The organism is Magnetovibrio sp. (assembly GCF_036568125.1).
Classification (GTDB): Bacteria; Pseudomonadota; Alphaproteobacteria; order Rhodospirillales; family Magnetovibrionaceae; genus Magnetovibrio.
This window is the reverse complement of the sequence record NZ_DATCTF010000006.1, coordinates 114,912-169,889: the sequence shown is the minus strand read 5'-3', so window position 1 is coordinate 169,889 and position 54,978 is coordinate 114,912. Positions and strand designations below refer to the sequence as shown.

General features: G+C 59.4%; 61 protein-coding genes and 1 other RNA gene (2 of these 62 running past the window's edge). 25 read left to right on the top strand and 37 right to left on the bottom strand.

What is annotated here, in order from left to right; all coding sequences use genetic code 11:
• The 15 genes from glmM to VIN96_RS02980 form a co-directional block, all read right to left on the bottom strand.
• Window positions 1-318: the 5' portion of a phosphoglucosamine mutase gene (gene glmM / locus VIN96_RS03050; RefSeq protein WP_331893955.1), read on the bottom strand. 1,029 nt of this gene lie to the left of the window's left edge; only the first 318 of its 1,347 coding nucleotides appear in the window; the start codon lies at window positions 316-318; the stop codon falls past the left edge of the window.
• A 121-nt stretch (window positions 319-439) separates the two neighbouring features.
• Entirely contained in the window at window positions 440-1,267 is an 828-nt protein-coding gene (gene folP, locus VIN96_RS03045) for a dihydropteroate synthase (RefSeq protein WP_331893954.1), read from the bottom strand.
• Between the two features lie 69 nt (window positions 1,268-1,336).
• Window positions 1,337-3,292, bottom strand: coding sequence for an ATP-dependent zinc metalloprotease FtsH (gene ftsH / locus VIN96_RS03040; RefSeq protein WP_331893953.1), 1,956 nt, complete (start codon window positions 3,290-3,292; stop codon window positions 1,337-1,339).
• Window positions 3,293-3,450: 158 nt separating this feature from the next.
• Window positions 3,451-4,605, bottom strand: coding sequence for a tRNA lysidine(34) synthetase TilS (gene tilS, locus VIN96_RS03035; protein WP_331893952.1), 1,155 nt, complete (start codon window positions 4,603-4,605; stop codon window positions 3,451-3,453).
• Window positions 4,606-4,625: 20 nt separating this feature from the next.
• Window positions 4,626-5,897 carry a tol-pal system protein YbgF gene (ybgF, locus tag VIN96_RS03030; protein WP_331893951.1) on the bottom strand — a complete coding sequence of 424 codons (1,272 nt, stop codon included), beginning with the start codon at window positions 5,895-5,897 and terminating at the stop codon, window positions 4,626-4,628.
• Between the two features lie 286 nt (window positions 5,898-6,183).
• Window positions 6,184-6,675: a peptidoglycan-associated lipoprotein Pal gene (gene pal / locus VIN96_RS03025; RefSeq protein ID WP_331893950.1), complete on the bottom strand. Its 492-nt coding sequence runs from the start codon at window positions 6,673-6,675 to the stop codon at window positions 6,184-6,186.
• Between the two features lie 157 nt (window positions 6,676-6,832).
• The gene (tolB, locus tag VIN96_RS03020) at window positions 6,833-8,176 is read right to left on the bottom strand and encodes a Tol-Pal system beta propeller repeat protein TolB (RefSeq protein ID WP_331893949.1); all 1,344 of its coding nucleotides are present in this window, start codon (window positions 8,174-8,176) and stop codon (window positions 6,833-6,835) included.
• The gene (locus VIN96_RS03015; RefSeq protein ID WP_331893948.1) at window positions 8,173-9,096 is read right to left on the bottom strand and encodes an energy transducer TonB; all 924 of its coding nucleotides are present in this window, start codon (window positions 9,094-9,096) and stop codon (window positions 8,173-8,175) included. The genes tolB and VIN96_RS03015 overlap by 4 nt, the downstream gene beginning before the upstream one ends.
• 11 nt (window positions 9,097-9,107) lie before the next feature.
• A complete protein-coding gene (gene tolR / locus VIN96_RS03010) occupies window positions 9,108-9,575 on the bottom strand; it encodes a protein TolR (protein WP_331893947.1) in 468 nt (155 codons plus the stop codon).
• A gap of 6 nt (window positions 9,576-9,581) precedes the next feature.
• Complete coding sequence (gene tolQ, locus VIN96_RS03005) at window positions 9,582-10,313, bottom strand: protein TolQ (RefSeq protein WP_331893946.1); 732 nt, start codon at window positions 10,311-10,313, stop codon at window positions 9,582-9,584.
• Between the two features lie 23 nt (window positions 10,314-10,336).
• A complete protein-coding gene (ybgC, locus tag VIN96_RS03000; RefSeq protein ID WP_331893945.1) occupies window positions 10,337-10,789 on the bottom strand; it encodes a tol-pal system-associated acyl-CoA thioesterase in 453 nt (150 codons plus the stop codon).
• Complete coding sequence (ruvB, locus tag VIN96_RS02995) at window positions 10,779-11,834, bottom strand: Holliday junction branch migration DNA helicase RuvB (protein ID WP_331893974.1); 1,056 nt, start codon at window positions 11,832-11,834, stop codon at window positions 10,779-10,781. Before ruvB ends, ybgC begins: the two co-directional genes overlap by 11 nt.
• A 14-nt stretch (window positions 11,835-11,848) precedes the next feature.
• Window positions 11,849-12,487: a Holliday junction branch migration protein RuvA gene (gene ruvA / locus VIN96_RS02990; protein ID WP_331893944.1), complete on the bottom strand. Its 639-nt coding sequence runs from the start codon at window positions 12,485-12,487 to the stop codon at window positions 11,849-11,851.
• On the bottom strand, window positions 12,484-12,984 hold the full coding sequence (gene ruvC / locus VIN96_RS02985) for a crossover junction endodeoxyribonuclease RuvC (protein WP_331893943.1): 501 nt from the start codon (window positions 12,982-12,984) through the stop codon (window positions 12,484-12,486). Before ruvC ends, ruvA begins: the two co-directional genes overlap by 4 nt.
• 23 nt (window positions 12,985-13,007) lie before the next feature.
• Window positions 13,008-13,754, bottom strand: coding sequence for a YebC/PmpR family DNA-binding transcriptional regulator (locus tag VIN96_RS02980; protein ID WP_331893942.1), 747 nt, complete (start codon window positions 13,752-13,754; stop codon window positions 13,008-13,010).
• 373 nt (window positions 13,755-14,127) lie between these two features.
• Here VIN96_RS02980 and VIN96_RS02975 point away from each other — a divergent pair, with 373 nt between their 5' ends.
• Window positions 14,128-14,643: a hypothetical protein gene (locus tag VIN96_RS02975; protein WP_331893941.1), complete on the top strand. Its 516-nt coding sequence runs from the start codon at window positions 14,128-14,130 to the stop codon at window positions 14,641-14,643.
• 78 nt (window positions 14,644-14,721) lie between these two features.
• A complete protein-coding gene (locus VIN96_RS02970; protein WP_331893940.1) occupies window positions 14,722-16,407 on the top strand; it encodes a methyl-accepting chemotaxis protein in 1,686 nt (561 codons plus the stop codon).
• 287 nt (window positions 16,408-16,694) lie between these two features.
• Here VIN96_RS02970 and VIN96_RS02965 read toward each other — a convergent pair whose 3' ends face one another.
• From VIN96_RS02965 to VIN96_RS02945, 5 genes are all read right to left on the bottom strand, one after another.
• The gene (locus tag VIN96_RS02965; protein ID WP_331893939.1) at window positions 16,695-17,507 is read right to left on the bottom strand and encodes a TIGR00282 family metallophosphoesterase; all 813 of its coding nucleotides are present in this window, start codon (window positions 17,505-17,507) and stop codon (window positions 16,695-16,697) included.
• Window positions 17,504-18,094: a 5-formyltetrahydrofolate cyclo-ligase gene (locus VIN96_RS02960; RefSeq protein ID WP_331893938.1), complete on the bottom strand. Its 591-nt coding sequence runs from the start codon at window positions 18,092-18,094 to the stop codon at window positions 17,504-17,506. The genes VIN96_RS02965 and VIN96_RS02960 overlap by 4 nt, the downstream gene beginning before the upstream one ends.
• Before the next feature lie 25 nt (window positions 18,095-18,119).
• Window positions 18,120-18,276: non-coding RNA, 6S RNA (gene ssrS / locus VIN96_RS02955), on the bottom strand.
• 13 nt (window positions 18,277-18,289) lie between these two features.
• On the bottom strand, window positions 18,290-18,646 hold the full coding sequence (locus tag VIN96_RS02950) for a cell division protein ZapA (RefSeq protein ID WP_331893937.1): 357 nt from the start codon (window positions 18,644-18,646) through the stop codon (window positions 18,290-18,292).
• Window positions 18,646-18,906, bottom strand: coding sequence for a hypothetical protein (locus VIN96_RS02945; protein WP_331893936.1), 261 nt, complete (start codon window positions 18,904-18,906; stop codon window positions 18,646-18,648). The genes VIN96_RS02950 and VIN96_RS02945 overlap by 1 nt, the downstream gene beginning before the upstream one ends.
• Window positions 18,907-19,380: 474 nt before the next feature.
• Between VIN96_RS02945 and gap the strand changes: the two genes are divergently transcribed.
• From gap to VIN96_RS02900, 9 genes are all read left to right on the top strand, one after another.
• Window positions 19,381-20,382: a type I glyceraldehyde-3-phosphate dehydrogenase gene (gene gap / locus VIN96_RS02940; protein WP_331893935.1), complete on the top strand. Its 1,002-nt coding sequence runs from the start codon at window positions 19,381-19,383 to the stop codon at window positions 20,380-20,382.
• A gap of 78 nt (window positions 20,383-20,460) precedes the next feature.
• Window positions 20,461-21,102: a thiamine phosphate synthase gene (gene thiE / locus VIN96_RS02935; protein ID WP_331893934.1), complete on the top strand. Its 642-nt coding sequence runs from the start codon at window positions 20,461-20,463 to the stop codon at window positions 21,100-21,102.
• A 107-nt stretch (window positions 21,103-21,209) separates the two neighbouring features.
• Window positions 21,210-22,019 (top strand): GGDEF domain-containing protein, encoded by an 810-nt coding sequence (locus VIN96_RS02930; RefSeq protein WP_331893933.1) that lies wholly within the window; start codon window positions 21,210-21,212, stop codon window positions 22,017-22,019.
• A 109-nt stretch (window positions 22,020-22,128) separates the two neighbouring features.
• Window positions 22,129-22,698, top strand: coding sequence for an elongation factor P (gene efp, locus VIN96_RS02925; protein WP_331893932.1), 570 nt, complete (start codon window positions 22,129-22,131; stop codon window positions 22,696-22,698).
• Window positions 22,699-22,746: 48 nt separating this feature from the next.
• On the top strand, window positions 22,747-23,538 hold the full coding sequence (locus VIN96_RS02920) for an inositol monophosphatase family protein (RefSeq protein ID WP_331893931.1): 792 nt from the start codon (window positions 22,747-22,749) through the stop codon (window positions 23,536-23,538).
• 253 nt (window positions 23,539-23,791) lie between these two features.
• Window positions 23,792-25,069, top strand: coding sequence for an OmpA family protein (locus VIN96_RS02915; RefSeq protein WP_331893930.1), 1,278 nt, complete (start codon window positions 23,792-23,794; stop codon window positions 25,067-25,069).
• Window positions 25,070-25,117: 48 nt separating this feature from the next.
• Window positions 25,118-26,317 carry a flagellar motor protein MotA gene (locus VIN96_RS02910; protein WP_331893929.1) on the top strand — a complete coding sequence of 400 codons (1,200 nt, stop codon included), beginning with the start codon at window positions 25,118-25,120 and terminating at the stop codon, window positions 26,315-26,317.
• 21 nt (window positions 26,318-26,338) lie between these two features.
• Window positions 26,339-27,427 carry a peptidoglycan -binding protein gene (locus VIN96_RS02905; protein ID WP_331893928.1) on the top strand — a complete coding sequence of 363 codons (1,089 nt, stop codon included), beginning with the start codon at window positions 26,339-26,341 and terminating at the stop codon, window positions 27,425-27,427.
• A 98-nt stretch (window positions 27,428-27,525) separates the two neighbouring features.
• Window positions 27,526-28,785, top strand: coding sequence for an MFS transporter (locus tag VIN96_RS02900; RefSeq protein WP_331893927.1), 1,260 nt, complete (start codon window positions 27,526-27,528; stop codon window positions 28,783-28,785).
• Window positions 28,786-28,790: 5 nt separating this feature from the next.
• On the opposite strand, the gene cyaY is transcribed toward VIN96_RS02900, so the two are convergent.
• Complete coding sequence (gene cyaY / locus VIN96_RS02895; RefSeq protein ID WP_331893926.1) at window positions 28,791-29,117, bottom strand: iron donor protein CyaY; 327 nt, start codon at window positions 29,115-29,117, stop codon at window positions 28,791-28,793.
• Window positions 29,118-29,294: 177 nt separating this feature from the next.
• Here cyaY and rpmE point away from each other — a divergent pair, with 177 nt between their 5' ends.
• From rpmE to VIN96_RS02880, 3 genes are all read left to right on the top strand, one after another.
• Window positions 29,295-29,519: a 50S ribosomal protein L31 gene (rpmE, locus tag VIN96_RS02890; RefSeq protein WP_331893925.1), complete on the top strand. Its 225-nt coding sequence runs from the start codon at window positions 29,295-29,297 to the stop codon at window positions 29,517-29,519.
• Between the two features lie 315 nt (window positions 29,520-29,834).
• Window positions 29,835-31,862 carry an adenylate/guanylate cyclase domain-containing protein gene (locus VIN96_RS02885; protein WP_331893924.1) on the top strand — a complete coding sequence of 676 codons (2,028 nt, stop codon included), beginning with the start codon at window positions 29,835-29,837 and terminating at the stop codon, window positions 31,860-31,862.
• Between the two features lie 215 nt (window positions 31,863-32,077).
• Window positions 32,078-32,539, top strand: coding sequence for an Hsp20 family protein (locus VIN96_RS02880; RefSeq protein ID WP_331893923.1), 462 nt, complete (start codon window positions 32,078-32,080; stop codon window positions 32,537-32,539).
• A gap of 49 nt (window positions 32,540-32,588) precedes the next feature.
• Here VIN96_RS02880 and VIN96_RS02875 read toward each other — a convergent pair whose 3' ends face one another.
• Both VIN96_RS02875 and VIN96_RS02870 read right to left on the bottom strand, forming a co-directional pair.
• Window positions 32,589-33,035, bottom strand: a complete 447-nt coding sequence (locus VIN96_RS02875; protein WP_331893922.1) for a thioesterase family protein — start codon at window positions 33,033-33,035, stop codon at window positions 32,589-32,591.
• A gap of 356 nt (window positions 33,036-33,391) precedes the next feature.
• A complete protein-coding gene (locus tag VIN96_RS02870) occupies window positions 33,392-33,586 on the bottom strand; it encodes a DUF1192 domain-containing protein (protein ID WP_331893921.1) in 195 nt (64 codons plus the stop codon).
• A gap of 105 nt (window positions 33,587-33,691) precedes the next feature.
• Here VIN96_RS02870 and VIN96_RS02865 point away from each other — a divergent pair, with 105 nt between their 5' ends.
• Both VIN96_RS02865 and VIN96_RS02860 read left to right on the top strand, forming a co-directional pair.
• Window positions 33,692-34,711, top strand: a complete 1,020-nt coding sequence (locus VIN96_RS02865; protein ID WP_414675586.1) for an NAD(P)H-quinone oxidoreductase — start codon at window positions 33,692-33,694, stop codon at window positions 34,709-34,711.
• Between the two features lie 103 nt (window positions 34,712-34,814).
• Window positions 34,815-35,495 (top strand): DUF1013 domain-containing protein, encoded by a 681-nt coding sequence (locus tag VIN96_RS02860; protein WP_331893920.1) that lies wholly within the window; start codon window positions 34,815-34,817, stop codon window positions 35,493-35,495.
• A 72-nt stretch (window positions 35,496-35,567) separates the two neighbouring features.
• Here VIN96_RS02860 and VIN96_RS02855 read toward each other — a convergent pair whose 3' ends face one another.
• Window positions 35,568-35,954 (bottom strand): DUF3775 domain-containing protein, encoded by a 387-nt coding sequence (locus tag VIN96_RS02855; protein ID WP_331893919.1) that lies wholly within the window; start codon window positions 35,952-35,954, stop codon window positions 35,568-35,570.
• Window positions 35,955-36,162: 208 nt separating this feature from the next.
• A complete protein-coding gene (locus VIN96_RS02850) occupies window positions 36,163-38,070 on the bottom strand; it encodes a propionyl-CoA synthetase (RefSeq protein WP_331893918.1) in 1,908 nt (635 codons plus the stop codon).
• A gap of 199 nt (window positions 38,071-38,269) precedes the next feature.
• Between VIN96_RS02850 and VIN96_RS02845 the strand changes: the two genes are divergently transcribed.
• A complete protein-coding gene (locus VIN96_RS02845) occupies window positions 38,270-39,913 on the top strand; it encodes an acyl-CoA synthetase (RefSeq protein WP_331893917.1) in 1,644 nt (547 codons plus the stop codon).
• Window positions 39,914-39,916: 3 nt separating this feature from the next.
• Here VIN96_RS02845 and VIN96_RS02840 read toward each other — a convergent pair whose 3' ends face one another.
• The 4 genes from VIN96_RS02840 to VIN96_RS02825 form a co-directional block, all read right to left on the bottom strand.
• Complete coding sequence (locus tag VIN96_RS02840; RefSeq protein WP_331893916.1) at window positions 39,917-40,417, bottom strand: efflux RND transporter periplasmic adaptor subunit; 501 nt, start codon at window positions 40,415-40,417, stop codon at window positions 39,917-39,919.
• A gap of 20 nt (window positions 40,418-40,437) precedes the next feature.
• The gene (locus VIN96_RS02835) at window positions 40,438-41,844 is read right to left on the bottom strand and encodes a TolC family protein (protein WP_331893915.1); all 1,407 of its coding nucleotides are present in this window, start codon (window positions 41,842-41,844) and stop codon (window positions 40,438-40,440) included.
• Window positions 41,845-41,859: 15 nt separating this feature from the next.
• Window positions 41,860-42,363: a thioredoxin family protein gene (locus VIN96_RS02830; protein WP_331893972.1), complete on the bottom strand. Its 504-nt coding sequence runs from the start codon at window positions 42,361-42,363 to the stop codon at window positions 41,860-41,862.
• 208 nt (window positions 42,364-42,571) lie between these two features.
• Complete coding sequence (locus VIN96_RS02825; protein WP_331893914.1) at window positions 42,572-42,739, bottom strand: YdcH family protein; 168 nt, start codon at window positions 42,737-42,739, stop codon at window positions 42,572-42,574.
• Window positions 42,740-42,931: 192 nt separating this feature from the next.
• Between VIN96_RS02825 and VIN96_RS02820 the strand changes: the two genes are divergently transcribed.
• Both VIN96_RS02820 and VIN96_RS02815 read left to right on the top strand, forming a co-directional pair.
• The gene (locus VIN96_RS02820) at window positions 42,932-43,135 is read left to right on the top strand and encodes a YdcH family protein (RefSeq protein WP_331893913.1); all 204 of its coding nucleotides are present in this window, start codon (window positions 42,932-42,934) and stop codon (window positions 43,133-43,135) included.
• 50 nt (window positions 43,136-43,185) lie between these two features.
• Window positions 43,186-43,791, top strand: coding sequence for a 2-hydroxychromene-2-carboxylate isomerase (locus VIN96_RS02815; protein ID WP_331893912.1), 606 nt, complete (start codon window positions 43,186-43,188; stop codon window positions 43,789-43,791).
• A gap of 3 nt (window positions 43,792-43,794) precedes the next feature.
• Here VIN96_RS02815 and VIN96_RS02810 read toward each other — a convergent pair whose 3' ends face one another.
• Complete coding sequence (locus VIN96_RS02810) at window positions 43,795-44,595, bottom strand: GGDEF domain-containing protein (protein WP_331893911.1); 801 nt, start codon at window positions 44,593-44,595, stop codon at window positions 43,795-43,797.
• A gap of 231 nt (window positions 44,596-44,826) precedes the next feature.
• Between VIN96_RS02810 and purE the strand changes: the two genes are divergently transcribed.
• On the top strand, window positions 44,827-45,312 hold the full coding sequence (gene purE / locus VIN96_RS02805; RefSeq protein ID WP_331893910.1) for a 5-(carboxyamino)imidazole ribonucleotide mutase: 486 nt from the start codon (window positions 44,827-44,829) through the stop codon (window positions 45,310-45,312).
• A gap of 4 nt (window positions 45,313-45,316) precedes the next feature.
• The gene (locus VIN96_RS02800) at window positions 45,317-46,447 is read left to right on the top strand and encodes a 5-(carboxyamino)imidazole ribonucleotide synthase (protein WP_331893909.1); all 1,131 of its coding nucleotides are present in this window, start codon (window positions 45,317-45,319) and stop codon (window positions 46,445-46,447) included.
• On the opposite strand, the gene VIN96_RS02795 is transcribed toward VIN96_RS02800, so the two are convergent.
• Window positions 46,444-47,328, bottom strand: a complete 885-nt coding sequence (locus VIN96_RS02795; protein WP_331893908.1) for a DMT family transporter — start codon at window positions 47,326-47,328, stop codon at window positions 46,444-46,446. The genes VIN96_RS02800 and VIN96_RS02795 overlap by 4 nt on opposite strands.
• Window positions 47,329-47,433: 105 nt before the next feature.
• Here VIN96_RS02795 and VIN96_RS02790 point away from each other — a divergent pair, with 105 nt between their 5' ends.
• Complete coding sequence (locus tag VIN96_RS02790) at window positions 47,434-48,288, top strand: LysR family transcriptional regulator (protein WP_331893907.1); 855 nt, start codon at window positions 47,434-47,436, stop codon at window positions 48,286-48,288.
• Window positions 48,289-48,385: 97 nt separating this feature from the next.
• Complete coding sequence (locus VIN96_RS02785; RefSeq protein ID WP_331893906.1) at window positions 48,386-49,927, top strand: GAF domain-containing protein; 1,542 nt, start codon at window positions 48,386-48,388, stop codon at window positions 49,925-49,927.
• On the opposite strand, the gene VIN96_RS02780 is transcribed toward VIN96_RS02785, so the two are convergent.
• From VIN96_RS02780 to def, 3 genes are read right to left on the bottom strand one after another with little or no spacing between them, the layout of a single operon-like run.
• The gene (locus VIN96_RS02780; protein ID WP_331893905.1) at window positions 49,924-50,805 is read right to left on the bottom strand and encodes a hypothetical protein; all 882 of its coding nucleotides are present in this window, start codon (window positions 50,803-50,805) and stop codon (window positions 49,924-49,926) included. The genes VIN96_RS02785 and VIN96_RS02780 overlap by 4 nt on opposite strands.
• 35 nt (window positions 50,806-50,840) lie before the next feature.
• A complete protein-coding gene (locus tag VIN96_RS02775) occupies window positions 50,841-51,506 on the bottom strand; it encodes a COQ9 family protein (RefSeq protein WP_331893904.1) in 666 nt (221 codons plus the stop codon).
• A 16-nt stretch (window positions 51,507-51,522) separates the two neighbouring features.
• Window positions 51,523-52,074, bottom strand: coding sequence for a peptide deformylase (def, locus tag VIN96_RS02770; RefSeq protein WP_331893903.1), 552 nt, complete (start codon window positions 52,072-52,074; stop codon window positions 51,523-51,525).
• 161 nt (window positions 52,075-52,235) lie between these two features.
• Between def and rpsU the strand changes: the two genes are divergently transcribed.
• Both rpsU and VIN96_RS02760 read left to right on the top strand, forming a co-directional pair.
• On the top strand, window positions 52,236-52,439 hold the full coding sequence (rpsU, locus tag VIN96_RS02765) for a 30S ribosomal protein S21 (RefSeq protein ID WP_331893902.1): 204 nt from the start codon (window positions 52,236-52,238) through the stop codon (window positions 52,437-52,439).
• Window positions 52,440-52,583: 144 nt separating this feature from the next.
• Entirely contained in the window at window positions 52,584-52,922 is a 339-nt protein-coding gene (locus VIN96_RS02760) for a zinc ribbon domain-containing protein YjdM (RefSeq protein WP_331893901.1), read from the top strand.
• Window positions 52,923-53,011: 89 nt separating this feature from the next.
• On the opposite strand, the gene VIN96_RS02755 is transcribed toward VIN96_RS02760, so the two are convergent.
• The 3 genes in view from VIN96_RS02755 to VIN96_RS02745 are tightly spaced (at most 12 nt apart) and all read right to left on the bottom strand, a layout consistent with a single transcriptional unit that may run on beyond the window.
• Complete coding sequence (locus VIN96_RS02755; protein ID WP_331893900.1) at window positions 53,012-54,406, bottom strand: NAD(P)(+) transhydrogenase (Re/Si-specific) subunit beta; 1,395 nt, start codon at window positions 54,404-54,406, stop codon at window positions 53,012-53,014.
• A 12-nt stretch (window positions 54,407-54,418) separates the two neighbouring features.
• Window positions 54,419-54,832, bottom strand: coding sequence for an NAD(P) transhydrogenase subunit alpha (locus VIN96_RS02750; protein WP_331893899.1), 414 nt, complete (start codon window positions 54,830-54,832; stop codon window positions 54,419-54,421).
• 3 nt (window positions 54,833-54,835) lie between these two features.
• Window positions 54,836-54,978: the end of a Re/Si-specific NAD(P)(+) transhydrogenase subunit alpha gene (locus VIN96_RS02745; RefSeq protein WP_331893898.1), read on the bottom strand. It continues 1,000 nt past the right edge of the window; 143 of the gene's 1,143 nt are visible here — the last part of the coding sequence; its start codon lies off the right edge, out of view; its stop codon occupies window positions 54,836-54,838.

The window sequence follows — 54,978 nt, the reverse complement described above, 5'->3', positions numbered from 1 at the left end:
ATAGGGATTATGCGAGGCCGAAATCATCACCCCGAAGTCGGCGCGCAACGAGCGCGTCAGCATCGCCACAGCAGGTGTCGGTACTGGACCGGCCAGCACCACGTCCATGCCGCACGACACGAATCCCGACGTCAGCGCATTTTCCAGCATATAACCCGACAGGCGCGTGTCCTTGCCGATGATCACCCGATGGCGATGATCGCCGCGCTTGAAATGCAATGCCGCCGCCTGGCCGACCATCAAGGCGGTCATGGGCGTCATTGGGTGTACATTGGCGGTGCCGCGAATACCGTCGGTGCCGAAAAGCTTGCGTGTCATGGAGCCATCTGTCGTTGAAAGTCAAAAAATCGTAACGCTATTTTTAAATCATCCGCACTTAAAGTGGGGTAAATTTTAATTACCGTTCTTTTCAAGCGCCAAATGTGTTGGCCGCAGCGCGTCAATCGGCACTCTGTATCGCCGCCCAGATATCGAGCGCTTGCTTGGTTTCGCGCACATCGTGAACGCGCAAAATCTTCACCCCGCGGGTAACGCCGAACAACGCCGCAGCAATGGAACCCGCGAGACGCTGCTGCGCATCGGGCTCGTTCACGACCTGGCCGATAAAGCTTTTGCGCGACACGCCCAACATCAGCGGCAGGCCCAAGCTGGCATAGATATCGAGATGCTTGAGCATTTCCAGGTTGTGCGCCACCGTCTTGCCGAACCCAATGCCTGGATCGATGGCCAGGCGCGACGCGTCGATGCCCGCCGCTTCGCATGCATGCACGCGCCCGGTGAGATATTCCAACACCTCCTTGGCCGCATCCTCGTAAACCGGATTGGCCTGCATGGTGCCGGGCTCGCCCTGCATGTGCATCAAAATAACCGGCACCGTAGCGTTCGCTGCGACATCCATGGAGCGCGCATCGCCGCTCAACGCGGTGACGTCGTTGATGATTTCCGCCCCTGCTGCCAGGGCCGCTTCCATCACCAAGGCGTGGCGGGTGTCGATGGACACGCACGCGCCTGCTTGGCTGAGACGTTCGATCACCGGCACGGTGCGCCGCACCTCTTCTTCGATGCTTACAGGCGCCGCGCCTGGGCGTGTGCTTTCACCGCCGACGTCGATGATGTCCGCACCATCGTCCATCATCTTCAATCCGCGCGCCACCGCGTCTTCGAACGCGAACGCTTCGCCGCCGTCAGAAAAGCTGTCGGGCGTGGCGTTGACGATACCCATGATCAGGGGGCGGTCTAATTTGAAATCGGCGAATGTCTTGATCATTTGCGGTCTCCCGAAATCACGAAGCCCCGCCTCTATCGAAGGCGGGGCTTTGCGTTCAGCTCTGCGTGCTCAAACCTCCGGCTGCGGCTCTGCGCCGATGCCGCCCGATGAGCTGTCTTTCTTTTCCTTGGCCGCGCCCTTGCCCGAGGTCGGCACGGACGCTTTACGCCCGCCTTCGGACGGCGTGTCGTCGAGATCGGGACGATGGATGCCTTTGCCCTCGATCAGGTCGCGAACCTCGTCACCGGACAGGGTTTCGTATTCCAACAGCGCCTGGGTAATGGCTTCCAGCTGGTCCATGTGCTTGGTCAAGATGCGTCGGGCGTGGCCTTCGGCTTGATCGATCAAGCGACGGATTTCCTCGTCGATCAAGTTGGCGGTCTTTTCCGACACGTTCTTGTGCTGGGTCACCGAATGGCCGAGGAAGATTTCTTCGTCGTTTTCGGAATAACGCAGTCGGCCGAGTTTGTCGGAGAACCCGAACTCGGTGACCATGCGCCGCGCCATACCGGTCGCCTGCTGGATGTCGTTGCCCGCGCCGGTGGTGACGTTTTCTTCGCCGAAGATCAATTCTTCGGCCATACGACCGCCGAACATCATCGCCAAGCGCGATTCCAACTGCAGCCGCGAGAACGTGTATTGGTCGCGTTCCGGCAGGTTCATGGTCACGCCCAAGGCGCGACCGCGCGGGATGATCGTGACCTTATGCAGCGGATCGGACTTGGGCATGTGGATGCCGACCAGGGCGTGGCCCGCTTCGTGATAGGCGGTGAGTTTCTTTTCCTCGTCCGTCATCACCATCGAGCGTCGCTCGGTGCCCATCATGACCTTGTCCTTGGCCGATTCGAAATCCGCCATGGTGACCACGCGCTTACCCGAACGCGCTGCCAGCAAGGCCGCTTCGTTGACCAAGTTGGCAAGATCCGCGCCGGAGAAACCGGGCGTGCCGCGCGCGATGGTGCGTGCATCGACGTCGGGCGCCAACGGCACCTTGCCCATGTGCACCTTAAGGATCTTTTCCCGGCCCAAGATGTCGGGGTTCGGCACCGTCACCTGACGGTCGAAACGACCGGGACGCAGCAATGCGGGGTCGAGCACGTCGGGACGGTTGGTCGCCGCGATCAAGATCACGCCTTCGTTGGATTCGAAGCCGTCCATTTCCACCAGCAACTGGTTGAGGGTCTGTTCGCGTTCGTCGTTGCCGCCGCCGAGACCCGCGCCACGATGGCGGCCCACGGCGTCGATTTCGTCAATGAAGATGATGCAGGGCGCGTTCTTTTTGCCCTGCTCGAACATGTCGCGCACACGCGACGCGCCGACGCCGACAAACATTTCCACGAAGTCGGAACCGGAAATGGTGAAGAACGGCACGTTGGCTTCGCCCGCGATGGCGCGCGCCAGCAACGTCTTGCCGGTACCCGGAGGACCGACCAGCAAGCAACCTTTGGGGATTTTGCCGCCGAGGCGTTGGAACTTGTGCGGGTCTTTCAAGAAATCGACGACCTCTTCCAGTTCTTGCTTGGCTTCATCGATACCGGCGACGTCTTCGAACGTCACCCGACCTTGTTTTTCGGTCAGCATCTTGGCTTTGGATTTGCCAAAGCCCATGGCTTTGCCGCCGGCGCCGCCCTGCATCTGCTTGAACAGGAAGATCCACACCCCGATCAGCAGCAAGAACGGGAACAGGTTGACCAACATGCCCATCAACGAGAACTGCCCGTCGTCGGACGGCGCGGCCTGGATACGCACACCGGACTTGGACAGGTTCGAGACCAAGGCCGGATCGTCCGGTGCAAAAGTCGAGAACATCCGTCCATCGTTCAAGTGCCCCGTCACCGTAGTGCCGGCCTTGCCCGATTTGATGGTCACGTCGCGAACCTCGCCGCCTTCGATGGCGGTGAGCAGTTCCGAATACGCGAGGGACGTCTGGTTGGTTTGCGGTTGCGAGCCTTGGAATAAATTGAACAAGGCGAACAGCAAAAAGCCGATGATGACCCAGAAAACGATGTTCCTGCTGAAGTTCAAGGTCGGTTCCTTACCTTTGCTCTAGCTCTGGCGCACAAACGCCGAGCGAAATCTGTGTCCTGCCGATCTGCGTGAGATGGCTTCAGTCTCTATAAAAGCCGCATTTTCGCGGCTTCACAACTGTTTGAGACTGTCAAAGGCACAATCTTACGTGAAGATCATAGCCCTTTTGCACCAACCCGCCCAGTTCGGCGATGTGAGTTCCCCTGGATGTAAGGCGTTTGCGGCCTCGGGGCAAGGGCGGTTTCGCAATTAATTCCTGTGTTTTTGCGGTGTTTGTGGCTGGTGCGTGGACTTTCGGCACAAATCAGGAAAGACCGCCGCCCCGCCCGCTCTTTGCACCGCACCGTGCATCCGCCCAGGGTGCGTGCGCCGTCGCCTTGGCTATCCGCCGCCGCCATCCATGCCAGCAACCGCGCCAGCTTGGTTCTAGCCGGTGGATAAGCGCCGCCCCCAATCTGCGCCAGCAGTTTGGTCAGCGCATGGTGCCGAACGGGTGCGGGCGCAGTTCCAAAACGGTGAGCGTCGATGAGCAACCCTTTTTCCATCTGCACGGCCGTCGCGATCAGATCGATCGCCGCCCGGTCCACAACATCACGCACCCGCGCGATCGCGGCGGCCGCGTTGGCCAAGCCCTGGGCGCTGACGCCCTCGTCTTGTAAATGGGTCAACAGATTACGGGTACGCACCCGCTCGAACCTGCGGTTTTGGTTGGATGGATCTTCGATCCAGTCTTGACCGACCGCTTCCAGGTTCGCGCGCAGACGCGCTTTGGCGATGCCCAACAACGGCCGCATCAGCATCACGCCATCTAAATCGCGTTCCTGCGCCATGCCCGCCAAACCCAGCAGGCCGGAACCCTTTTTCAAGCGCATCAAAACCGTTTCGGCCTGATCTTCGAGGTGATGGGCGAGCAAAAGCCGGTCGACGCCATGATCGAGGCACCATTGCCGCATCAAGGCGTAACGGGCGTCGCGGGCGCGCTCTTGCACCCGCGATGAAATCTCGGTGTCATGGTTCCAGGTGAGGATGTGATGCGCGATGCCACGGGCATTCAGCCAGAGCCCCACCTGGGCTGCTTCATCGGCGGATTCCAGGCGCAGGCCGTGATCCACCGTCAAGGCAGTCAACCGCACGCCCCGCGCTGCCGCCCACGTATGGGCCAGCAGGCACAGCGCCATGCTGTCCGCACCGCCAGATACCGCCACGGCGAGTGCTTCCGGCTGTACAGCGAAGTCGAAACACCCAGCCATCAGGCGGGCGAATTCATCTGAGCTAATCGCTGAGCCCCGCAACGGGCCGCCGTCTGGCATTCCTGATCCTCACTGGTGCTTTATTGGCACTTGAGACGCTTGGTTTCGCGATTGAGCGTTTTTTCGAGGCCCGGTTTCAAATCGATGAATTCCTTGCGCAGCTTGCCAAACGTCGCGCATGCCTCTTCGGTTTTTTCCAGGCTGGCCATCGACATGCCCAATTTCAACAGGCTGTCGGGGGCTTTGGCCCCGTCGGGGGTGGTTTTATAGGCTTCGAAAAAGGCCTGTGCGGCATCCATGAAGGATTTGCGCACGTAATAGCTTTCCCCCAACCAGTATCGTGCATTGGCCGCCAACGGATCGTCGCCGTGTTCGGCGATGAACGCCTTCAACGCCGCTTCCGCTTCGACGTAGCGCGCTTGGCTCATCAAACCGAACGCGTACTGATAGCGTTCGCGCGGGCTGCCTTCCGGCAGAACGGAAGCTACCGCCGGAACCGTTGCAGACGGAGCGGTTTGAGGGGGCGTTTCTTGTGCGGGGGATGGCGCCGGAGCTTGACTTGCCATCGCCGTCAGGGGCTCTGCCGGTGCCGTCTGGGGTTCCGTTTGCGGGGCCGCGTCGACACTCTCCGATGTCATGACTTGGTCCAGGGTAGACTTCGAAACGCTGCCCAAACTGCCGCCACCAGCGGCAGGCGGGACATAGGTGCCGTTTGCGCCCAGTTTACCGCCTTCTTGGGCGGACGGGCTGGCGAAAGCACCGGATGTGGGCGCGGCCATCTCACCGACCTTGGAGACCGCTGCCGAGGACGGCGCGGTGGAAATGCTCGGCTGCGGTGAAAAGGACCCCGGTGAGGATCCTTCCAGACGCGACAGGCGATAATCCAAATCCGTCATCAGCGTATCCAGGCGCGCCGAAATTTGGTCGATCCGATGGGACATGCCTTCGCTCAACCCGGTCGCCTGGCGCACTTCCTGTTCCAGCGCGCCCAGGCGCACGGTCACGCGCGCCAACGCGTTTTCGCCTTGCACGAATTCAACGTTCGATGCATTCCCCCCGCCGAAACTGGTTGCGGGCGGTGGTGCGGACGCATCGCCAACCGCCCCCGCTGCACCCGCTGCACCCGCCTCGACGGGGCCACGGGCGATTTGACGGTTCAAGGTGCGGATGTCGCGTTCCAGCCGTTCCATGCGATCGAGCAGAACCTGCATATCCGCACCCTGGGCAAAGGCCGATGCATCGGGCATCGCCAAAGCGGCCAACATCACCGAACTCAACACCAACTGGCGCAGGACCCGTCGATAAGGGGCCTGTTGGCGGGGGATGGAAAAACCAAAACGATATGCGGTCATGCGTGCGATCCTGGGTGTCTAGTCTTCTTAGATATCGGTCTTCTTTGGGCCCGTCTGCAGGGTCATGCCTGTTTTAGCGCTTTGCCGACGCCTCCACAATGGTCGAGCATGGTCCCTGTTTCCGGCGAAAGTAGGGCAGAACGCCTCGCCCGGCAATCGACCGGGCTGGTGGCAAAAAGAAAGGGGGCGTCTGTCCGTGCCGGTAAACCGGATCGGACAGACGCCCCTAACCTTTACGCGGTCTTCAACGCCCGGGGTTCACCGCAGGCGCATCGGAAAATCGCGCTTATTTGACCACCGTCACACCGCGACGATTTTTGGCCCATGCAATTTCGTTGGAGGCCGGATCTTCCGGGCGCTCTTTACCATACGAGATGGTCGAAATGCGGGTCGCCGGAACGCCCAACGTCATCAGGTAATCGGCGGCGGCGCTGGCGCGACGCTCACCCAAAGCAAGGTTGTACTCGCGGGTGCCGCGTTCGTCGCAGTGACCTTCGATGACGACGTTGACGTTGGAATTCGCGATCAGCCATGCCGCTTGCTTTTGCAGGGTATCACGTGCGGTGGGCGTCAGGTTGTAACGGTCGAAACCGAAAAACACGCGATCACCAACGTTGACTTTCAGGTCTTCGGCAGAGCCGGGAACGATGTTCGATGCCGTGGAAGCGGCACTCGCAGCACCGCTACCGGACGTCGAAGCGGTTTCAGAAGTCGGAGCGGTGCCGCAAGCAGCGACGAGGCCCGCAACGGCAATCAGGCTCACAATTTTGAAACGCATTTGTATCTCCTTCACTGGAGCGCCCTTTTTGGGGCGGATGTGATATTTTTGACACCCATCGCATGTCCGAGCAGAACGGCAACGGGCATCAGTTAACTGAATCAAGACAGACTGACCCCTGGAATTATTACGTTTTTCCAATTGGGACTATATGCCGTCAGTTGCTATGAATCAAGGGGGACCACGCCGGATCGGATGCATCTTCTGGTGTGATCACCTCGCGCTCGTTGTGTCCGGTGATATCGATGGAGAAAATCCGCGTTTTTCCGCCCCGCCCGAGCTGGTCGCTGGGCTCTTGGCGGAAGAACATCAAAACCCGTCCGTTGGGCGACCAAGTCGGCGCTTCGACCAAGAAACCCTTGGTCAGCAAGCGTTCGCCGGACCCGTCGGGGCGCATCACGCCGATATAGAACTCGCCTTCGTGAATGCGCGTAAAGGCAATCAAATCACCGCGCGGCGACCACACCGGCGTGGCGTACTTGCCCTTTTGAAAGCTGATGCGCTTCACATCGTTGCCGAAGCGGTCGGCGACATACAACTGCTGCGACCCCGAACGGTCCGAGTTGAAAACCACCTGACCACCGTCCGGCGACATGCTGGGCGAGGTATCGATGGCGGAATGCTTGGTCAATTGACGCACCGACCGCGTCGCCAAGTCCATGATGTAAACTTCTGAGTTGCCATCCTTGGACATCGAGAAAATCACCGATTTGCCGTCCGGCGAAAAACGCGGGGCAAACGTCATGCCCGGAAATTCGCCCAAGATCTCGTGGCGACCGCTGTCGATGTTGAAGATGTAAACGCGCGGCACGCCCTTGTAATAGGACAGATAGGTGATTTCCTGCAGGGTCGGCGAAAAGCGTGGCGTCAGCACTAGGTCGCTGCCCGCCGTGAGGTATTGATGACGTTCACCGTCTTGGTCCATGATCGCCAGACGCTTGACCCGCTTGGTCTTGGGCCCCGATTCCGCGATATAGACGATGCGCGTGTCAAAGTAACCGTCCTCGCCGGTGATGCGTTTGTAGATCGCGTCGGAAATGATGTGCGCAACGCTGCGCCAATTGCTGGGAATGGTGAAATACGCCAAGCCCACCATCTGCTTTTCGGCCAACACGTCCCACAGGCGAAACTCGACCCGCAACCGCCCGTCCACGGTCATCTCAACGCGCCCTTGAACCAGCGCCTGAACGTTGATGATGCGCCAATCGCCAAAGCGCGGCAGCACGTTGAGGCTGGCCGCGTCTTGGATGAAGGCCTTTTTGTCGGCGGGACGGAACAAGCCCGAGCGTTCCAAGTCAGCGGCAATCACACCCGCGATGTTCGCACCGAAGCTCTTTTCGCCCTTGCCCTCGCCGAAAAAATCGGTGACGGCGATGGGCATCGGCTCGGCGACGCCGCGGGTGATGTCGATTTCAAGCTCGGCCCGTGCATCTTGCACGGCCAAAACCGTGAACAAGAGCGCAAAAGCGACTGTGATTCGGGCGAGGAAACGATGTGTCATAAGCCGAGCATATCCCTAGGGTCGAAGGTGAGCTTCATGGTTTTCCAATGTTCAAACTTTTCCGGCGGCAGTTTGAACGGTTGGCAGCGCGGATTCAATGTCGCTCTCAAGGCGCTTTCCGCCATGGTGCGATAAAACGGATCGGTGCTCATGCGCGCTTGTTCCAAAATGCGCGCCTGCTGCACCGTGCCGTCGGGGTTCATCACCATGCGAATGGAAATGATCATGGTATGGGCATCCTTGGCCCCCGCAGGCAAGTTCCAGCAACGCTGGATTTGCTGGCGGACCAGATCCTTTTCGCTGATGGTCAGTTCCGGGCCGATGTCGGTGCGCTGTTTCGGGCTTTCCAAGGCGTTCGCCATCATCGAGGCGAAATCGGTTTTCTCTTCGACCTTGGGCTTTTCCTCTTCGGGATCGGGGCGCGGCTGGGACTTCAATTCTTCCAACGTCTTAAGAACCGAGGCGAACTGGTCCGGAGCCTTGGGCTTGCGCGGCGGAATAGGCGTGGGCGCGCGTTTTTTGCTTTCCGCCTTGGCCGGTTTGTCCTCCGGTTTCGGTTTGGGCTTGGCCTCTTTTTTCGGCTTGGGCTCGGGATTGACGATCACGGCGACCTTGTCCTCGACCGGTTCGGGCAGAGGTTCGGGCGCGGGCGGTTCTTCGATCGAGCCTTGCGGTGCGGGCGGCGGCGCGGGCGGCTTGGGCGGCGGCAACGGCTTGGGCTCGGCTTTGGCGACTTCTTTTTTCGCTTCCGGCTGCTTGGTTTTGGTCGGCAGGTTGGTGACGTCCGCAACGTCGATGATTTCGACCGTCATCGGAACGTCCTGGTAAAGGTCGCGGTCCCGCCACGACGGCAGCCCAACATAAGCAACGGCGACCAAGGTCACGTGAAACAGAAGGGATAGAGCGAAATTGCGAAACAATTCGTCGCTCCCTATTTTTTCTTCGGTTTGGTCGGGGTTTGACCATGCTGCTGGGTGGTGATCAACGCCACCCGTGAAAAGCCCGCCGCATTGAGGATGCCCATCACCTGCATGACGCTGCCGTAATCGACGTTGGCGTCGCCGCGCACGAAAATGCGCACTTCCGGATTGTTGTCGGAAATGGCCTGTAAGCGCGGCACCACGGCGTCCAGCTCCATCTGCGTGTCTTGCACGTAGACCTTGCCGTCGCGGTCGATGCTGACGGCCAACGGCTCATCCGAACCGGGGATCGCTTTGGCCTGGGTCTTGGGCAGGTCGACCTGCACGCCCACCGTCAGCAAGGGGGCGGTGACCATGAAAATCACCAACAGCACCAGCATCACGTCGACCATCGGCGTAACGTTGATGTCGGCCATCGGCGGGCGGCGCTTGGCGTGCCCGAAGCTATGGCGTTTCGATCCGTTGATCATTCCGGCCATGAAGGCTTAGCCCTTTTCTTCCATCTGGCGCGACAAGATCGCGGAAAATTCGACCGCGAAGCCGTCCAGACGGCTGGTGTAGCGTTCCAAATCGCGCGACAGCTTGTTGTAGGCCAACACCGCCGGAATGGCGGCGAGCAGGCCCAACGCGGTGGCGAACAAAGCCTCGGCGATGCCCGGCGCGACCACGGCCAACGAGGTGTTTTTGGATACCGCGATGGATTGGAACGAATTCATGATGCCCCACACCGTGCCGAACAAACCGACGAACGGCGCGGTCGAACCGGTGGACGCGAGGAACGTCATGTAACGCTCGACCCGCTCCATTTCCCGCGCGACGGTGATGTGCATGACGCGTTCGATGCGCTCGCTCAGCGAGGTGTTGGCGAGCGATGATCCCATGTGGCCCTTTTCCGCCGCCCGGCGCCATTCGCGCATGGCCGAGACGAACACTGCGCCCATGGGGTCCTTGGGCTGGTTGCCGATGGCCTCGTAAATGGCGTCCAGGCTCTGTCCCGACCAGAAGCTTTTCTCAAACGCTTGCGCTTGGCGGTTGAGTTTTTTCAGGCTGGTGACCTTTTCGAAAATGATCGCCCAGCACCACACCGAGGCCAAGATCAGCATGATCATGACGCTTTTGACCACCCAATCGGCGCGCCAAAACAACGTCATCATGGAAAAATCGGGCGCGCCCACGGAACCGCTGAGGGTCACCGCATCGATTACACTGCCTTCCATATTTTAGTCCCAGTCCTCTATATTCAGTCCGATGTTTCGAAGGTTCGCAGAAGATTGCGGATTTTTTCGGGCAATCTTCCCGCGCCTCCGGATAATTTCATGCAGCCGAGCTTGATGCGAATGCGCACCAGGTCCTCGCCACCGCGCACGATGCGCTGTTCGCCTGACATCGACGCCCCGCCTACTTTTGTCAGCGAAAGGTGAACTTCGAGTAAATCGTCGAGCTTTGCGGGCTGGATATAATCCACGTCCAAGTGGCGCACAACGAAGCCCAACCCCTCTTCTGCCTGCAAGCGCGAGCTTTCGATGCCCAAATGGCGCAGCATTTCGGTGCGCGCACGTTCGGCGAATTTCAGATAGTTGGCGTAATAGACCACCCCGCCCGAGTCGGTGTCTTCGTAATAGACGCGCACCGGCAAGATGAAGGTATTGCCTTCAATGCGCCCGGCCTTTCCAAGCGTCAGGTCAGACGTCATCGCCGCCCCCTTCACCGCCCATGTCGTCGATCAGTTCCAGCTGCGCGGTGGTCTTGGGCGCTTTGCGGCCGAGATGGGTAAAGGCCTGAACCGTCAGCATGCGCCCGCGCGGGGTGCGCATCAGGAACCCTTGCTGGATCAGATACGGTTCAATCACGTCCTCGATGGTGTCGCGCTGTTCCGACAACGCCGCCGCCAGGGTTTCGACGCCCACCGGCCCGCCGCCATAATTGTCGGCAATACACGACAAATAGCGCCGATCCATGTTGTCGAGCCCGGCCTTGTCCACATCCAGGCGCGTCAATGCGCCGTCGGCGGCCACCGCGTCGACCACTTCGCGGCCCGCGACGTTGGCGAAATCGCGCACGCGCCGCAACAACCGTCCCGCCACGCGCGGCGTGCCGCGCGAGCGTTTGGCGATTTCCAGCGCACCGTCTTCGGTCATTTCGATACCCAAAAGCCGTCCGCCGCGCTGGACGATGCCGACCAGTTCTTCAGGCGAATAGAATTGCAGCCTGAGCGGAATGCCGAAGCGATCGCGCAGCGGTGTCGAAATCAAGCCCGAACGCGTGGTCGCGCCGATCAAGGTGAACGGCGGCAAATCGATGCGAACGGACCGCGCCGCCGGGCCTTCACCGATGATCAGGTCGAGCTGAAAGTCTTCCATCGCCGGGTAGAGAATTTCTTCCACCACCGGATTGAGACGGTGAATTTCGTCGATGAACAACACATCGCGCGGCTGCAAATTGGTCAGGATCGCGGCCAGATCGCCGGCCTTCGCCACCACCGGACCGGACGTGGCGCGAAAGCCCACCCCCAATTCCCGCGACACGATCTGCGCCAAGGTGGTCTTGCCCAACCCCGGGGGACCGTAAAACAACGTGTGGTCCATGGCGTCGCCACGCGCGCGCGCAGCCTGGATAAACACCGCCAGGTTTTCGCGGACTTTCTGCTGGCCGACGAATTCGTCCAACGACGTGGGGCGCAAGGCGTTGTCGGCGCCATCGGGGCGCCGGTCTTCGGCGTTTTCTTCGGGCGCGATCATGCGATCTTCGTCGCTCATAAGCCGTGCTCCTTAGGCCCAAGTTCCGCCAAGCCGCCTTTGATCAGCGCCTCTACGCTCGCGTCCTCGCCCGCTTTGGCAGCCGCGTGACTGACGGCCGACAGCGCATCAGAGGGCGAATAGCCAAGGTTGACCAACGCCGACACCGCATCGCGGGTGACATCGCCCGCACCTGCGCCACTGGTCGAAACCGTCGCCTTGACGCCCTTGGGTCCCGCCGCCGGGCCCAACGCCAACGCCGCGACCTTGTCTTTGAGTTCGGTTACGATGCGTTGCGCCAATTTCGGGCCGACGCCGCTGGCGCGCCCGACCTGGGCTTTGTCGGCGGCAGCGATGGCATGGGTCAGTTCATCGGACGAAAGCACCGACAAAATCGCCAACGCGACCTTCGCACCGACCCCTTGAACGGTGGTGAGCAGGCGGAACCAAGCCCGCTCGCCGCCATCGAGGAACCCATAGAGATGAATGTGATCTTCGCGCACATGGGTTTCGACATGCACCGTTGCGGCCTCGCCGACGTTCAACTGACCGAGGGTGCGGTTGGAACAAAACACCAGATAGCCCACGCCGTTGACGTCGATCACGGCCCAGCCGTCGCCAACCTCTTCGATGCGGCCTTTGAGCAGCGCGATCATCGCCGTCCCCCCGCCATGACTCTGTTGTGGGTTTCGCGGTGATGGGCGTGGCATATCGCCACAGCCAATGCGTCCGCCGCGTCCGGTCCGGCGTTGCCCGATCCCGGCAGCAAGGTTTTCACCATCATCAAGACCTGTTCCTTGGCCGCGTGGCCTGCACCGACCACGGTCTTTTTCACCAAATTGGGGGTGTATTCGCTGACCACGAGGCCAAGCCGCGCCGGCACCAGCAACGCGACGCCGCGCGCTTGGCCAAGCTTGAGCGTCGAGGTCGGGTTCTTGTTGACGAAGGTTTCCTCCACCGCCGCCTGCTCCGGCGACCAAGTTTCGATGACCTCGACCAAGCCATCGTGCAGTTCCATCAAACGCTCCGCCAACGCCAACTTGGCGTCGGACGTCACCGTCCCTTCGGCGACGAAGCTCAAGCGGTTGTCCCGCGCATCAATGACGCCCCAACCGGTGCGTTGTAAGCCCGGATCGATGCCGATGATGCGCATACGCCCTTCCCCCCGCGTTTGATCTAGGCGCTCAGCTTGGCCAAAATTTCGTCGGATATCTCAAAATTCGACGACACGTTTTGAACGTCGTCGTTGTCTTCCAAGACGTCGATCAGCTTCAACATGGTGCTGGCCGCTTGTTCGTCCAGTTCGGTGGTGGTGTTTGGCTTCCAGTCCAAGCGCGCCTCGGCGGGATCGCCGAACTTAGCCGCCAACGCATCGCGCACATCGGCCAAGTCTTCGGGCGCACAGGAAATTTCGTGACCGTCGTCGTCGGACGACACGTCCGACGCGCCGGCTTCCAACGCCTCTTCGAACATGGTGTCGGCGTCGGCCGCGGAAGCCGGGTATTCGATGATTCCGGTGCGTTCGAACATGAACCCGACCGAGCCGGTTTCACCGAGGTTGCCGCCGTGTTTGGTGAACGTCGAGCGCACTTCGGACGCGGTGCGGTTGCGGTTGTCGGTCAGCGCTTCGACGATCACCGCGACGCCGCCGGGTCCGTAGCCTTCGTAGCGCACTTCTTCGTAGTTTTCACCGCCGCCACCTTCGGCCTTCTTGATGGCGCGTTCGATGTTTTCTTTGGGCGTGTTCACCGCGCGCGCGGCCAAGATGGCGGTGCGCAGACGTGGGTTCTTTTCCGGGTCGGGCATACCCGACTTCGCCGCGACGAAAATTTCGCGGGCGTGCTTGGCGAAAACCTTGGCGCGCTTTTTGTCCTGCGCGCCCTTGCGGTGCATGATGTTCTTAAACTTGGAATGGCCGGCCATGACTCACTTGCCTTGGTGTTGTTGATCAGAATTCAGATAGCTGCTGCGTTGGGCGAATCTCACCCGCCCTATATAGCACAGGGGGCGCAAACAAAACGTTAGCGGCCTTTCTAAGGCCCCCGGACGCCGAGAGCAACACATCAGTGGCGAAGTCCCACCCCGCCATGAATCTCGCCCTGCGGACCATCTCGGCTTGCTGCAAATTTCACAAATACAAACAGTTAATACTTACGAAGAGGTTGTTTTGCGCTGTATACGCGTTATAGACTAATTTGAGAATAGATCGCATTCATAAAAAGTTACCCTAAATAGGGAGTATCGGCGCATTCGTAACAGGGCGCTCCAGCGTCATCGGGAAAGAGAACATACACTCATGTTGAAACGATTTTTGATCGTGGCTCTGGTCATGACCGTGGGCACGATTAGCCAAGAAGCCCGCGCCACCGACACCCTTGCGCTGTCATCGGACAACGTGACCCGCATTTGGCGCAACATCAACAACGTGATCTTGGTCTTGTCGGCAAAAATTGCACTCGACGACGAATGGATCGACGAGTTGCGCAATAGGCAGCCTGCCCCCACCGGGGACGTCGGCGATGAAATGGCGGCTTTTTACGAAAAACTCAACGTGCTTCTCGCTTCCAGCGACCTTCCACCCGTTGCCACGCCACAAGACGGCCCCCCACAAGATACCAGCACCCTCTACATGCGTTCCGGAGTGATGCTCGATAACCTGATCTATTACCTGATCGAATCAGATTCATTGGCCAGCGTGGCCATTTATTATGGCGGCGACGACCTTCACGGCACGTCGAATGCGGACGTGGTGGCCGAGGTCAATCTCGCCAACCAGCGCCTCGACGCCTACATCGCCGAAAGCGGACTGTAGCGCACAGCCACAGCCGCACCTTGCGCAACACAAGCCCACATTGCGCCCCAAGAGCATTTGACACAGAGCGCCAGCACCATGAAAAACCTTAAAATCAGCACCATCGGCACGATCATATCCGTGTTCCTCGCCCTATCCGCCGCAGCCATCGTGGCCAGTTCTCTGACCACTTCGCAGCAAGTCGGTCAAGCGGGCGGTGCCTGGCAATCGTTCGAAGCCGGACCGTCGCGCAAAAGCTCTTACCTTAACGCGGTTTACAAGGCGCTCGGTTTTGGCGGCATGTTGCACCAATACAAGGATTATCTGCTTAGCCAGGACCGCAAGCAGATCGTTCAGTTTCACATCAAGCTGCGTGAAATTCGCGTCGCGCTGGATGCCTACTACGCCATCGGCGTGAACCCTGCCGAAAAACAGGCTTTGAACGATATTTTGCAGGTGATCGAGGCCTATTCCAATGCCCTGCAGCAGGCCGAGCAGATGGTCAAACAAGGCAAACGCGCCGACGAAATCGCACGCACGATCGTCATCGACGACGCTCCTGCGATCCGCGGCATCGACCGTTTGCTGAGCGAAATCGACAACTCCCGCGCCGAAAGCGCGCGGGTGGTCAATTCCGCCGTTGCAAAGGCCAGTTTCGTCTCGAACACATCATCAATCGTGGTCGGCATCATCCTGATCGCCTTGCTGGCGGCGATGATCTGGTTCACCCGCTGGCGTTTGGGCGCACCGTTGAAGTTGCTTGGCCAAACCATGTGTCGGCTGGCCAAGGGCGAAACCACCGTCGAAGTACCGGTTCAAGACATGCGCGACGAAATCGGCGAAATGGCGCGCACCGTGCAAGTTTTCAAAGACAGCATGATCCGTTCGGAACAATTGGCCGAGGAACAGCGCGCCGAAGAAGAGCGCAAGGAACGTCGCCGCATCGCACTGGAATCGGTCGCGCAAACGTTCGAGAACAACATATCCAACGTCCTCGCGGAACTGTCCAGCATGTCGACTTCCTTGGAAGACACCTCGTCGTCCATGGCCTCCATCGCATCGGACGCGTCGAGCAAAACGTCTTCCATCACCGAGTCCGCCGTGCAGGCGTCGTCGAACGTGCAAACCGTGGCCAGCGCGGCGGAAGAGCTTTCAAGTTCTATTTCCGAAATCGCCCGGCAGGTCACCCAATCCACCAAAGCCGCCGCCAACGCGGTCAGCGAGGTCGATCACGCCAATGAAAAGGTCAACGGCTTGGCCAGCGCGGCGCGCAAAATCGGTGAAGTGGTGGCGCTGATCACCGACATTGCCGATCAAACCAATCTATTGGCCTTAAACGCGACCATCGAAGCCGCGCGGGCGGGCGACGCCGGCAAGGGCTTTGCCGTGGTCGCATCGGAAGTGAAAAACCTGGCCAACCAAACCAGCAAGGCGACCGAAGAAATCACCGCCCAGATCAGCGGCATCCAGGCCGCCACTGACGAAGCGGTACATGCCATCAGCACCATCGGCGGGACCATCACCAATATCAATGAAATCACCTCGGCAATCGCCGCCGCGGTCGAAGAACAAGGTGCTGCGACCCAAGAAATCGCGCGCAACGTCGAACTGGCGGCGGACCGCACCACCACGGTCACCCACGACATCACCGACGTCAACGCCAGCGTCAACGAAACCGGACAGGCCGCGAGCCAAGTGCAGCAGGCCGTGCACGCGTTGGGCGGTCAATCGAATGAACTGAAAAGTGTTGTGGAAGGGTTCTTGAACGACGTCAAAGCCGCATGATCAGTCCAGATATTTGGTGCTGATTTGCAATGCTTTTTCGACCTCGGCTAAACGCGCGATTAACGGCTCAATGGTTTCGCAACGACACGTGCACCTTAAGGGGTCCTCGTAATTCATGACATGTTGGCTTTTGCGTGCATCCGTACATGGTTTGCACAATAGATCCGAGATATCCTTGACCAGTCGCGTGCGCAAGAACTCCAACGTATCGTGACTTGCCATGCCCATTCCCCCCAGGCCTGAACGCGTCACACAATTTATCATACTATTCGATATTTAACCAATAGCTAATTTAGCCCGACCTCAATCAAGCGCCCGCCGACGCGAAGGGGCGAAATGCGCTTGGCCAGGCCCGTAGCGTCGTCACTTTCTACATACACGGCGCACAGCGTACCCTCGCCCGATGCCGGTTCCAGCCGTTGCTTGGGCATCTTGGTGGTGAAGCGTTCGATCGCTGGGCCTTTGGTCATGCCGATCACCGAGTTGTAATCGCCGCACATACCTGCATCGGTCTGATACGCGGTGCCGCCGGGCAGGATTTGCGCGTCCGCCGTGGGGATGTGACTGTGGGTGCCGACTACCATCGAGGCGCGGCCATCGAAAAAATGCCCCATGGCCATCTTCTCGCTGGTGGCTTCGGCGTGCACGTCGATAAGCACGAAATCAACGTTTTCGCCCAAACGCTTGTTCAACATGGCGCGACTGACGGCGGCGAAGGGATCGTCGAGCGGGTCCATGAACAAACGTCCCATGGCTTGAATGACGACGACTTTCTGACCGTTTTGGGCAGTATAGATCCCCATGCCTTGACCGGGCGTGCCTTCTGGATAGTTCACCGGGCGCAGCAGGCGCGGTTCGTTTTGGATGTAGTCGATGATTTCGCGCTGATCCCAGGCATGATTGCCGGTCACCACGACATCGACGCCGATGTCGAAGAACTGTTCGCAGATCGCGCCGGTGATGCCGAAGCCGTGGGCCGAGTTTTCGCCATTGACGACCACGAAATCGAGCGCCAATTCCTCGCGCAGGCGCGGCAGATGGTCGAGCACCGCCTTGCGCCCGGACTTGCCCACCACGTCGCCGATGTACAAAACCTTCATAGAATTTCTAACGCCTCGCGTTCGGTGATGATCCAATCGAGGCGCTGGTCATAGGCGTCGGTGGGCACTTCGTCAACTTCTTGGGCGCCATAGGCCACGCCGATGGCGACGCAATCACCGGTTTTTCGCAACAATTCCAAGGTGCGGTCGTAATACCCCCCACCCCAGCCGACCCGGTAGCCGCGCCGATCAAACGCCAACATCGGCACCAGCACCACGTCGGGACGCATCAACGGCGCATCGTTCAAGGGATGAAAGGTGCCGTGATCGCCCTCGACCAACGGTTCGTCCGGTCGCCAGGCGCGAAAGCGTAGCGGGCGGTCCTTCGCGGCGACTTCGGGCAACGTGACCAGCACCCCGATCCGGTCCAGCGCCACCAGCGCCGGGCGCACGTCCATTTCCGTGCCCATCGGCCAATAACCCGCGACAATGATTTCCGGATCGAAGCTCTCGGACACCGCGCTCCAGGTTTTCAGAAGGTGTTCGAAAAATCCGCGCACGCCGTCATCGCCCAACCCTGCCGCCGCCTCTGCACGAACCGTTTTGGCGTGTTCGCGAAGGGCGTGCTTTGGGCTGGATAAGGTCATCGTGATTTCCGAAAGATAGAAAGTGGACGGCGCCACGCCGACCGTTGGCGTTTGCAATCCTCTGTGGCCTGCTATTGCAGGTGGGCGCCATATACCGAACCCACGAGTCCGGCAGGGACAGCTCCCTAGGAAGACTTATAGCCCCAGGGAATGTCGATACCTGACGCATCGGGCAGCCACCGTCCAATCCGGAACTTAGGCGCGTTCGAGGTCTTCTGCAATGGTTTCGATGCGTACCGCCATAGTATCGAGAATATCGGCGAGACGATTCTCGTCAATCGTCGGCGCGGATGGGGTGACCGCAGACGGCTCAGCGATTTCGGCAGCGCTGCGCAAGGTGGCGATTTCGTCACGCGTCTCGGCCAAATCGTCCGCCATTAACAGACCGGCCATGGCCAACAATCGTGCTTCTCCAGCTTGACCGATCGCGCTGACCAGCTCACCGACCTTGGCATCCACCACCCCCGCAAGGTCGAGGATGTGCTGTTCTTCACCGTCCGCGCAAGCGATGTCGTAGGTCTGATTGTTGATGGAAATAGAAACCCGCGCCATCAGACCTGCTCCGCCAATTGGTTTTTGAACTTGGCGATGGTGCCGTCCAAACGCGCCGCCGTTTCATCGACGAGTGCGCGCAGCTTGGCATTTTCCGTCTGCAATTCTTGAGCCTGTGCCAGAAGGTTCGCGTCGTCTTGGCTCATCGGGGCGCTCTCGGCGCGATGCTCCACCGCCGCTTCAAGACGGCCGATAGCACGCGCCAGTCGTTCTTGAGACGCTTGCAATCGATTGGAATTGGTCGGATCGGCGCCAGTCACGGTTTTGGATTTCCCCCAGAAATCATAAGATACCAGAAATCATAAGATACAAGCCGCTATGCGATCCTGTGGGCAGGAAAGGTGAACACATGGGCCGATGGCCGAGAATAGGCTGGTGCGCGTGGGATCGTCAACCACCTCAAACACTTATCCGCAAGACTTTATGCAAGACATGTAAGTTCGCGAAGCGGCGTCCCACCCTACCCGCCCACCCTTGCTCTGACAAAGCCATTGACCGCGCCACAGGCACGCGCCATTGTGCGGACCTTACGTGATTCTGAGGGATGGGAAACAGAGCAAAACAACAGGGTTTTCAGCCATTACAACACGCTAGAGCATTCCGCTGAACCCCACCCACACCAACGGGTTGGGTGGGCGCAACCCGGCGGGGTGTTATGGGTCAAGAACCCTTATGTTAGAAAATGCTCAACTTTCTTATCCATACGCAATATTGAGTTTTAGGGAGCTTAAAAAATGGCGGTTCGTGTAGGTATCAATGGTTTCGGACGCATTGGCCGTATGGTCTTTCGCGCCGTCCACGCCGAATTCAAAGACATCGAAATTGTCGCAATCAACGATTTGCTGGAAGCCGATTACCTGGCTTACATGTTGAAATATGACTCGGTCCATGGCCGTTTCGCCGGTGACGTCAAAGCCGAAGGTGGCAACCTGGTCGTCGATGGCAAGACCATCCGCCTGACCGCCGAGCGCGATCCCGCGAACCTGAAGTGGAACGAAGTCGACGTCGACATCGTGATCGAATCCACCGGTTTCTTCCTCACCGAAGAAAGCTGCCAAAAGCACATCGACGCCGGCGCCAAAAAGGTCGTCCAGTCCGCACCGTCCAAAGACGGCACGCCGATGTTCGTGTACGGCGTCAACCACAACGACTACGCCGGTCAGGCGATCGTGTCGGCTGCGTCTTGCACCACCAACTGCTTGGCGCCGGTCGCTAAGGTCCTGCATGACAACTGGGGTTTGAAGCGCGGTCTGATGACCACCGTTCACGCCGCCACCGCGACGCAGAAAACCGTTGACGGCCCGTCCGCCAAAGACTGGCGCGGCGGCCGCGGCATCCTGGAAAACATCATCCCGTCGTCCACCGGCGCTGCCAAGGCCGTCGGCGTTGTGCTGCCGGAACTGAACGGCAAGCTGACCGGCATGGCGTTCCGCGTTCCGACTTCCGACGTGTCCGTGGTCGACTTGACCGTGGAACTGGACAAAGAAGCCACCATGGCCGACATCAACGCCGCCATGAAGGCTGCGTCCGAAGGCGCCATGAAGGGCACGCTGCAGTACACCGAAGACGCCGTGGTTTCCACAGACTTCGTCGATTGCTCCGCGTCCTCCATCTACGACGCCACCGCGGGCATCCAGTTGGACGGCACCTTCGTCAAGGTCGTGTCCTGGTACGACAACGAATACGGCTACACCTGCAACATGATGCGCTTCGTGCAGCACGTTGCGGCCAACTAAGCCACATTCGATAATCGAAGAAAGCGGAGCCTTCTGGCTCCGCTTTTTTTGTGCCCAAGCTCAAGGTATACTCCGCCCATGACCTGCCAATTGTATCTCATCACCCCGCCTGCGTTCGATCCTGAGAGCTTCCGCCCGACGTTCGTCGAGGCGCTTGAAGCCGGAAACGTCGCTTGCGTACAGCTGCGTCTGAAAGCGGCCGATGGCGGCCCGGCCTCCCGCGACACGGTGCGCCGCGCGGCTGATATCTTGATGCCCGAAGCACAAAACCGCGACGTCGCGTTTCTCATCAACGACGACGCCGAGCTGGCCGCCGAACTGGGTGCTGACGGGGTGCACGTGGGTCAAGACGATCTCAGCGCCAAAGCTGCCCGCGCCATCGTCGGCAAAGACGCCATTGTCGGCGTGACCTGCCACAACTCCCGACACTTGGCGATGGAAGCCGCCGAAGACGGCGCCGACTACGTTGCCTTTGGGGCATTTTATCCAACGACGACCAAAGACGCGAAAACCAAGGCCGATCCGGAAATTCTCGAGATCTGGAGCGCCATGACGCAGGTGCCCTGCGTCGCCATCGGCGGCATTACGCTCGACAACGCCCAGCCCCTCATCGACGCTGGCGCAGACTTTCTCGCCGTGGTTTCGGCGGTGTGGGATCATCCGACGGGCCCTGCCGACGCGGTGAAGGCATTTAACGCCCTGATGGGGAGCACGTCGTAATTGCTCAAAGCAATGCGCCGTCTTGGGACACATCCATGGACATCGACTTAAAAACCTGACATTTTGCCAAAATCTCATCAGGCATAATCTTAAAGGCCTATATAAACGTGACCGAAACCACTGCTTTCGATAACTCGATCTCCGATCTGCACGACAGCGCCGGGCGTATCACCCGCGGCCTGCAAAGTGTCGTCAGCGCCATCGATTCCATCGCTGCCGACAATGCACAATTTTTCAGCCACCCCGAGACCATGCCCGCCGGCACGGAAGGCGACGCCATGCGCGCCCTACTCGCAGGCATTCGCAAACAAATTGCCGAAGTGGTTGATCATGGTCGCAGCTTCGAAAGCAAGCTCAATCAATATTCCGCCGAGATCACGGATCTGACTCGCCAGCTTGAGCAAACCAAAAAAGCTGCCATGCTGGATCCGATCACCGGCATCGGCAATCGGCGGCGCTTTGAGGAATCACTCAAAGACATCCTCTCGCACCTTTCAGATTTCAACGAAAAAGTCTCTGTGCTATTGGCCGACGTCGACCACTTCAAAACGGTCAACGACACCCTCGGGCACAGCGTCGGCGATCAGGTGCTGCGCTTGGTGGCCAGCAATTTCGTCACCAATCTCAAGGGCGGCGATGTGGTTGCACGCTGGGGCGGCGACGAATTCGCGGCGATTTTGCCCAACACCAATTTGGACAACGCCCTGTCGGTCGCCGAAACGGTGCGCAATTCCATCGCGACGCGGACGCTGAAAAACAAGGAAACCGGTGAAACCATGGGCAAGGTGACCTTGTCCATCGGGGTGTCGACCTACCGCCAAGGCGACAATGCCCACAAACTGATCTTCCGTGCCGATCAAGCCTTGTACGAAGCCAAACGCCTGGGACGCAATCGCTCGGCTCCCGAGACCGAATAAGCCCCCCGATAAGTTGGTTGCCTCAAAGGCCCTTGAGTGTTAGCTTCCGCGCGCTCAAGCACGGTTTTGCGCGCTTGTCCCCTGTATCAGCTCTTTCGACGGTGAAGTCATGAAGATCAACGGTAACGCCATCCGCCCCGGCATGGTGATCGAACATCAAGGCCGCCTTTGGCGCGCAGTCAAAATCCAGCACACCCAACCCGGCAAGGGCGGTGCGTATCTGCAAGTCGAACTGAAAGACCTGCAAAGCGGAACCAAGACGAACGAACGCTTCCGCTCGTCCGAAACGGTTGAACGCGCCACGCTGGAACAACGCGATTTCAACTATCTGTACGGCGACGGCAACACCTTCACCTTCATGGACAACGAAACCTACGAGCAGATCGAGCTCAGCGCCGAAGCCATCGGCGAAGATCAGGTGCCGTACCTCCAAGAAGGCATGACCGTCACCATTGAAAGCCACGAAAGCAACCCCATCGGCGTGCAACTGCCGTCCACAGTGGTGTTGGAAATCGTCGAAGCCGACGCCGTGGTCAAAGGCCAAACGGCATCGAGCAGCTACAAGCCCGCGACGTTGGAAAACGGTGTGCGCACCTTGGTACCGCCGCACATCGCCTCCGGCACCCGCGTGGTCATCAACACCGATGACGGCTCTTATGTCGAGCGCGCCAAGGACTGACCTTGGCCGCTCCAGCCGCCCACGTTTTATAATTAAGGACCTAACCTTATGGCCCATCCCCGCTCGGCCCTTTTGAACGTCATGACCGCCGCCGCCCAAAAAGCGGCGCGGCGCATGGTGCGTGACTTCGGCGAAGTCGAAAATCTTCAGGTCTCGAAAAAGGGCCCCGCCGATTTCGTTTCCGTCGCCGACAAAAAGGCCGAGGAGACCTTGGTCAAGGAATTGCAAAAAGCCCGTCCCGATTACGGCTTCATCTTGGAAGAAAACGACTCCATCGAAGGTAAGGACACCTCCAACACGTGGGTGATCGATCCGCTCGACGGCACCACCAATTTCTTGCACGGTATTCCCCATTTCTCCATTTCCATTGGGCTGGTACGCGACAGCGAACCTTACGCAGGCGTGATCTACAATCCCGTCACCGACGAAATGTTTTGGGCCGAAAAAGGCCAAGGCGCGTTTCTCAATGGGCGGCGTTTGCGCGTTTCGGCGCGCAGCCACGTTTCGGAATGCCTGTTCGCCACCGGTTTGCCGTTCAAAGGTGTAGACAAAGACCGTGAACGCTTCTTGCAGCGCATCGGCGCGGTCACCAGCGTGTCCGCGGGCGTGCGCCGTTTTGGCTCGGCCGCGTTGGATTTGGCATATGTCGCCGCCGCGCGCTTCGACGGTTTTTGGGAAAGCGGCCTTCACGCCTGGGATATGGCTGCGGGCATTGTTATGGTTCGCGAAGCCGGTGGTTTCGTCACCGATTTGGACGGCAAACGCAAGATGCTGGAAAACGGCTCTATCGTTGCAGCGACCGACAAAATGCACCCCACTTTGCTCAAGTTACTCAAATAGGCTTTCATCGTCTTCCCACCTGATGTGAACACCCGCCGCTTCCGTGTGCCAAAGCGGTTGTGTGAGCCCAGACGCGTTGATATGGTGTTGCGCAATGGGGAAGTGAGCGATTCGCGCGCATTTGAAGGCGAAATGTGAGTGCGAAAAAACGAACCTCCCGCATTGCATAAGATTGGCAGCGTCTTTTGCCCGCGACCTTTCGTTTGGAGGCACGCCTGGGTCGGACGCTCACCCAACGGGGAGACCGTACACGATGGACAACCGACGCCTTAAACCCATGTTCAAGACTCGTCGCGCTCTCAGCCGCGACGGTCTCAGGTATGGCGTCTGCATGCTGGCCCTTGGTGGCGTTCTGGGCGGGGCGCTGGGTTTCGCGTCTGCGGCAGCGGCTCAGGACAATCCCATTGTCGATCTCACCGATCCGAATGTCAGCATTGATCTCAGCGTTTTGAACGACGGCGGATTGAGCCCGCAAATGGGCGCGCCGATGCCCAGCGTCGGTGCGACCACACTTCCCGGCGGAGCAGCATACCAAGCGCCGGGCAAGGACATGCCGGTGTCGACCCTTTACGTCAAACCGTCTTCCAACTTCAAGTTGCCGCCGCAAACCAAATCCATCGAAACCCAGTTTCTTCCGATGCCAGAGCGTGAGCCTGTCGCAACGCCCGAGCCCGTTGAAACAGCCGCAGCGGAGCCTGTTGCGGAACCCGTTGCTCCGCCGGCCCCAGCCGTCATGCCCCCGGCAGCCCCGGCGATGGCCCCCGTCGAGGTTGCCTCGGCACCACCGCCAGCCGCTCAGAAGCCTGCGGTGCCCGAACCGGCCACTGCCGAACCCGTTGCCGCAGAACCCGTTGCCCAACAACCGGCATCACCGGAACCCCAGGTCGCGGTGCAACCGGAACCCGCCCCGCAACCGACACCGGAACCGGCTCAGACCGTGGCTGCCCTGACTCCGACGCCCGCGAACGAACCAGCGAGCGCGCCGCAAAGCCCGCCGATGGAACTCAAAGCCGAGCCCGCCCCGGAACCGACAGCCGCGACAACACCGGCACCACCGTCCGCGCCTGCCCCGGCGCCCGCAGCATCACCCGTCGTTGAACACGACGAAACGCAAACCGCGCCCTCCACGGGCAACGCCGTCGTGGTGCCTTTACCACCCCAACCGGACTCTCCGGCGCAGGTTGCCTCTTTGCCGCCTGCAAGCGGCCCGCTCAGCGATGGCGACAGTCTGCGCGTAGTTTTCGATTCCGAAACCTCTAAGCTGAGCCAATCGGCCCGCGACGCTTTGCTCGACATCGCCACAAAGATGAAAAACCAGGACAATCTGCGCCTGCAATTGCTGGCGTACGCAGGCACAGCCGACACCTCGGCCAGCGCGGCGCGGCGTCTTTCGCTGTCGCGCGCCTTGGCGGTGCGCTCGTTCCTAATCGAAAACGGCGTGCGCTCGACCCGGATCGACGTGCGCGCGCTGGGCAATAAATCCACCGACGAAGTGACGGAGCGCGTCGACATCACGGTGGTGGAGCGTTAATTTTTCACCACACCAGTGACGTAGCCGCCATGGAGACGACCGAACACCATGGAAACCGAACAAATGTCCAACCCACACCGCTTTCTGCTTCGTATGGGACTCTTCTTAACGGCGGTCTTTCTCGCCGTGGCCGCCGTATACCACCCCCTGCTGACGGCATTTATGGCCAACGCCGCGCTCAACGGCCTCATCGTCGGGGTGTTTTTATTGGGCATGGCTTACAATTTCCGCCAAGTGATCCAATTGGGTCCGGAAGTTCTGTGGATTGAGCGTTTTCGCGAAAGCCACTCGCTGGGCGCGCAACGGCCACACATCGCGTCTTCGGCCGCCAAACCCAAACCCGTTAAAACCCCACCCCCGCCGCGCTTGCTGGCGCCATTGGCGGCCATGGTCGCGGGACGCCAGGAAATCAAGCTCAGCGCCATGGCCTTGCGATCGGTCCTGGACGGCATCGCCAGCCGTTTGGACGAACAGCGCGACATCTCACGCTACACCATCGGCTTGCTGGTGTTTTTGGGTCTGCTCGGCACCTTCTGGGGCCTGCTTGACACGTTGGACGCCATTCGCGGCGTCATCGCCAACATCCAAATCGGCGGCGGTGGCGACATCACAGCGATGTTCGACGAGCTGAAAAAAGGCCTCGAAGCTCCCCTTTCCGGTATGGGCACGGCCTTTTCCAGCTCGCTGTTCGGTCTCGCGGGCTCATTGGTACTGGGCTTTTTGGATCTCACCACCGGCCAAGCGCAGAACCGTTTTTACACCGAACTGGAAGATTGGCTGGCGAGCCTGGCGAAGCTTTCGGGCGGCACCTTGAGTGCCGATGGCGACCAGACTGTGCCGGCTTACGTCGAAGCGCTTTTGGAACAAACCGCCGAAAGCCTGGAAAATCTGCAACGCACCATGGCGCGCGGGGAGGAAACCCGCATTCACACGTCCGAAGCGCTCAACCAGCTGTCGGAAAAGATGAGCACCATCACCGACTTCATGCAGACCGAACAGGTCATCATGAAGAAGCTTGCCGAAACGCATATGGAGTTAAAACCCGCCCTGGAACGCATCGCCGGCGGCGGCGGCCTGGGTGGTGGCAGCGGCATGGACGACGCGACCCGCAGCCACATCCGCAACATCGATTTGGCGGTCTCGCGCATGCTCGAAGAAGGGCGCACCGGGCGCGAGGAACTGGTCAGCCAGATGCGCAGCGAAATCAAACTGCTGGCGCGCACCGTCGCTGGCCGCGGCGACGCCTAAAGGCGAGGAGAACACCGTCCCATGGCCGCCCTGTCGCGCCGCAACCGCAACCGCACCGACATCTGGCCCGGCTTCGTCGATGCCCTGGCGTCGCTGCTGATGGTGATCATCTTTTTGTTGCTGGTGTTCGTGCTGGCGCAATTTTTCCTCGGCGAAGCCTTGTCGGGACGCGACAGCGCACTGAAAAAGCTCGATCGCGAAGTCGCAGAATTGGTCGATATGCTGTCGCTGGAACGCAACGCCAACACCAAGCTGCGCGACGACGTCAGCCGCCTGTCGGGCGAACTGCAGGCAAGCATTTCCGAAGGCGACCGCCTCAAGCTGGAAATCGAAAGCGGCAAGGCCGAAGTCACCCGCTTGGTCGGCGATGTGGTCAAACTCAATGCGTTGAAAGATCAGTTGGAAGCGGACATCGGCAAGCTGGCGTCGCAACTCGACGAAAAGGACAAGGCTCTGCTGGCGGAACAAAATCTGTCGGAAAGCGCCCGCGCCGAAGTCGCGTTGCTCAACGGCCAGATGGGCGAACTTCGCGACCAGATCGCGACCCTCAATAAAGCCCTGGACGCCGCCGAGGTCAAAGCCAAGGATCAAAACGCGCAGATCGTGTCGTTGGGCAAACGGCTCAACGCGGCGCTGGCGTCCAAGGTCATGGAACTGTCGGCGTACCGCTCCGAATTCTTCGGACGTCTGGCGAAAATCCTCGGCGCGCAGGAAGGCATCGAAATCGTCGGTGACCGCTTTGTGTTCCAATCCGAAGTGCTGTTCGCCAGCGGCGCCGCCGAAATCAACGTCGGAGCTTACGATCAGCTGAGCGGCCTGGCGGGGACCTTGATCGATCTGCAGACCCGCATCCCCACCGACATCGACTGGGTGCTGCGCGTCGACGGCCACACCGACCGTATCCCCATCAAGAATCTGAAATTTGCGTCCAACTGGGAGCTCAGCTCGGCGCGCGCCATTTCGGTGGTGAAGTACCTGATCGAACAGGGCGTGCCCGCCAACCGTCTGGTCGCGGCGGGATTTGGCGAGTTCCAGCCGATCGACACCGGCAAAGGGCCCGAGGCGCTGGTGCGCAACCGACGCATCGAGCTGAAACTCACCCAGCGCTAAGACGATCCGCATGACATTGCGGGACTAGCCCATAAGTTTTTGAACCGCTATAAAATAAACTGGCATTCGAGCCCCCCACTCAACGAAACGCAGCCTTCATGCTCATTCTCTTTCTGATCGTTTTCATCGACCTGCTCGGTTTCGGCATCATTATTCCGTTGCTGCCGTTTTACGGCGAGCACTTTCAGGCCGACCCGTTCACCGTTTCGTTGATCATGGCGATCTATTCTCTGGGCCAGTTTGTCGCCGCGCCCTTTTGGGGCCGCTTGAGCGACACCATCGGACGGCGCCCGGTTCTGGTCATCAGCCTATTCGGGGCGGTGCTGTCGTATATCTGGCTGGGCTTCGCCACCACCTTGTGGATGCTGTTCGCCGCGCGTCTGGTCGGCGGCTTGATGGCCGGCAATATCTCCACCGCGTTCGCCTACATCGCCGACATCACCACGGTGGAAAACCGCGCCAAGGGCATGGGGCTGGTCGGTGCGGCATTCGGTCTGGGCTTTATCGCCGGGCCGGCCATCGGCGGCATTCTCGCCGGTCCTGACCCACTGACCGCCGACTTCCAGACCCCGGCCTTGGTTGCCGCCGCAATGTCGTTCGTGGCCTTTGTGCTGACCGTAGCGTTGCTCAAGGAATCACTGTCTGATGAAGCCCGCGCCAAAGCAGCCTTAAAGCCTCGCACAAACCGATTGGTCCAACTGCAAACCGCCCTGAAACGCCCTGGCATTGGCCTGCTGATCGCCATTTCGTTTCTCGCCACCTTTGTCTTCGCGGGTATGGAAACCACCTTTGCCATGTGGTCGCGCCGCCAGTTGGGTTGGGGTCCTGAGCAAAACGGCTACCTGTTCGCCTTCATCGGCGTGATCGCGGCTATATTGCAGGGCGGCGCGGTCGGGCGTCTGACGAAGCGCTTCGGCGAAGGCAATCTGATCGTGCAAGGTGCCCTCGCGCTAGCCGTGGGCATGATGATGATCCCGTTCTGCACCTCGGTCGGACCGTTGATGGCGGCCATGGTCATCGTCGCATACGGCTTCAGTGTCATCAACCCGGCCCTCAACAGCCTGATCTCGCTGCGCAGCGACAGCGCCGAACAAGGTATGATGATGGGCGTGGCGCGTTCCGCGACCACGCTTGCACGGGTCGTCGGCCCGGCCTGGGCGGGTGTCTTGTTCGCCCAGCTGGGCAAGGAGTGGCCGTACTATGCTGGAATGGTGTTGATGGTTCTGGTCGCCTATTTAGGCCTGAAGTCCTTGAAGGACAATCAACAGGCCAAAGCCGCCGCGCTGGAAAATGCCAAGCTGCAAAGCGCCAACGGCGCGCGGCTCGACGATGAAGACAAATCCGCGCCGATCGACTGAACGGTTTAGTCGAGGCGAACGGGCGTTCCCGCGATCTGGCTCATTTCCGTGCTCAAGACATCCAGCAACGAATCGCTGCTGCGCGTCGAAATCCAGGCTCCTGCCGCCTCGTCATAGCCGTAATGGGCCGCGCCGCTGATGGGCGAAGACAGCCAGATTTGCTGGTTCGGGGCGTGTTTGTTGATGACGTACTGACGCCCATCTTCCAATTCCACGGTCAAAATACCGTTTTCCAAATCGACGTCGGCATCGTCGCCGATGGCATCGTCAATGGCGTCGAACAAGGATTCGAGGGTCTTTTCGGCCAAATCTTCAAACGCGGTGGCGTCCATGAGGTCTGCGTCCTGCTGTTGTGGTGTGCGGCTTCCCTGTCTAAACCACCCCCGCCGCCCCGACAAGAGCCGGTCGCCCCCTTCTGCAGGCAAATTAATTCACGCCAAAGCCCTTTCAACGCTTGCATCCCCGCCAGCGCCTGTTTATATAAGCGCTCCCGTTTTTGGAGCTGAGTGATGAAACAAGACATTCACCCTGACTATCATGAGATCACAGTCGAGATGACTGATGGTTCCACCTTTACGACCCGTTCGACCTGGGGCAAAGAAGGCGACACCATGAAACTCGACATCGATCCGAAGACCCATCCGGCTTGGACCGGCGTCCACCGTCTGCTCGATAGCGGCGGCCAGCTTGCCAAGTTCAACAGCCGCTTCAAAGGCTTGGGCCTTAAGTCCTAAGTTTATTTGGATCTGTCTGTACGGTTTCAAGGGGTGCCATCGGTTCACGTTGGCGCCCCTTAATCGTGCCCGCAACCCGTCCAACAGATTGAATATTTAAAAACCTACACACTTTTGAAATGCACCAAAGTGCTTCCTAAAAGTCTTTGAACAAAAACTCTTATTTCTTGAAAATTTCAATTTTGTTTAGAATCGTGTACTTAGTATGCTTTGCATATAAATTGGGCCCACTATTTACAGACAATGATCTAAGAACCACATGATCGTCGACCGTACCGCGCCGTCGACGACCAGGATTGGGGCGATACCGGGGCGATGGCAGATTCGACAAGTTACGAAGTCCAGGTCATGCAAGGAGGAAAATGGCGCATTCACGCCCAATTTCCACCTTCCGGCCGCGAGGACGCCATCGAAGAGGCCAAAACCCTGGAATCCATGCCGGGGCTGTCCGGCATCAAAGTGGTTCGCGACAATTACGACGACCGCACCGGCCTGCACCGCGAACACATGATCTACAAGCATGTGCCGAAACCGTCTGCGGCCCTCTCCAGCGAGCCAGGATCGCCGTCATCTGGTGGCGGTAAGTATGCCCACTACATGGCCCGCGCCAGTGCCAATCGCATGGATGACATCGATTTTGGCGACAAGGCCTCATCCAATGCGAAGTCAGGCAAGACCTCGCGCCTGGGCGTGTTTACCAAGCTGATGCTGGTGCTGTTGTTTTCCATCGCCATTTCCGCAATCGTGGTCGGCGTGCTGAACGGCGTGCTGCCGTACAAGCAGATCGCGGGAATCAAATTTTATGGCGTGATGCGTTCCAACATCATGATCGGTACGGCCATCGCAACGTTCCTGTTGTCGGTGATCCTCACATACCTGGCCTTTATGCGCGGCGACGAGTTGGAGGCAATCAACCTCGCACGTGAAGAAAAAATCAAAAAACAGGCCGAGGACAAACGTCGCCAGGAAGAAGCCAAGCGCAAGGCCGAAGAGGAAGCGCAAAAACAGGAAGAAGCTAAGCTCACCAAGGAAGAAGAAGAAGAGCGCAAAAAACAAGCTGAGGAAGAGCTGAAAAAAAGGGCTGAAGAGGAAGCCAAGCAACAGGACGACGCGGACGCGGAAGAGGGCCAGGAAGAAAAAGAAGAGGAAGAAGAGTACTCCGGTCTGTCGCCCGCCGCCGAAGCGCAAAAAGCCGTACTGATGGGCTTTTTTGGCGAAGCCGTGCGCGCCCTGCCCGCCGAACGGCGTAAAATGGACAACTACAACCGCTTCGGCGTGAATCTCTATCTGGCCGGAGCCGCCGAAAGCTTGGGCGGCGCGCGAAACCTGGATAGCGACAGCATCTCCGAAATCCTTGCCAGCAGCCTCGGAGTCATGGGCCTCAAGCCCGAGCACGCCCAGGCCTTCGCCAAGCGCTACGAAGATTATCTGCTGCAAGACGCCCGCTACATGGAAATGTTCCAGTCCGGCCGTCAAACCATGACGGAATATCTAGGCGGCGACAAGGAATCACCCAAAAAGCTCGACGCGTTTTTGCATGAATGGAATAAGCCCAAGGCCCCGGAAGACCCCGAAAAGGAAGTGGTGGTGATGTTCACCGACATCGTCGGATCCACCGCCATGACCCACGAAAAGGGCAACCTAGCCGCCCAAGAGGTGGTCCGCGCCCACAACCGCGTGGTGCGTGAAGCCTTGGCCAAGACCGGTGGGCACGAAATCAAGCACACCGGCGACGGCATCATGGCGTCGTTCGAAAAGGTCACCGACAGCCTGCTCGGCACCCAACAGATGCAGATGATGATCGAACTGCACAACCAGCAAAGCCCCGAAATTCCGCTGAAAGTGAAAATCGGCATCAACGCAGGCCGTGTGGTGATGGAGGAAAAAGATCTGTATGGCGTCACCGTGCAGATGGCGGCGCGCATCGTCGACAAAGCCAAGGCCGATCAGATTTTCGTATCCGACACCGTTTACGGCATGGCCAAGGGCGGAAGCTGGCGTTTCGTCAAACGCGGTCCCTATTATCTCAAGGGCATCGACGGCCCTGCGTATCTGCAAGAATTGGTGTGGAACGACAAGGTCGACATCGCCACCGTCGAGGCCGCAGCTGCGGCCGAACGTCCGCAGTTGGAACAGCTGTACGTCGCCGCCAGCGGCAAGTCGTTGCCCGGCGCACAGCCCCAGCCCGAACAACCCGCAGACGCCCAAACGCAACCCACCCAGCCCCAACCGGCCCAACCTCAGCCTGCGCAACAATCTCAGCCAGCTCAGCCGGCTCAGTCGCCTACAGCCACACCTCAGGCCGCACCGCACGCTTCGGCTCAGCCCCCTCAGCCGCGCTAAATTCAACGACTGAATAGTTTTTGATTTTTTTTGCTCGGCCCCCTTGCGGCGCCAAAAACATCAACCTAAATCCGTTTTGTATCCAGTGAACAGCCGACAGGATGCCGCCAAGCGGGTCCCTCAAACGGTCTTTTACCGCGATACAGCATGAACCGGACTGTCGCCGATGATCGGGACAATCCTTTGACATTGTTGCTCATTTAAGGAGAACAGTTATGCGTACCATCGACTTTACCCCTCTCAATCGTTTTGCCGTTGGCTTCGACCGCATGCAGCGCCAGCTCGAAAGCATGGCCCATCTGGACGAAACCGCCAGCGCTTATCCGCCTTACAACATCGAAGTGTTGGGCGAAGATGCCTACCGCATCACCATGGCCATCGCCGGGTTTGGGATCGAAGATCTCGACATCACCGTGCAAGACACCCGCTTGACCGTTTCGGGTCGCGTCGAAAGCGACGATAAGCCGGTTCAGTACCTGCACCACGGCATCGCCATGCGCGCGTTTGAGCGCCGCTTTGAACTCGCCGACCACATCAAGGTCAACAGCGCCGAGATGAACAACGGTCTTTTGCACATCGAACTGGTGCGCGAAGTTCCGGAAAGCCTGAAACCGCGCAAGGTCGAGATCAAAGGCACGGGTTCGAAGCCCAAGGCCATTGAACAAAAGGCCGCTTAAACGCCTCTCACATTGTACGTCAGCCGGGCCGGCCTCATGCGAGGCCGGCCTACTGCTTTGCGTTGGCAAGCAGATAACGCCCCGCGGTGGCGCGGATCGGTGCGGGAATGGGCGTCGGCGTTTCGCTGTCACGATCAACGAACACATGAATGAAATGGCCGACGGCGACCGGCTTTCGTCGCCCCTCGACGTACAGCGCCATACCGTACGTCAGGCTGGTCGTACCCAACCGTTCCACCCCAATGCCCGCCGTGACCTTCGACGGAAACGGAATCGGCGCCAAGAATCGGCATTTGCTTTCGGCCACGAACGGGATCGCCCGGTCGGTCAGCCAATCCAGCCCAAAGACGTCGCACAGACTGACCACGGCCTCTTCGAAATAGACGTAGAACTGCACATTGTTGACGTGGTTGACCATATCGTAGTCATTCCAGCGCACCGCCACTCCGAGGGTGTGAGGAAAGTCGCTGAGGGAAGGAAACGTTTTGTCCGCCATGGTCCAAACCTTGATTTATGAGAGGCTTCACGAAAAAAGGGCCGCCTGACGGCAGCCCTTTTAATCATGTATTCGAGCCCTGTTAAACTCGCTGTCTCATTTTTGTGGGACAGACTTTATCACGCAAAGGGACTAGGTCAAGGACAGAAATACACCTTTGTCGTAAAAACGACATACTCGCTCTCAGGTGCGAGTGGGCTCGAAAAAAGCGCCACCTCGGTGAGGCGGCGCGAGTTTAACAGGGAGGCGTCGGAGGCTCAGTGCAGATGCCAATCCGACACTTACAGTATGGGTATTTAGCGTTAAAAGAGCGTTAAGCCCAAATCGCTTCGACACGGTTACCGGCACCCACCCCGTCAGCGCTTGAAAAACGCGTCGGCGCCCGCCCGCGCGGCTTGCTTGGCTTTGATCGCGGATTCAGCCCGGGCGATTTCGCTCTTGAGTTCGTCGATGTACTCGCCAACCGCCTCGATCGACATCTCATCCAAGTCCTTGCGTATCGTCCTGGCGCCCGGTGACGGTTTCATCGGCTCCAAATCATCCGTATCCATGCTCGGCTCCTGCTTGTCCCAACATCTGCTTGTGTGCGCGTGGCTCCTGGTCATACTAGGGGATCAGACGCCTCCCCAAAAGTCCTCAAATAGGTGACGAGTCCCATGTCCAAGACGACACTCCCCCAGGCCATGCGTTGTATCGAAACAACCGACGTCAAAGGCGCACAGGCCCTGACGATCGGCGAACGCCCCGTACCCATTCCCGCCACCGGCGAAGTCCTGATCAAGGTCGCGGCGGCGGGCATCAACCGTCCGGACGTTTTGCAGCGCGACGGCCTATACCCCGCGCCGCCCGGCGCCAGCGATATCTTGGGTCTGGAAGCGGCGGGCGAAATCGTCGCCTTGGGCGAAGGCGTCAGCGATTTGACCATCGGCGATCGTGTCACCGCGTTGCTCAGTGGCGGCGGTTACGCCGAATACGCCACCGCCCACACCGGTGCGTGCCTGCCCATACCCCAGGGCTTGTCGCTGATCGAAGCCGCATCGCTGCCGGAAACCTATTTCACGGTGTGGAGCAACCTGTTCGATCGCGCCCACCTGCGCTCAGGCGAGAGTCTTTTGGTGCACGGCGGCACCAGCGGCATCGGCACCACCGCCATCCAAATGGCCCGCCGCTTAGGCGTTCGCGTCATCACCACGGCGGGAAGCCGCGAAAAATGCCAGGCCTGCCTGGATTTGGGCGCCGAGATGGCGGTGAACTACCGCGAGGACGATTTCGTGCCTTTGGCGCGCGAATTCGGCAGCGACAAAGGCGTCGACGTGATTCTCGACATGGTCGGCGGCGATTATGTGGCGCGCAACATCAAATCTTTGGCCCCCGACGGGAGACTGGTGAACATCGCATTTTTGCAAGGCTCCAAGGTCGAACTCGACCTCATGGCGGTGATGCTTAAGCGTTTGACCCTGACCGGATCGACCCTGCGCGCCCGCGACACCGGATTCAAGGCTGCGATTGCGCAAAACCTCAAGAAAACCGTGTGGCCGCTGCTGGAAAGCGGCGCAATCAAGCCGGTGGTGCATCGGACCTTTGCCCTCGAAAACGCGTCCGAGGCCCACCGTTTGATGGAAAGCAGCGCCCATATCGGCAAAATCGTGCTGACCACCGACGAAACCGGCCGATAAATCTTGCTCAAATGGTTTACCCGCCTGGGTTTTTGGGATAAACAAGGCTAACTCAACCCCCTCAATGGGGGTTGAACCCGTTTTATGGATAAGGAAACCCAAAATGGCGAAGCCATTGATGCCCAAGGCGACGGCCGTATGGCTGGTTGAAAACACCGCCCTTTCGTTCGAACAGATCTCCGAATTCGTCGGTCTGCACGAGCTGGAAGTGCAAGCCATCGCCGATGGCGAGGTTGCGGTGGGCATGCAGGGTGCCGACCCGATCGCGTCGGGCGAACTGACCCAAGCCGAAATCGACCGCTGTCAGGCCGATCCCAATGCCACGCTGAAAATGGCCAAGGCAACGTTGCCGATGCCCAAAGCCCGCGGCAAGGGTGCGCGCTACACGCCGGTGTCCAAGCGCCAAGATCGTCCGGACGCCATCGCATGGCTGCTCAAGCACCATCCGGAGTTGAGCGACGCGCAGATTTCGCGCATCATCGGCACCACCAAGCCGACCATCAAGTCGGTGCGCGAACGCACCCACTGGAACATCAACAACATCAAGCCGCAAAGCCCGGTGGGCATGGGGCTGTGCACGGAAGCCGATCTCGAAAAGGTCGTCGCCATCGCCCGTGCCAAGGCCGGCACCACCCACGTGCCGCAAACCGAAGCCGAGCCCGCACCGTCGCACTATTCGCCCGAGCCGATCCTGCCGACCATGGAACCCGGCCCCAAGGCGGAAGAAGAAGAAGAGCACACCGTGGAAAGCGTGTTCGGCAAATCGTCCAACGACGAAGACTGAGCGTTTTTCACAGATCAACAAAAAGGGCCGCAACAAGCGGCCCTTTTTTTGTGACTTTCGATCATTGCCCCTTCAGTCCGAGCACGACTGACCGAATTGGGAAAGCGCTTCGGACAGGTAGTCGCTGATCAGAGGGATTTCCAAAAGGTGCTTGGGCGTGCTTTCATCCAAATCGTCTTGGGCGGTTTGCACCGCGTCGGCCCAATTTTCCATGTCCACATCACCGCGCCCGAGCATAATCATCGCGTGCAATTCGCACAGTTCTTCTTCACTGAGCGATTCCAAGAACGACATCAGTTCTTCATACACGGAATCGTCGGGCTGGTCGGAGAGGATCTGGTGATCGTTGTCATCGGTGGCATTGCCGCCGGGGTCGTCGTAGGGCGCGGCTTCCTTGGCGTCGAATTCACGCGTCTTGACGATCACATAACAGACTTTTTCGGAAGAGATGGCTTGCATAGCGAACCTCCTTTCCTGGGCGATCCCAGATGCTCGAACGACGCAAAACACGACGCCTTAAACAGGTCGTAAAACATTGAATTACCGCCCCTTTCGGGACATAACCTTGATCGTTATTCTAGCACACAAGTGCTTTCGAAATGCAAAAAAAACAAGGGCCGCGAACGAATATTCGCGGCCCTGTCATTTCGCTGAAAGACGCGCAAAATCAGCCGCGCGCCTTGGCGTAACCGATGCCTTCCAACGCCGCTTCGATCTCATCCAAGATGGCCGGGTCGTCGATGGTCGCGGGCATCTTGTAATCTTCGTTGTCGGCGATTTTTTGCATGGTGCCGCGCAGGATTTTGCCCGAACGCGTCTTGGGTAAGCGGTTGACCACGGTCGCGGTTTTGAACGCCGCCACGGGACCGATTTGATCGCGCACCATCTGCACCACTTCTTTGACGATGTCGGCGGGGTCGCGTGCGACGCCGGCCTTCAGCACCAACAGCCCCAGCGGCATCTGACCTTTCAGATCGTCGGCCACGCCCATCACCGCACATTCGGCAACGTCGGGGTGAGCCGACAGCACTTCTTCCATCGCGCCGGTGGACAGGCGGTGTCCGGCGACGTTGATGATGTCGTCGGTGCGCGACATGACGTAGACGTAACCGTCATCGTCCAAATAGCCCGCGTCGCCGGTTTTGTAGTAGCCCGGAAACTCGCTGAGATACGCTTCTTGATAACGCGCATCGGCGTTCCACAACGTCGGCAACGAGCCCGGCGGCAGCGGCAGTTTGCAGCAGATCGAGCCGATGGTACCCGCATCGACCGGATGACCGTCGTCGGCAAGCACCTGAACATCCCAGCCCGGCGCTGCCTTGGTCGGCGAGCCCGGCTTGACCTCAAACGCGTGCAGGCCCAAACAATTGGCCGCGATGGACCAACCTGTTTCGGTTTGCCACCAGTGATCGATCACCGGCTTGCCGAGGATATCCTGCGCCCACTTGAGGGTATCGGGATCGGTGCGTTCACCTGCGAGATAGAGCGCCTTGAGGCTGCTCATGTCGTATTGCTTCATCAACTTGGCTTCAGGGTCGTCGCGCTTGATGGCGCGAAACGCCGTCGGCGCGGTGAACAGCACCTTGACCTTGTGATCCGAGATGACCCGCCAAAACGCGCCTGCGTCGGGCGTGCCCACCGGCTTGCCTTCATAGATCACGGTGGTGCAACCGTGCAGCAGCGGACCGTAAACAATATAGCTGTGACCGACCACCCAGCCCACGTCCGACGCCGCCCAATAAACGTCGCCGGGTTTGACGTCGTAAATGGCGTTCATGGTGTAGTTCAGCGCAACCATGTGCCCGCCGTTGTCGCGCACGATGCCCTTGGGCACGCCGGTGGTGCCGGAGGTATAGAGGATGTACAGCGGATCAGTCGCCGCAACCGTGACGCATTCGGCGGGTTCGGCTGTCTTCATTGCCTCGGCCCAATCGACATCTCGATCTAGTCTTAATGTCGAAGGAGCTTCAGGACGATTCAGAATCACACATTTTTCAACGTTGTGCCTAGCCAAATGAATGGCTTTGTCTAGTAGCGGGCAATATTCAATTATTCTCCCAGGCTCTAGCCCACAGCTAGCCGCAACAATCGCTTTAGGTTTGGCATCGTCGATGCGCGTCGCCAATTCGGCCGCGGCGAAACCGCCGAACACCACCGAATGGATCGCGCCCAACCGTGCTGTCGCCAGCATCGCGATAACGGCCTCGGCAATCATCGGCATGTAAATGATGACCCGATCGCCCTTGCCCACGCCGTTGGCGCGCAGCACACCCGCGAAGCGCGACACTTGGTCTTGCAGCTGGGCGTAGGTGTAGGTCTGCTGGGTGCCGCCGGTCATCGGGCTGTCGTAGATCAGCGCAGCTTGATCGCCCCGGCCATTTTTCACATGGCGGTCGACGGCATTGTAGCAGGTGTTGCATTCAGCACCCACAAACCAGCGGTAAAACGGCGGATTGCTGTCGTCGAGAACTTTATCCCACGGCTTCACCCAATCGATCTTCTGGGCGATGTCGCCCCAAAACCCACTGGGATCCGTTAGCGAACGCGCGTGCGCCACTTCATAAGGATTGGCCATAGTTCCTCCCTGTCACCCTCCGCTCTTTCCGCGCCAGGTTCGTGCCTCTGCGCAGCGCCGGAGTTCATCTGGTTGACACACCCACACCCCCGCGTGCGCGCATCGATCTCCTGGACCGAATTTTGATGCAAAAGATCCTTTTTTGCAATGCAGCATTATGACAGACTGAGCCCACGCGAGAGATTGGGGAGAGCCTGACATGAACCGTGGCGTGAACATCTACGAACAGAACCTGGATAAGACTCCGGCCAACCATCAGCCGCTGAGCCCGCTGTCGTTTTTGCAGCGCGCGGCGCGTGTCTACCCCGAACTGGAAAGCGTGGTCCACGGCGATCGCCGCTACACCTGGTCACAGACCTTCGCCCGCGCCAAGCGTCTGGCTTCAGCACTCGCCAAACGCGGCATCTCCAAGGGCGACACCGTCGCGGTGATGCTGCCCAACATCCCGGAAATGTTCGAATGCCACTTCGGCGTTCCGGTCACCGGTGCGGTACTCAACGCGCTCAACTACCGCCTGGACGCCGACAACATCGCCTTTATCTTGAACCACGGCGAAGCCAAGTTTCTCATCACCGACACCGAATTTTCCACCACCATCAAAGACGCACTGGCACTGATCGGGCGCGACGACATCACCGTCATCGACGTCGACGACGAACTGGCCGAGGTGCGCGGCGACAGGCTGGGTGAGATGGATTACGAAGCCTTCCTGGCCGAGGGCGACGAAGATTTCGCGTGGCGATTGCCCGACGACGAATGGGACGCGATCTCGCTCAACTACACCTCCGGCACCACCGGCAATCCCAAGGGCGTGGTCTATCACCATCGCGGCGCGTATCTCAACGCCATCAGCAACATCGTCGGTTGGAACATGGGCCATCACCCGCGCTACCTGTGGACCTTGCCGATGTTTCACTGCAACGGCTGGTGCTTCCCCTGGACCCTGGCCGCCAACGCCGGCACCAGCCTGTGCCTGCGCCGGGTCAACGCCGCCAACATCTATCAGGCCATCGCCGATGAAAAGGCCACGCACTTTTGCGGCGCACCGATCGTGCTTAACTTCGTCATCAACGCCACCGAGGCCGAGAAGCGCCCCTTCGATCACAAGGTCGAGGTCATGGTCGCCGCCGCGCCGCCGCCCGCCTCGACACTGGAAAACATGCAAAAGGCCGGTTTCAACGTCACCCACGTCTACGGCCTGACGGAAACCTATGGCCCCGCCACCATGTGCGCGTGGCACCCCGAATGGGACGCGTTGAGCATCGAACAGCAGACCTTGAAAAAAGGCCGCCAAGGCGTGCCCTATCACGTGTTGGAAGACCTGCAAATCATCGACCCCGAAACCATGGAGCGGGTGCCCAACGACGGCGAGACCATGGGAGAAACCATGTTCCGCGGCAACATCGTGATGAAGGGCTATTTGAAAAACCCCGACGCCACGGCGGAAGCCTTTCGCGGCGGCTGGTTCCATTCCGGCGACCTCGGCGTGATGCAGCCCGACGACTACATCAAGCTCAAGGACCGTTCCAAGGACATCATCATTTCCGGTGGTGAGAACATCTCCTCGATCGAGGTCGAAGACACGCTCAACAAGCACCCCGCCGTGTTCGCCGCCGCCGTGGTCGCCAAGTCCGACGACAAGTGGGGCGAAACCCCGTGCGCGTTCATAGAACTGAAACCCGGCACCGAAGGCACGGTGACGGAAGAGGAAATGATCAAATTCTGCCGCGACAACTTGGCGCACTACAAGTGCCCCAAGAACGTGGTATTTTCTGAACTGCCGAAAACCTCCACGGGTAAGATCCAGAAGTTCAAGCTCAGGGAAGTGGCTGAGGACTTATAGGCCTCACGGCGTAGAGAGCACCACCACCGCCGCGGTTTCGGCATTCAAATTCACCACCTGCCCCGCATAGCCCGGCGTGGCGGAAACTGTGCCCGCAAAAGGCGCCTTGAGGGTCGCGCGGGCAAGCTGCCATGTGGCGACCGTTTGCGCGGCGCGAGCGTTTTCCAGGGCCATTTTGGCGTTGGCCTGGGTGGTTTCGGCGAGTTCGACGTTTTCCGCCGAAGTCGACAGCGCGTCGAACAGTTCTTGAACCTGAGACAAACGACGGTCGGCTAGTTCGAAGATCACCTGGCTGGCTTTCACCGCCTCGTCGGCGGCGCGTTTTTTGGCTGCGAACGTGGTCACGTCCAACGTCGCCAACACGTCGCCCTTTTGAACGGTGTCGCCCGCGTGCACCTTTATCTCGGCCACGACACCGGACACGGCGAAGCTCAAGGCGCGCTCGGCGGCCCAACCGGTCGCGGGCGCCAACGCCATCAAAGCGGCAATCAGAAAAGCTCTCACGGGACTCTCCCCCTTCATCATCATTGTGCGGGCGGCGGAACGATATCTTGGCGCTTGAATTGCTCGGCATCGTCTTGGCCGAAACCGGTTCCAGACTTAGGCACGAAGCTGCCGCCACTTTCCAGCGTGAAGCCTTCGGCGGCGAGAAAATCGGGTTTGATTCCGCGCCCCGGCTGTTCGCCCAGCAGCACCGCGATGCGCGCCTGGACCATGCGGTACGCCCCGGTGGCGCGCACCAGTTCGGCCTCGGCCTTGGTGTGTTCGATCATCGCGCTGCCTAGGTCGGCGACGCGTTCTTGGGCATACAACTGCTGGCGGCGCAGCAAGTTCTTGGACGTATAGTCATGCTGCGCCAACGCCGAAATGACGCGCTGGTAGGCGTCGTCCAAATTCATCACCGCATTGAGCGAAGCGCGCCGCAGTTCGCTTTTCTTGGCTTCGATCTTGGCGTTGATGCGCGACTGCTCGCCCGCAAGACGGGTCTTTTTCGCCGCCGTCACGCCGCCGTCGAAAATCGGCCACGACAACCGCGCGCCAAGCGCATAGTCGTTGCGTCCGCGCAGATCGCGAGTGGTGTATTCCGTGTTGGCGAAGGCGTCCAAGCTGGGCATCACCGCCACGCCATCGCGGCTGATACCGGCCGCTTCGCCTTGCTTGACCAACGCCACCAGATCGGGATTGCGATCCATCACCGCAGCGAGAAATTTTTTTCGGTCGATTTCCGCATGTTTCGCCTTGGGCGGCTTGGGCGGCGAGATCAGTTCTTCGGGCAACGCCACGCCCATCAGCTCTTCCAGGCGCAAGCGATAGCCGGCGTTGCGGGTGCGCTCGCGGTAATAGACCAAGCGGCTTTGTTCCGCCAAGGTCAGCGCCTCGGCCACGTCGACCGGACTGGCGCGGCCAAGCGCGAGGCTTTCCTTGGCGCGATCCCATTTCAGATAGGCGGAAGTATGGCTTTCGTTGAGGCCGCGCACCTCCAGTTCCGAGGCATGCAGGTCGTAAAACAGCGCCAAGCCTTCCAACATCACGGTGTTGCGCGCAGAGACCAGCGATTGCTCCGCCGCTTCAGCCAGCTTGCCGGCCGCATCGCGCGCGCTGGTGGTTTGACCGAAGTCGTAGATCGGTTGCACCACTTCCAACTTGCCGTAAGCCTCGGCGTTGTCGTCGGGGTATTTGTCCGCCGCACTGGGACGGTAGAACTGTCCGGTGGCCGACAGCGCCAGCGTTGGCATCAGGCCCGCATCGGCTTCGGCCAAGCGTGCGCGGGCGATGTCGATGTCGGCGGCCGCGGTGCGAATGGCGTAATCGCCGTTCGCGGTGATGCGTTCCAACACGTGCGACGCGGTGATCACCGTTTCATCCTGTGCCAACGCCGCCACGGAACCAAGGCCGGTCAAAACGACGGCCACCCAAGCCCAGTTTTTCATCCCCCCCCGCATGGCTCAGTTCTGGTCCTGGATATAGCGGAAAAAAGATTTCCCGGTTTTGTGTACGCCGTCGACCACATACTTTCCGGCCAACAGAAACTGCTTTTCGTCGAGATAGCCGGTGGTGCGTAGCGCCGGGGCCCCGTCCTTGTCGTAGAACACGAACACCGGGGTGGCGCGCACGCGAATTTTGCGCGCGAACTCGACCTCGTTGGCGGGCGTGCCGTCGGGCATGACGATGTCCAGGTTGCCCTTGATGTTGCTTTCCATCATCACGAAGTGTTTTGAAAAATATTCCATCACCGCCGGTTCGGGATGCACGCGGGCACGCATTTTGTCGCAATAGGGACAGCCCGCCTGATGGAAGAACAGCACCAGATATTTGTCTTCTTCCGCCGCCGCTTGGACTTCGTTTTGATAATCGTTGTCGATGCTTTCGACGCGGTATTCCGCCCGGACGTTCGACGTCAGCGCCAACAGCACCACTGCGACGATAAAAGGAGCAAACAAAAACCGCATCACGAGACCATCCCCACAGAAAACCAACCCAATCGTTTAAGGCAATCACAATAGCGAAAACGCAAAATCACCACCACAGCATAAATGTAACCAAGTGTTACCGCTGCGGCCCCTCAAACAAAGTTACGCGATGAAAAAACCGGCCTCCCCTTTCGGGAAGACCGGTTTTGGATTTGTCTATCTCAACCACATGTCGGTGATTTTTCGCTCAGTGGTGTGTGAGACTTTCCAATTCGTCTTTTATTCGCAATTTTTCTTTCTTGAGGGTGTGGATTTCGACTTCATCGGGAAACGGCCGGGCCGTTGCTGCGTCGAGCGCCACTTCCAACTCGCCATGACGGGTTTTAAGCGAATCGATCCTATTCTCCAATGCCATTGGAATTTCTCCCTCAATTAAAGGTCGGTTAGAGCAAGAATCTTAACTCTCGCTCATCCACCCTGTAAAGCCGGTTTGGATCGTTGAGGAGTTTCAGCAACTTGCCCAACAGTCTCCATCGAATCACACATCCGTTTCTGTCATAAAGGTGTCATTTCATGATATGGTGACGCGAATTGGCACGGATTCCCCATGATAGACATCACGAACGACACCATTGCCCAGCTTGAACAGCTGAAGATCGAACACCGCGACCTCGACGACGTGATCGCGCGCCTGAGCGAAGATCCCGCACCGGACCGCCTGCAACTGCAACGCTTGAAAAAGCGCAAATTGTTGCTCAAGGATCAGATCGCCAAGCTTGAAAGTGGTTCCATTCCCGACATCATTGCCTAAATAGCTAGAACGCACATTGCAACCGGCGACACACCAGCGGGAGGACCCTCATGGGCACCGATAAAACCATCGACTATTATTTTTCCATCGTTTCGCCGTGGGCCTACATGGGCCATGCGCGGCTTCAAGATCTGGCAAAGCGTTTCGAAGCCCGCGTTATCTACCACCCGCTCAGCTCTCCGGATCTGTTTCCCGCCACGGGTGGACAATTGCTCAAAGACCGCGCCCAGCATCGCAAGGATTATCGCCTGGTCGAATTGGCGCGATGGAGCAAGCACCTCGGTATCTCCCTGAATCTTCAGCCCCGGTATTTCCCGGTCCCCGAAGCTCCGGCTTCGAAACTGATCCTCGCCACTCAAGAAGCGGGCCTGGATGCCGGGCCTTTGCTGGGTGCGATTTTCAAAGCCGTGTGGACCGACGAACTGGATGCCAGCGACGCCCCGACGCTAAAGAAACTGGCGGACGGCTGCGGCCTGGACGGTGCGGCACTGTTGGCGGCGTCCACCGATGAAAGCTTCGACGACGCATTCGCGCAAACCACCCAATCGGCCATCGCACGGGGGGTGTTTGGTTATCCGAGCTATATCTATCAAGATGAATTGTTTTGGGGACAAGATCGGTTGGAATTTGTCGAACGGGCGCTCAGCGCCTCTTAAGAATCAAGCACCTTCGGGGCGTTCTTCCATATTGGTCTTGGCGTGGCGAATGATTTCTTCGCCGCTGTCGCCCGCCGTGATGGTGGCGTCGCCGAAACGCGCCTCGATGCCCAACGTCTGGCCCTGCCACGTCAAGGTCCGTCCGCGCAAAACCGACATCAGACGCGCGGCTTTGCGTTCGCCGTCTTGCAAGGTGTTACCGGGCAGGATCAAACCGAAGTCGAAATTTTCCAGACTGCCGACCACGTCGCCGGCCTCGGCCCCCTCGCGCAATGCGGCGGAAGCCTGCATCATCAGGTTTTCCAACGCGCCGTGACCGAATTCGCTGCGCACGGCGGCGGCGTTGGTGATTTGAATGTAAAGAAACGCGAACTCGACGTCCTCTTCTTCCACGCGCCGGACCGCCAAGGCCAGGCGCGCCATGAATGCGCGACGACGCATCACATGCAGCATGCGGTCTTTTTCCGCCTGCTCTTCCAGGTACGCCTCGTGGCCCTTGGCGCGCACCAGTTCCTCGCGCAAATGGTTGATTTCGTCCAACAGCGTCTCGATCGCGTGACGCACGTTGTCCGTCATTTCTTCCTTGGGGATGCCCAGTACGCTGACGTTATCGTCGATCACTTCGTGGCCATAGCCGCCCGCATGGCCTTCATAGCCGCCTTGCGCACCGCCGTGACCGCCTTTGTGCTTTTTATTGCGTTCGCGTTTGGCTGCCTGCAGTTCGCGATCTTCTTCCGCCAGCCGGTTGCGCCCGGGACGTACGGAAACGATCGGCGCCGCTGGCCCTACGTTGTCTTCAGCCATGGGTACTCTCCCTACCCGTTCCCGCTCTACGCATTCAAGATCGCACGCCCGTCACATGTCGGATCGCATGTGTTTAGGATTCTGCGTTTCAATTTACCATGAAACACGACTTAAGTGGAAAGGGATCACGCAAATACAACCGCCCTTGCCATAACGCTTGCCTGATAAGGCGCGATGCCTATAATTGCCCGCTTTCTCACCGGGTGACGCGCCCGTTCAGGAGCACACAGAATGACCGCACCGATTGTGGGCATCATCATGGGCAGTCAGTCCGACTGGGAAACCATGAAAAATGCCGCCGAGACCCTGGAAAAGCTGGGGGTTGCGTTTGAGACCAAGATCGTTTCCGCGCACCGCACGCCGGACCGTCTCGTGGCGTATGCCAAATCCGCCAAAGACCGCGGCTTGCACGCCATCATCGCAGGTGCCGGCGGGGCCGCGCATCTGCCGGGCATGGCGGCATCCATGACGCCCTTGCCGGTGCTGGGCGTGCCCATCGAAAGCAAGGCGTTGAAGGGCATGGATTCGCTTCTGTCCATCGTGCAGATGCCGGGTGGCGTGCCGGTCGGGACCTTGGCGATCGGTAAACCCGGCGCCATCAACGCGGCCTTGTTCGCCGCGTCCATCGTCGCGCTGCACGACGGCGCCGTGGCTGAAAAACTCGACGCTTGGCGTGCAGCGCAGACCGCCGCCGTCGCCGAAGAACCCACAGATTAAAACCATGACCGACAGCCCCTCTTCCCAGCGCGAGCCGATCAAACCCGGCTCCACCATCGGCATCATCGGCGGTGGCCAATTGGGCCGCATGACCGCCGTCGCGGCGGCGGAACTGGGCTATCGGGTGCATGTGTTCACGCCCGAAGTCGACAGCCCCGCCGAACAGGTCTGCGATCATGCCACCGTCGCCACCTACGACGATCAAGACGCCATCGAAACGTTCGGCCGGTCCGTCGACGTGGTGACGTTCGAGTTCGAAAACGTGCCCGCAGAAACCGTGCGTCATCTTAGCGATCTTGCCCCGGTGCGGCCCAGTTGGGAATGCCTGGCCATTTGCCAAGACCGTATCCGCGAAAAAAGATTCTGCAACGACCTCGGCATCGAAACCGCACCTTGGAAAGCCGTGAGCAACGTCGAGGAACTGACGGCCGCCATCGCCACCATCGGCGCGCCGTCGATCCTCAAGACCACGCGCCTGGGTTACGACGGCAAAGGCCAAGTGCGCATCAAACCCGACACGGACCCTGCGGATGCATGGGCTGAACTCTGTGGTGGCCAAGGGGACGTCGCGGCAATCTTGGAAGGCTTCGTCGATTTCCGCATGGAAGTCTCGGTGATCACCGCACGGCGGCCCAACGGCGCCATGGCATCGTTCGACGTGGTGGAAAACCGCCATAAGGACGGCATCCTCGACGTCACCATCGCGCCCGCCGACATCAGTGCGGAACTAGCCGAGAAAGCCCGCGCCATCGGTCAAAAAATGGCCGAAGCCATGGACTTGGTCGGCTTGTTGGCGGTGGAACTGTTCGTCACCCAAGACGATCATTTGCTGGTCAACGAAATGGCCCCGCGGCCGCACAATTCCGGCCACTGGAGCCAGGACGGCTGCAAAACCAGCCAGTTCGAACAGTTCGTGCGCGCCGTCGCCGATCTGCCGCTGGGCACCCCGGAACGCCATTCGGACGCGGTGATGCTCAATCTATTGGGGGTCGACGCGAACCTTTGGGAACAGCAACTGGCGGACCCGGAAAACAAGTTGCACCTGTATGGCAAGGCGGAGCCCCGCGCCGGACGCAAAATGGGCCATATCAACCGTCTTTACCCCAAAGGATCGCAGCCCAAAGGTTGGGATTAAGCGCGGCCTTTGTGGGTCGCCAGCCAGATGCCGACGGCGATGGGTACGATGCCAATGAAATCGCCCAGTGCCGCCTGTTCGTTTAGCAGCAACCAGCCATACATCAGACCGAACGGCGGCATCAAAAAGTGCAAGGCGCTGGCGTCCGAGGCGCTGCCGTGGGTGAGCAGGTAAAACCACAACCCCACCGCACCGATGGACACGCCGAATACGATGTAGGCCATGATCCACACATAATCCGCGCCGAACACGATCTGGCTCGGGTCTTCGGTGATCAAGCCGAACGTCAGCAACAACACCCCCGCACTGAGAAATTGCCCGCCGACCGCGACCGAAAGCGGTGCGCCGGTGCGCCATTTCTTAAACAGAATCGATCCAGCCACGACCGAGGCCAGCGACACCGCCATGATGGCGATACCGCCGATGTCTTCGCCGCTGACGATGATGCGACTGCTGAGCACGATCATCACGCCGACGATGCCCAGGACCAAGCCCGCGCCCCGACGCAGCGACATACGCTCGCCCAAAAACGGCACCGCGAAGATGGCGATGAAAATCGGGTTCATGGATATAATCACCGCCGCCAGCGCCGACGACACCTTGCCCATGGCGACCCATGCCAAGCCTTGATAGCCCGCCTGATTGATCGCGCCCAGCACCGCCAGCTTGGCCCAACCGCCGACGCCGATCGGCCGATACGCACCGCTGAGCACGGCGAAGCCCACCATCAACACGCCCGCGAGCAAAAACCGCACGCCCAAAAACAACTGCGGCGGACTGACTTGCAACGCAATCTTTCCTGCCGCGAAGGCGGAGCTCCATAGCAAGACGAACACGCCAACCGTGGCGAAGTAGGTAAGTTTGTGGTCGCGAACGGTCACGGGGAAGTCCTTTTCGGCGAAAACGTGATGCGACCATAACGCCGGACCTTAACATATGAAAATTAAATGTTATGATGCTTTATATTTGCTTTATGGATGAATAAAATGAATCTAGAACTGCTCAAGGCCTTTGTCGCGGTCGCCGAAACCGGCGGCATCACCAAAGCCGAACATCGCATCCACCGCACCCAATCGACCATCAGCCAACAAATCGCCCGGTTGGAAAGCGATCTCAGCACGGTTTTGTTCGATCGCCGCAAACGCACCGTGCAGTTGACCGAACGCGGACGCCAGTATCTCGACTATGCTCGGCGTATTTTGGCGCTGGATCAGGAATCCCGCGCCCTGATCCACGACCAGGACCGTTTCCGCGTGGTGCGCATAGGTATTTCCGACAACTACACCCGCATGAGCTGGGCCGACCGCCTGATCGCCTTCACCCAAGCCAACGCAGATGTGCGCACGGCACTAAAAACCGATCAAAGCGGGGTGTTGCAGACCCACATGGACGAAGGCCACCTCGACATCACCATCTGCAACGAATTGAACCCGCCCACCGACGCGCTGGCATTTCGCCCCGCGCCGTTGCACTGGTTGGCCGCCGAAGGCGCCACCGTGCACCGCGAACATCCCTTACCGCTGATTCTCTACCCGCCCGGTTGCGCTTATCGCACCCGCGCGCTCACGGCCCTGGAAAGCGCCGGCATAGCTTGGCGCATCGCGTTTGAAACGCCCGATTGGCAGAGCATCCGCACCGCCACGGAAAAGGGCATGGGGGTCGCATTGCTCGACAACGCCGATGGCATGAAGCATGTGCGTCCACTGGGGGGCCAAGACGGCCTGCCGCCGGTCGAGCCCGTTTATCTGACCTTGCGCACCCGCCACTTGAGCGAAGACGACAGACATATCCAAATGTTGGCGAGCACGTTTGTCGAACTGATCGACGCCCCGGCGCATTGACCCCGCAGCCCGGTATTGAGTCGCGCCCCGGACCTGCTACACTTAAGCAGTTGGATCGCCACTGTTCATCCGCAACACTGAGCATTAGAGACCATCGATGAACGACCCCAAAACCAGCCCGACTACAGTCGAACACCGACAATGGGAACGTCAGGAATACCGAACCGGGATGATCTTGGTTTTGGACGGCGAACGTATTTTCGAGGGCCAGACCCTCAACGTCAGCCCCGGCGGCGTGTTCCTGAGCATCGCGTCCCCGTTTACGGACATCAAGTCAGGCGAAAAAGCCGAGCTGCGCATTTCACCCTATCCCGGCAGTCCTTATTTTTCCTGCACTGTCTGCCGCATCGGCGATAACGGCGTCGGGCTCGAGTTCGCATCCGATCAAGCCGGCTTTGGCGCTTACATTTCCCACGACATGTTGTTGAACTTAACGGGCAAGATCAACAACGCCCTGGCCAATTCACTGGACTTGAAAACCACCATCGACACCTGCGTCGACCAAATCCGAACCCATCTGCAAGCCGAAGGGTCATCATTGTTTTTGGTCAACGACGACAAATCTACGGTCGTGTGTTCCGCCTGTTCAGGCCCCGTGGACATCAGCGGCCTCGAGGTTTCCATCGACGAAGGTATCGTGGGCCGAGCCGTGCGCGACCGAACGCCCCAAACGGTGCACAACGTGTCGACCGATCCTTTTTTCACCAAGGCTGTGGATCAAAAAACCGGCTTTCAAACCGTGTCGTTGCTGTGCGCGCCGATGATCATTCAAGGCGAAGTCATCGGCGCCTTGGAAGTGGTCAACAAGCGCGGCACCGGATTTTTCACCGAATCCGATGAAGTGACGCTGATGGCGCTGGCATCTTCGGCTGCGTTGGCCCTCAACAATGCCCGCCAAGCCACCAACTTGATCGAAAAAGAAGCCCGCATCCGGGCCTCGGACATGAACTATCAGTTCCTGTCCGCACTCAACCACAAGCTTCACACGCCGCTGAATTCCGTGCTGGGCTACGCCCAACTTCTGGAAATGGATAAATATCTGATGGCGTCCAGTTTGGGCAAGGATGCCGTTCCGCAAATCATCGCCGCCGGGCAAAACCTGATGGATGTGGTCGACGCCATTTTGGCCTTCGCCGAATTGGAAAGCGGCAAGATCAACGTGAGCACAAGCCCGTTGCCGCCATTCGACATTTACGAAGCCTCGCTCGAAACCGCTCAAACCATTGCAGCACCGCGCAACATCCGTATCATCGACCAGAGCGAGGACCCGGCTTCACTGCCGATGATCGAGGTGGACGACATCCGTTTCAAGCAGGTCATGGACAATGTTTTGGGGTTTGCCATCTGCGGCTGTGCCGATGGGGACACGGTCACGCTGTCCCATACGATTGCCGATGGCATGGTGCGCTTTGAGGTCGGCTTTCACAACCCGTGCCCCGACATCCCCAACGTGTCGGTTCCCTTCGCGCCCAAAACCAATTGCGGCGAGCCAGAAATGACCGGGTCGACGTGCACGGGACTGGAGCTGGCCATATCGTCCAAGCTGGTCAAGCTGATGAACGGTCAAATGGATCTGGAAAGAAAAGAGGGAACGCTCATCAACGTGTGGTTCGCGTTTCCCATCGCAGACGGCGTTTAGGCGCGTCCCGAAACGCCGCTGAAAGCCGCCGCGCGACTGGCGCGGTTGAGGCTTTTTTCGATGTCCTTGGCGGAAATGCGCTGTTCCTTCACGGCTTCGAGCAATTCGATCTCCACCGCTTGGCTTTTGTCCAAGTGCAAAGACACCGCATGACGGATGAAGTCCTTGGTCTCGCGGTTCACCCCCGCATTCGCCAACGCGTTGGAAATCAATTCGCGGCGCACCAACGGCGGAAAGCGCAACACTTCAATGGCCACCATCTTTTTCACCTGCAACGGGATCAAGGGCGTGGCGAAGATCCGGTCGAGGCAGTAGCTGTAGATGCCGAAGTCCAATCGCCCTGCGACCGACTTGGTGAAATCGACGAAATCGTCGATGAAGGTGCCGCTGGACACCCGCCCTTCGATCAGCTCGCGCACCACGTCGAGAAATTTGCGATAGCGTTTGCGCGCCGGATTGAGGTCGTCGCTGAGCACCGCTTCAAGTTCGCGAATGCGGTTTTCGCGAAAGCCCGATTGCAGCACCGCCGCCGCCCCTTCGCGCACATGCGGCGACAGGGTTTGCTTTTCGATCAATTCGAACAGTTCTTCGAACGCGCCGCGACGCGCGTCGTTCAGGCTCGCCGCGCGATGCGCCAACGGCAGCAACGCCGCGCGCGCCACCAGTTCGTCCTTGGAACAAATCGACGCCATCGCCTGGGCGTCCTTGGGAATACTCAACTTGCTGGTGGCGAAATCGTCGGTGATCAGAAAACGCCCGGTGCCTTGAAACGTCAGATACCGGCCCAACCGCGAACAGGTCACGAAATGATCGGCCATGCCGACGCCTTTCATGGCGTTGTAAGTCTGTGCCTGGGAAACCTGAGCGTTCGCGGTCATGGATGCCTTCCCTTCGTCTGTATCAGGCGTCTGTATCAGGGCCTCATTTGCAGGTCACTGTTGAATCGTGCAAACGGTCCGCCCTTGATGAAATTGTCCAGCGCGTTCATCACCTTGGCCTTCATCGGCGGGATTTTGAGTACGTCGTCGATGCGCCGGGCGAGGAAATCCCATGTGTCTTCGCAGTTGTCCGACTGATCGTTCAACCAGTACAGCACCGTCGGGCCGTAGACCGCCGCCAACAGGCCGCGTTTGGTATAGTAGTTGAAGTCCGCCGAACGATCGCCGGCCTGATACCAGATATGATCGACCGTGGTGTGGGTGATGCGGGCCATCAAACCGGCATGCAGCGGGTTGGCCAAAACGCCCAGGCCGCCGCGCACGGCTTCGCGGTACGGGATCAAAAACTCCAATCGCGCGCGCACCCCGAAAATGACCCGGTCACGCACCCGCATGCCATCCAGGTCGGCGGCTTGCATGGCTTTGATCATTTCGCGGTCGGAAATGGTGGCGAAATGCGCGATGGCGTCCACGGCCCCTTCGGGAAACAGCCGTTTGGCGGTTTTGGCGTCGAACCCGGCGTCTTCGGCCCCGGCCGCCAGCGCGGCCTCGCCCCAGCCGTCGAACGCCACATGCGGGGCGGCGGCCAACACGATGGCGTCTTTTTTCTCGTCGCGGGACATTTTTTTTGTTGCGCTCATAGTGCGGTATTCCTGATCAGTCTTCGCTGCCCGCGCTGGGCCGGGTCAGTTCTTCGGTGAAACCGAAATTATCCATGTCTTCAATGCGGTACGGATACAAAATTCCGTCCAGGTGATCGCATTCGTGCTGAACCACACGGGCGTGGAAGCCCTTGGCCTCGCGCTCGAAACGATTACCTTGAAGATCATACGCCGAATAGCGAATGTGGGTAAAGCGCTCGACTTCGCCCATCATGCCGGGGATCGACAGGCAGCCTTCCCAACCGCCCTCCTTCGCATCGCCGAGCGGCACGATTTCGGGATTGATCAGCACCGTCAGCGGCACCCCGCCGTCCTCGCCTTCTTCCCCGTCTTCGCGGCTGGCGCGCGCGGGACTGACCTTGAAGATCACCAGGCGCAACGGCACGTGCACCTGCGGCGCGGCCAGGCCGGTGCCGTTGGCATCGTCCATGGTTTCGATCATGTCTTCGACCAAGGCCGCGATTTCCGGGGCCGTGGGGTCCTCGACCGGCATCGCGCTGGTCTGCAAAATGGGGTGGCCCATGCGGGCGATTTTAAGAATAGCCATGTATTTTTGTGCCCCTTGAAAATGCTCTCGGCCCTTCACATATCGGAACGCGTGTGCTAGAACACGCGCAGTTCCGCCCACTGTGGTGCGGAAAGGCTTGGAATTCAAGGCATCATGCCCCAAATTCCAGTTGAACCCAAACTTGAAAGGATGTGATTAACGTGCAAGTTGTCGTCCGCGATAACAACGTTGATCAGGCGTTGAAAGTGTTGAAGAAGAAGATGCAGCGGGAAGGTATTTTCCGCGAGCTCAAGCTTCGCAAGCACTTCGAAAAGCCCTCCGAAAAGCGTGCGCGCGAAAAGGCCGAGGCCGTTTCCCGTTCGCGCAAGATGGAGCGCAAACGCCTGGAACGTGAAGGCTTCTAGCCCCAAGGGCCTGGAGCCCCTGTTCCAAAACGAAAGGCCCGCCGTATGGCGGGTTTTTTGTTGTCCGCCTTGCATCTTGCGCCGCAATGAGGGAGAAAGGCGCTCACCTTGAACGCCCGCCCTTTTTCCTGGAGCCCGACCGTCATGCCCACGCTACCCAATTGCCCGAAATGCAATGAGGCCTACACCTACGAAGACGGCGCCATGCTGGTGTGTCCGATGTGCGGCCACGAGTGGGCGAAAGACGGCCCCGCAGACGAAGACAGCGCCCCCGTGGTGCGCGACAGCGTCGGCAATCCACTCAGCGACGGCGACACCGTGACGGTGATCAAGGACCTCAAGGTCAAGGGATCGTCCTCGGTGGTCAAAGTCGGCACAAAGGTCAAAGACATCCGCTTGGTCGACGGCGATCACGACATCGACTGCAAGGTGCCCGGCATCGGCCACATGGGCCTCAAGTCGGAATTCGTCAAAAAGGTTTGATGCACCGACATACGCATACAAAAACGGCGGCTCGTAAGAGCCGCCGTTTTGCGTTTGTGAGATCGTTGGCTTGAGTTTTGTAACCCAGCCTAGTGCCCCAGCGCCTGGACGATTTCCTCGGTCATCTTCTTGGCGTCGCCGAACAGCATCATGGTGTTGTCGGCGAAGAACAAGGAGTTGTCGACGCCCGCGTAGCCGGAGCTCATGCCGCGCTTGAGGAACAGCACGGAGCCGGCCTTTTCCACATCCAAGATCGGCATGCCGTAGATCGGGCTGGCCGGATCGGTCTTGGCGGCGGGGTTGGTGACGTCGTTGGCGCCGATGACGAAGGCCACGTCGGCGGAGGCGAACTCGTTGTTGATTTCTTCGAGTTCGAACACCTCGTCATAAGGCACGTTGGCTTCGGCCAACAGCACGTTCATGTGACCGGGCATGCGACCGGCGACGGGGTGGATGGCGTACGCCACCTCCACGCCTTCGGCCTTCAGCAGGTCGCCCATTTCACGCAAGGCATGCTGGGCTTGCGCCACCGCCATGCCGTAGCCGGGCACGATGATGACCTTGGACGCATTGCTCATGATGAACGCGGCATCGTCGGCAGAGCCGGACTTGACCGTGCCGCCATGCGCCGCGGCCGCGGCGGCCGCGCCGGTGTCGGAGCCGAAACCGCCCAACAGCACGTTCCAGATCGAACGGTTCATGCCTTTGCACATGATGTAGCTCAGGATCGCACCCGAAGAGCCCACCAGCGCGCCGGTGACGATCAACAGCGGGTTGCCGAGCGTGAAGCCGATACCGGCCGCCGCCCAGCCCGAATACGAGTTGAGCATCGACACCACCACCGGCATGTCGGCGCCGCCGATGGGGATGATGATCAAGAAACCGATCAGGAACGCCAACGCGACCAGTGCCCAGTATGCGGCGTGCTGCTCGGTGGTGGCGAAGACGAAGAACAGGCCGATGATCACGAGACCCAGAACCGCATTGAGCGGGTGTTGGAACTTAAACGTGATCGGTGCGCCCGACATGATGCCTTGCAGCTTGGCAAACGCGATGACGGAACCCGAGAACGTGATCGCACCGATCGCCGTGCCGAGGCCCATTTCCACCAAGCTGGCGGGCGGAATGGTGCCCGGCGCGCCGAGGCCGTAAGCCGCCGGATTGTAAAGCGCCGCCGTGGCGACGAACACCGCCGCCAGACCGACCAACGAGTGGAACGCGGCGACCAATTGCGGCAATGCGGTCATTTCGATTTTCATCGCGACCACGGCACCGATGGTGCCGCCGATGATCAAACCGGTGAGGATCATCGGATAGCTGACCACGTCGGGATCGATCAAGGTGGTGACGATGGCGATGACCATACCGATCATGCCGAGGATGTTGCCGCGGCGCGAGCTTTCCGGATGAGACAGACCGCGCAGCGCCAAGATGAAGCAAACCGACGCGATCAGGTACGCAAAAGCGCTCATATTTTCAGACATTTCAGCGCCCCCTTATTTCTTTTTCTTCTTGAACATCTGGAGCATGCGTTGGGTCACGATGAAACCGCCGAAAATATTCACGGAGGCCAAAGTCACGGCAACGAAGCCCATGATCTTCGAGAAGTTCATGTCTGCGGGACCCGCGGCGATCAAAGCGCCGACGATGATCACCGACGAAATGGCGTTGGTGACACCCATCAGGGGCGAGTGCAATGCGGGCGTCACGCTCCACACCACGAAGTAGCCGACGAAACACGCCAGCACGAAAACCGTAAACAGCGCGACGAAGGAAAAACCTTCCGCCGAACCGCCGGTGGACAGGGTCAACTGCGCGGCATTGCCTGCCAGTTGAGCCGCTTGTTCCGCAAGACCGGCCGCACCTTCGGCGAGCTTGCGCGATTGTTCTGTGATCGAAGCCGCGTCCATGACTTAAGCCTCCTCGCCTTTCAACATGGGATGAACCACCGCACCGTCTTTGCACACGCAGGTGCCGGACACGGTTTCGTCATCGAAATCGAAATTGATGGTTTTGGCTTCCTTGTCCACATGCGGGCTGAGGAAGTTGAGCAAGT

Coding starts and splice junctions, on each gene's coding strand:
- folP (WP_331893954.1), bottom strand. CDS start 1,267: ATGATCAAGACATTCGCCGATTTCAAATTAGACCGCCCCCTGATCATG.
- tilS (WP_331893952.1), bottom strand. CDS start 4,605: ATGCCAGACGGCGGCCCGTTGCGGGGCTCAGCGATTAGCTCAGATGAA.
- ybgF (WP_331893951.1), bottom strand. CDS start 5,897: ATGACCGCATATCGTTTTGGTTTTTCCATCCCCCGCCAACAGGCCCCT.
- pal (WP_331893950.1), bottom strand. CDS start 6,675: ATGCGTTTCAAAATTGTGAGCCTGATTGCCGTTGCGGGCCTCGTCGCT.
- tolB (WP_331893949.1), bottom strand. CDS start 8,176: ATGACACATCGTTTCCTCGCCCGAATCACAGTCGCTTTTGCGCTCTTG.
- tolR (WP_331893947.1), bottom strand. CDS start 9,575: ATGGCCGGAATGATCAACGGATCGAAACGCCATAGCTTCGGGCACGCC.
- tolQ (WP_331893946.1), bottom strand. CDS start 10,313: ATGGAAGGCAGTGTAATCGATGCGGTGACCCTCAGCGGTTCCGTGGGC.
- ybgC (WP_331893945.1), bottom strand. CDS start 10,789: ATGACGTCTGACCTGACGCTTGGAAAGGCCGGGCGCATTGAAGGCAAT.
- ruvB (WP_331893974.1), bottom strand. CDS start 11,834: ATGATCGCGCCCGAAGAAAACGCCGAAGACCGGCGCCCCGATGGCGCC.
- ruvA (WP_331893944.1), bottom strand. CDS start 12,487: ATGATCGCGCTGCTCAAAGGCCGCATCGAAGAGGTTGGCGACGGCTGG.
- ruvC (WP_331893943.1), bottom strand. CDS start 12,984: ATGCGCATCATCGGCATCGATCCGGGCTTACAACGCACCGGTTGGGGC.
- VIN96_RS02980 (WP_331893942.1), bottom strand. CDS start 13,754: ATGGCCGGCCATTCCAAGTTTAAGAACATCATGCACCGCAAGGGCGCG.
- VIN96_RS02975 (WP_331893941.1), top strand. CDS start 14,128: ATGTTGAAACGATTTTTGATCGTGGCTCTGGTCATGACCGTGGGCACG.
- VIN96_RS02970 (WP_331893940.1), top strand. CDS start 14,722: ATGAAAAACCTTAAAATCAGCACCATCGGCACGATCATATCCGTGTTC.
- VIN96_RS02965 (WP_331893939.1), bottom strand. CDS start 17,507: ATGAAGGTTTTGTACATCGGCGACGTGGTGGGCAAGTCCGGGCGCAAG.
- VIN96_RS02960 (WP_331893938.1), bottom strand. CDS start 18,094: ATGACCTTATCCAGCCCAAAGCACGCCCTTCGCGAACACGCCAAAACG.
- VIN96_RS02950 (WP_331893937.1), bottom strand. CDS start 18,646: ATGGCGCGGGTTTCTATTTCCATCAACAATCAGACCTACGACATCGCT.
- gap (WP_331893935.1), top strand. CDS start 19,381: ATGGCGGTTCGTGTAGGTATCAATGGTTTCGGACGCATTGGCCGTATG.
- thiE (WP_331893934.1), top strand. CDS start 20,461: ATGACCTGCCAATTGTATCTCATCACCCCGCCTGCGTTCGATCCTGAG.
- efp (WP_331893932.1), top strand. CDS start 22,129: ATGAAGATCAACGGTAACGCCATCCGCCCCGGCATGGTGATCGAACAT.
- VIN96_RS02920 (WP_331893931.1), top strand. CDS start 22,747: ATGGCCCATCCCCGCTCGGCCCTTTTGAACGTCATGACCGCCGCCGCC.
- VIN96_RS02915 (WP_331893930.1), top strand. CDS start 23,792: ATGGACAACCGACGCCTTAAACCCATGTTCAAGACTCGTCGCGCTCTC.
- VIN96_RS02910 (WP_331893929.1), top strand. CDS start 25,118: ATGGAAACCGAACAAATGTCCAACCCACACCGCTTTCTGCTTCGTATG.
- VIN96_RS02905 (WP_331893928.1), top strand. CDS start 26,339: ATGGCCGCCCTGTCGCGCCGCAACCGCAACCGCACCGACATCTGGCCC.
- VIN96_RS02900 (WP_331893927.1), top strand. CDS start 27,526: ATGCTCATTCTCTTTCTGATCGTTTTCATCGACCTGCTCGGTTTCGGC.
- cyaY (WP_331893926.1), bottom strand. CDS start 29,117: ATGGACGCCACCGCGTTTGAAGATTTGGCCGAAAAGACCCTCGAATCC.
- rpmE (WP_331893925.1), top strand. CDS start 29,295: ATGAAACAAGACATTCACCCTGACTATCATGAGATCACAGTCGAGATG.
- VIN96_RS02885 (WP_331893924.1), top strand. CDS start 29,835: ATGGCAGATTCGACAAGTTACGAAGTCCAGGTCATGCAAGGAGGAAAA.
- VIN96_RS02880 (WP_331893923.1), top strand. CDS start 32,078: ATGCGTACCATCGACTTTACCCCTCTCAATCGTTTTGCCGTTGGCTTC.
- VIN96_RS02875 (WP_331893922.1), bottom strand. CDS start 33,035: ATGGCGGACAAAACGTTTCCTTCCCTCAGCGACTTTCCTCACACCCTC.
- VIN96_RS02870 (WP_331893921.1), bottom strand. CDS start 33,586: ATGGATACGGATGATTTGGAGCCGATGAAACCGTCACCGGGCGCCAGG.
- VIN96_RS02865 (WP_414675586.1), top strand. CDS start 33,692: ATGTCCAAGACGACACTCCCCCAGGCCATGCGTTGTATCGAAACAACC.
- VIN96_RS02860 (WP_331893920.1), top strand. CDS start 34,815: ATGGCGAAGCCATTGATGCCCAAGGCGACGGCCGTATGGCTGGTTGAA.
- VIN96_RS02855 (WP_331893919.1), bottom strand. CDS start 35,954: ATGCAAGCCATCTCTTCCGAAAAAGTCTGTTATGTGATCGTCAAGACG.
- VIN96_RS02850 (WP_331893918.1), bottom strand. CDS start 38,070: ATGGCCAATCCTTATGAAGTGGCGCACGCGCGTTCGCTAACGGATCCC.
- VIN96_RS02845 (WP_331893917.1), top strand. CDS start 38,270: ATGAACCGTGGCGTGAACATCTACGAACAGAACCTGGATAAGACTCCG.
- VIN96_RS02835 (WP_331893915.1), bottom strand. CDS start 41,844: ATGAAAAACTGGGCTTGGGTGGCCGTCGTTTTGACCGGCCTTGGTTCC.
- VIN96_RS02830 (WP_331893972.1), bottom strand. CDS start 42,363: ATGCGGTTTTTGTTTGCTCCTTTTATCGTCGCAGTGGTGCTGTTGGCG.
- VIN96_RS02825 (WP_331893914.1), bottom strand. CDS start 42,739: ATGGCATTGGAGAATAGGATCGATTCGCTTAAAACCCGTCATGGCGAG.
- VIN96_RS02820 (WP_331893913.1), top strand. CDS start 42,932: ATGATAGACATCACGAACGACACCATTGCCCAGCTTGAACAGCTGAAG.
- VIN96_RS02815 (WP_331893912.1), top strand. CDS start 43,186: ATGGGCACCGATAAAACCATCGACTATTATTTTTCCATCGTTTCGCCG.
- VIN96_RS02810 (WP_331893911.1), bottom strand. CDS start 44,595: ATGGCTGAAGACAACGTAGGGCCAGCGGCGCCGATCGTTTCCGTACGT.
- purE (WP_331893910.1), top strand. CDS start 44,827: ATGACCGCACCGATTGTGGGCATCATCATGGGCAGTCAGTCCGACTGG.
- VIN96_RS02800 (WP_331893909.1), top strand. CDS start 45,317: ATGACCGACAGCCCCTCTTCCCAGCGCGAGCCGATCAAACCCGGCTCC.
- VIN96_RS02790 (WP_331893907.1), top strand. CDS start 47,434: ATGAATCTAGAACTGCTCAAGGCCTTTGTCGCGGTCGCCGAAACCGGC.
- VIN96_RS02785 (WP_331893906.1), top strand. CDS start 48,386: ATGAACGACCCCAAAACCAGCCCGACTACAGTCGAACACCGACAATGG.
- VIN96_RS02780 (WP_331893905.1), bottom strand. CDS start 50,805: ATGACCGCGAACGCTCAGGTTTCCCAGGCACAGACTTACAACGCCATG.
- VIN96_RS02775 (WP_331893904.1), bottom strand. CDS start 51,506: ATGAGCGCAACAAAAAAAATGTCCCGCGACGAGAAAAAAGACGCCATC.
- def (WP_331893903.1), bottom strand. CDS start 52,074: ATGGCTATTCTTAAAATCGCCCGCATGGGCCACCCCATTTTGCAGACC.
- VIN96_RS02760 (WP_331893901.1), top strand. CDS start 52,584: ATGCCCACGCTACCCAATTGCCCGAAATGCAATGAGGCCTACACCTAC.
- VIN96_RS02755 (WP_331893900.1), bottom strand. CDS start 54,406: ATGTCTGAAAATATGAGCGCTTTTGCGTACCTGATCGCGTCGGTTTGC.
- VIN96_RS02750 (WP_331893899.1), bottom strand. CDS start 54,832: ATGGACGCGGCTTCGATCACAGAACAATCGCGCAAGCTCGCCGAAGGT.